The sequence below is a fragment of the Streptomyces plumbidurans genome (assembly GCF_019857225.1).
Taxonomy (GTDB): domain Bacteria; phylum Actinomycetota; class Actinomycetes; order Streptomycetales; family Streptomycetaceae; genus Streptomyces; species Streptomyces plumbidurans.
Genome location: NZ_JAFJSY010000090.1, coordinates 1 through 40,536 on the forward strand (window position 1 = coordinate 1; position 40,536 = coordinate 40,536).

Annotated in this window: 44 protein-coding genes and 3 tRNA genes; 25 read left to right on the forward strand and 22 right to left on the reverse strand. The window is 70.2% G+C overall.

All coding sequences use genetic code 11. The annotated features are described in order from the left end of the window. Together JYK17_RS34920 and JYK17_RS34925 are read right to left on the reverse strand one after the other, a co-directional pair. Nucleotides 1-1,751, reverse strand: a 1,751-nt coding sequence (locus tag JYK17_RS34920) for a PAS domain-containing sensor histidine kinase (RefSeq protein WP_308011731.1), incomplete at its 3' end; no start/stop codon positions are given. Nucleotides 1,752-1,934: 183 nt separating this feature from the next. Next, the gene (locus tag JYK17_RS34925; protein WP_222811978.1) at nucleotides 1,935-2,558 is read right to left on the reverse strand and encodes an SSI family serine proteinase inhibitor; all 624 of its coding nucleotides are present in this window, start codon (nucleotides 2,556-2,558) and stop codon (nucleotides 1,935-1,937) included. A gap of 220 nt (nucleotides 2,559-2,778) precedes the next feature. Between JYK17_RS34925 and JYK17_RS34930 the strand changes: the two genes are divergently transcribed. Continuing rightward, nucleotides 2,779-2,869, forward strand: a tRNA-Ser gene (locus tag JYK17_RS34930). A 195-nt stretch (nucleotides 2,870-3,064) separates the two neighbouring features. Next, nucleotides 3,065-3,137, forward strand: a tRNA-Arg gene (locus JYK17_RS34935). Nucleotides 3,138-3,240: 103 nt separating this feature from the next. Here JYK17_RS34935 and JYK17_RS34940 read toward each other — a convergent pair. The 4 genes from JYK17_RS34940 to JYK17_RS34955 all read right to left on the reverse strand — a co-directional run bounded on the left by JYK17_RS34940 (nucleotide 3,241) and on the right by JYK17_RS34955 (nucleotide 5,599). After that, complete coding sequence (locus JYK17_RS34940) at nucleotides 3,241-3,543, reverse strand: hypothetical protein (RefSeq protein WP_108010267.1); 303 nt, start codon at nucleotides 3,541-3,543, stop codon at nucleotides 3,241-3,243. A 182-nt stretch (nucleotides 3,544-3,725) separates the two neighbouring features. Further along, nucleotides 3,726-4,661, reverse strand: coding sequence for a phosphotransferase family protein (locus JYK17_RS34945; protein ID WP_108010265.1), 936 nt, complete (start codon nucleotides 4,659-4,661; stop codon nucleotides 3,726-3,728). Nucleotides 4,662-4,911: 250 nt separating this feature from the next. After that, complete coding sequence (locus JYK17_RS34950) at nucleotides 4,912-5,157, reverse strand: hypothetical protein (RefSeq protein ID WP_108010263.1); 246 nt, start codon at nucleotides 5,155-5,157, stop codon at nucleotides 4,912-4,914. Between the two features lie 238 nt (nucleotides 5,158-5,395). Beyond that, nucleotides 5,396-5,599, reverse strand: a complete 204-nt coding sequence (locus JYK17_RS34955; RefSeq protein WP_108010261.1) for a hypothetical protein — start codon at nucleotides 5,597-5,599, stop codon at nucleotides 5,396-5,398. A 212-nt stretch (nucleotides 5,600-5,811) separates the two neighbouring features. Here JYK17_RS34955 and JYK17_RS34960 point away from each other — a divergent pair, with 212 nt between their 5' ends. From JYK17_RS34960 to JYK17_RS34990, 7 genes are all read left to right on the forward strand, one after another. After that, nucleotides 5,812-6,693 carry a DUF2797 domain-containing protein gene (locus JYK17_RS34960; RefSeq protein WP_222811979.1) on the forward strand — a complete coding sequence of 294 codons (882 nt, stop codon included), beginning with the start codon at nucleotides 5,812-5,814 and terminating at the stop codon, nucleotides 6,691-6,693. A gap of 354 nt (nucleotides 6,694-7,047) precedes the next feature. Further along, nucleotides 7,048-7,923 (forward strand): amidohydrolase family protein, encoded by an 876-nt coding sequence (locus JYK17_RS34965; RefSeq protein ID WP_108010257.1) that lies wholly within the window; start codon nucleotides 7,048-7,050, stop codon nucleotides 7,921-7,923. 137 nt (nucleotides 7,924-8,060) lie between these two features. Beyond that, nucleotides 8,061-8,801 carry a response regulator transcription factor gene (locus tag JYK17_RS34970; RefSeq protein ID WP_108011072.1) on the forward strand — a complete coding sequence of 247 codons (741 nt, stop codon included), beginning with the start codon at nucleotides 8,061-8,063 and terminating at the stop codon, nucleotides 8,799-8,801. Further along, nucleotides 8,798-10,471 carry a sensor histidine kinase gene (locus tag JYK17_RS34975; protein WP_222811980.1) on the forward strand — a complete coding sequence of 558 codons (1,674 nt, stop codon included), beginning with the start codon at nucleotides 8,798-8,800 and terminating at the stop codon, nucleotides 10,469-10,471. The genes JYK17_RS34970 and JYK17_RS34975 overlap by 4 nt, the downstream gene beginning before the upstream one ends. A 14-nt stretch (nucleotides 10,472-10,485) precedes the next feature. Then, entirely contained in the window at nucleotides 10,486-11,934 is a 1,449-nt protein-coding gene (locus JYK17_RS34980; RefSeq protein WP_108010253.1) for a bifunctional glycosyltransferase family 2/GtrA family protein, read from the forward strand. After that, entirely contained in the window at nucleotides 11,931-14,186 is a 2,256-nt protein-coding gene (locus JYK17_RS34985) for a glycosyltransferase family 39 protein (RefSeq protein ID WP_108010251.1), read from the forward strand. Before JYK17_RS34980 ends, JYK17_RS34985 begins: the two co-directional genes overlap by 4 nt. 231 nt (nucleotides 14,187-14,417) lie before the next feature. Further along, nucleotides 14,418-15,173: a TetR/AcrR family transcriptional regulator gene (locus JYK17_RS34990; protein ID WP_108010249.1), complete on the forward strand. Its 756-nt coding sequence runs from the start codon at nucleotides 14,418-14,420 to the stop codon at nucleotides 15,171-15,173. A 33-nt stretch (nucleotides 15,174-15,206) separates the two neighbouring features. On the opposite strand, the gene JYK17_RS34995 is transcribed toward JYK17_RS34990, so the two are convergent. From JYK17_RS34995 to JYK17_RS35010, 4 genes are all read right to left on the reverse strand, one after another. Continuing rightward, nucleotides 15,207-15,674 (reverse strand): PPOX class F420-dependent oxidoreductase, encoded by a 468-nt coding sequence (locus JYK17_RS34995; RefSeq protein ID WP_128802362.1) that lies wholly within the window; start codon nucleotides 15,672-15,674, stop codon nucleotides 15,207-15,209. 90 nt (nucleotides 15,675-15,764) lie between these two features. Further along, the gene (locus tag JYK17_RS35000) at nucleotides 15,765-16,586 is read right to left on the reverse strand and encodes a YceI family protein (RefSeq protein WP_108010245.1); all 822 of its coding nucleotides are present in this window, start codon (nucleotides 16,584-16,586) and stop codon (nucleotides 15,765-15,767) included. Nucleotides 16,587-16,684: 98 nt separating this feature from the next. Beyond that, on the reverse strand, nucleotides 16,685-19,165 hold the full coding sequence (locus tag JYK17_RS35005) for an MFS transporter (RefSeq protein ID WP_479725631.1): 2,481 nt from the start codon (nucleotides 19,163-19,165) through the stop codon (nucleotides 16,685-16,687). A gap of 85 nt (nucleotides 19,166-19,250) precedes the next feature. Next, nucleotides 19,251-19,751, reverse strand: coding sequence for a MarR family winged helix-turn-helix transcriptional regulator (locus JYK17_RS35010; protein ID WP_108010241.1), 501 nt, complete (start codon nucleotides 19,749-19,751; stop codon nucleotides 19,251-19,253). 194 nt (nucleotides 19,752-19,945) lie between these two features. Between JYK17_RS35010 and JYK17_RS35015 the strand changes: the two genes are divergently transcribed. After that, nucleotides 19,946-20,149: a hypothetical protein gene (locus JYK17_RS35015; protein ID WP_108010239.1), complete on the forward strand. Its 204-nt coding sequence runs from the start codon at nucleotides 19,946-19,948 to the stop codon at nucleotides 20,147-20,149. 45 nt (nucleotides 20,150-20,194) lie between these two features. On the opposite strand, the gene JYK17_RS35020 is transcribed toward JYK17_RS35015, so the two are convergent. The 6 genes from JYK17_RS35020 to JYK17_RS35045 form a co-directional block, all read right to left on the reverse strand. Continuing rightward, nucleotides 20,195-20,734: a hypothetical protein gene (locus JYK17_RS35020; RefSeq protein ID WP_108010237.1), complete on the reverse strand. Its 540-nt coding sequence runs from the start codon at nucleotides 20,732-20,734 to the stop codon at nucleotides 20,195-20,197. Between the two features lie 258 nt (nucleotides 20,735-20,992). Beyond that, nucleotides 20,993-21,883, reverse strand: a complete 891-nt coding sequence (locus tag JYK17_RS35025) for an RNA polymerase sigma factor SigF (RefSeq protein ID WP_108010235.1) — start codon at nucleotides 21,881-21,883, stop codon at nucleotides 20,993-20,995. A 303-nt stretch (nucleotides 21,884-22,186) separates the two neighbouring features. Then, the gene (locus tag JYK17_RS35030) at nucleotides 22,187-23,026 is read right to left on the reverse strand and encodes an RNA polymerase sigma factor SigF (RefSeq protein WP_108010233.1); all 840 of its coding nucleotides are present in this window, start codon (nucleotides 23,024-23,026) and stop codon (nucleotides 22,187-22,189) included. A gap of 184 nt (nucleotides 23,027-23,210) precedes the next feature. Next, nucleotides 23,211-23,387, reverse strand: coding sequence for a hypothetical protein (locus JYK17_RS35035; protein WP_164932198.1), 177 nt, complete (start codon nucleotides 23,385-23,387; stop codon nucleotides 23,211-23,213). A gap of 302 nt (nucleotides 23,388-23,689) precedes the next feature. Continuing rightward, nucleotides 23,690-24,367, reverse strand: coding sequence for a P-loop nucleotide/nucleoside kinase family protein (locus JYK17_RS35040; protein ID WP_222811982.1), 678 nt, complete (start codon nucleotides 24,365-24,367; stop codon nucleotides 23,690-23,692). Next, nucleotides 24,364-25,122 carry a GntR family transcriptional regulator gene (locus tag JYK17_RS35045; RefSeq protein WP_222811983.1) on the reverse strand — a complete coding sequence of 253 codons (759 nt, stop codon included), beginning with the start codon at nucleotides 25,120-25,122 and terminating at the stop codon, nucleotides 24,364-24,366. The genes JYK17_RS35040 and JYK17_RS35045 overlap by 4 nt, the downstream gene beginning before the upstream one ends. Nucleotides 25,123-25,609: 487 nt before the next feature. Between JYK17_RS35045 and JYK17_RS35050 the strand changes: the two genes are divergently transcribed. The 13 genes from JYK17_RS35050 (at nucleotide 25,610) to JYK17_RS35110 (ending at nucleotide 35,067) form a co-directional block, all read left to right on the forward strand. Beyond that, nucleotides 25,610-25,870: a DUF6284 family protein gene (locus JYK17_RS35050; protein WP_128802358.1), complete on the forward strand. Its 261-nt coding sequence runs from the start codon at nucleotides 25,610-25,612 to the stop codon at nucleotides 25,868-25,870. After that, nucleotides 25,867-26,061 carry a hypothetical protein gene (locus tag JYK17_RS35055; RefSeq protein WP_128802357.1) on the forward strand — a complete coding sequence of 65 codons (195 nt, stop codon included), beginning with the start codon at nucleotides 25,867-25,869 and terminating at the stop codon, nucleotides 26,059-26,061. The genes JYK17_RS35050 and JYK17_RS35055 overlap by 4 nt, the downstream gene beginning before the upstream one ends. Then, nucleotides 26,058-26,930, forward strand: a complete 873-nt coding sequence (locus JYK17_RS35060; protein WP_128802356.1) for a DUF2637 domain-containing protein — start codon at nucleotides 26,058-26,060, stop codon at nucleotides 26,928-26,930. Before JYK17_RS35055 ends, JYK17_RS35060 begins: the two co-directional genes overlap by 4 nt. After that, entirely contained in the window at nucleotides 26,930-27,319 is a 390-nt protein-coding gene (locus tag JYK17_RS35065; RefSeq protein WP_128802355.1) for an RRQRL motif-containing zinc-binding protein, read from the forward strand. The genes JYK17_RS35060 and JYK17_RS35065 overlap by 1 nt, the downstream gene beginning before the upstream one ends. A 2-nt stretch (nucleotides 27,320-27,321) precedes the next feature. Then, nucleotides 27,322-27,639: a hypothetical protein gene (locus JYK17_RS35070; RefSeq protein ID WP_128802354.1), complete on the forward strand. Its 318-nt coding sequence runs from the start codon at nucleotides 27,322-27,324 to the stop codon at nucleotides 27,637-27,639. A 2-nt stretch (nucleotides 27,640-27,641) separates the two neighbouring features. Beyond that, nucleotides 27,642-27,812 (forward strand): pRL2-8, encoded by a 171-nt coding sequence (locus tag JYK17_RS35075; protein WP_206660176.1) that lies wholly within the window; start codon nucleotides 27,642-27,644, stop codon nucleotides 27,810-27,812. Nucleotides 27,813-27,945: 133 nt separating this feature from the next. Then, nucleotides 27,946-30,063: an FtsK/SpoIIIE domain-containing protein gene (locus tag JYK17_RS35080; RefSeq protein ID WP_222811984.1), complete on the forward strand. Its 2,118-nt coding sequence runs from the start codon at nucleotides 27,946-27,948 to the stop codon at nucleotides 30,061-30,063. A gap of 205 nt (nucleotides 30,064-30,268) precedes the next feature. Then, a complete protein-coding gene (locus JYK17_RS35085) occupies nucleotides 30,269-30,736 on the forward strand; it encodes a hypothetical protein (protein WP_222811985.1) in 468 nt (155 codons plus the stop codon). A gap of 89 nt (nucleotides 30,737-30,825) precedes the next feature. Beyond that, nucleotides 30,826-31,755, forward strand: a complete 930-nt coding sequence (locus JYK17_RS35090; RefSeq protein WP_222811986.1) for a bifunctional DNA primase/polymerase — start codon at nucleotides 30,826-30,828, stop codon at nucleotides 31,753-31,755. Continuing rightward, nucleotides 31,752-32,156: a hypothetical protein gene (locus JYK17_RS35095; protein WP_206660175.1), complete on the forward strand. Its 405-nt coding sequence runs from the start codon at nucleotides 31,752-31,754 to the stop codon at nucleotides 32,154-32,156. Before JYK17_RS35090 ends, JYK17_RS35095 begins: the two co-directional genes overlap by 4 nt. After that, nucleotides 32,153-33,298: a DUF3631 domain-containing protein gene (locus tag JYK17_RS35100; RefSeq protein WP_128802350.1), complete on the forward strand. Its 1,146-nt coding sequence runs from the start codon at nucleotides 32,153-32,155 to the stop codon at nucleotides 33,296-33,298. The genes JYK17_RS35095 and JYK17_RS35100 overlap by 4 nt, the downstream gene beginning before the upstream one ends. A 178-nt stretch (nucleotides 33,299-33,476) precedes the next feature. After that, nucleotides 33,477-33,710, forward strand: coding sequence for an excisionase family DNA-binding protein (locus JYK17_RS35105; protein ID WP_128802349.1), 234 nt, complete (start codon nucleotides 33,477-33,479; stop codon nucleotides 33,708-33,710). A 79-nt stretch (nucleotides 33,711-33,789) separates the two neighbouring features. After that, on the forward strand, nucleotides 33,790-35,067 hold the full coding sequence (locus tag JYK17_RS35110) for a tyrosine-type recombinase/integrase (protein WP_222811987.1): 1,278 nt from the start codon (nucleotides 33,790-33,792) through the stop codon (nucleotides 35,065-35,067). A 65-nt stretch (nucleotides 35,068-35,132) separates the two neighbouring features. Here the strand turns inward: JYK17_RS35110 and JYK17_RS35115 are convergent. From JYK17_RS35115 to JYK17_RS35130, 4 genes are all read right to left on the reverse strand, one after another. Then, nucleotides 35,133-35,217: transfer RNA gene (locus JYK17_RS35115), tRNA-Ser, on the reverse strand. 60 nt (nucleotides 35,218-35,277) lie between these two features. After that, on the reverse strand, nucleotides 35,278-35,703 hold the full coding sequence (gene tadA, locus JYK17_RS35120; protein WP_234548477.1) for a tRNA adenosine(34) deaminase TadA: 426 nt from the start codon (nucleotides 35,701-35,703) through the stop codon (nucleotides 35,278-35,280). Nucleotides 35,704-35,762: 59 nt separating this feature from the next. Then, nucleotides 35,763-36,299: a tRNA adenosine deaminase-associated protein gene (locus JYK17_RS35125; protein ID WP_222811988.1), complete on the reverse strand. Its 537-nt coding sequence runs from the start codon at nucleotides 36,297-36,299 to the stop codon at nucleotides 35,763-35,765. Between the two features lie 253 nt (nucleotides 36,300-36,552). Next, entirely contained in the window at nucleotides 36,553-36,744 is a 192-nt protein-coding gene (locus tag JYK17_RS35130) for a hypothetical protein (protein ID WP_108010227.1), read from the reverse strand. 161 nt (nucleotides 36,745-36,905) lie between these two features. Here JYK17_RS35130 and upp point away from each other — a divergent pair, with 161 nt between their 5' ends. Further along, a complete protein-coding gene (upp, locus tag JYK17_RS35135) occupies nucleotides 36,906-37,541 on the forward strand; it encodes a uracil phosphoribosyltransferase (protein ID WP_108010225.1) in 636 nt (211 codons plus the stop codon). A 98-nt stretch (nucleotides 37,542-37,639) separates the two neighbouring features. On the opposite strand, the gene JYK17_RS35140 is transcribed toward upp, so the two are convergent. Both JYK17_RS35140 and JYK17_RS35145 read right to left on the reverse strand, forming a co-directional pair. Further along, nucleotides 37,640-38,281: a LytR C-terminal domain-containing protein gene (locus JYK17_RS35140; protein ID WP_261996488.1), complete on the reverse strand. Its 642-nt coding sequence runs from the start codon at nucleotides 38,279-38,281 to the stop codon at nucleotides 37,640-37,642. A gap of 112 nt (nucleotides 38,282-38,393) precedes the next feature. Further along, nucleotides 38,394-38,690 carry a type II toxin-antitoxin system VapB family antitoxin gene (locus tag JYK17_RS35145; RefSeq protein ID WP_003999914.1) on the reverse strand — a complete coding sequence of 99 codons (297 nt, stop codon included), beginning with the start codon at nucleotides 38,688-38,690 and terminating at the stop codon, nucleotides 38,394-38,396. Between the two features lie 104 nt (nucleotides 38,691-38,794). Between JYK17_RS35145 and JYK17_RS35150 the strand changes: the two genes are divergently transcribed. Continuing rightward, nucleotides 38,795-40,420 (forward strand): helicase HerA-like domain-containing protein, encoded by a 1,626-nt coding sequence (locus tag JYK17_RS35150; protein ID WP_222811989.1) that lies wholly within the window; start codon nucleotides 38,795-38,797, stop codon nucleotides 40,418-40,420. Nucleotides 40,421-40,536 lie beyond the last annotated feature (116 nt).

Here is a 40,536-nt window from a genome sequence, read left to right on the forward strand (position 1 = left end):
TCGACGGACGACCGGCGGGCACGGCGCCGGCCGCCGGAACCCTCCTCGCCGCCCGCGGCCTGCGCCGGGGCCTCGGCGGCCACGGCCCCGGCCCCGCCGCCGATGGGCACCTCCAGCACATAGGCGCTGCCGCTCATCCCGGGCACGTCGTGCGTCTGCAGCACACCGCCGTGGGCGCGCACGATCCCGCGCACGATCGGCTCGTGCACCGGGTCTCCCCCGGCGTACGGCCCGCGCACCTCGATCCGTACGACCTCGCCGCGCTGCGCGGCGGCCACCACCACGGTGTTGTCCATGTAACCGCCCGCCGACACGGGCGCGTTGCCGGTCGCGTCGACGCCCGCGACGTCCGCGATCAGATGCGAGAGCGCGCTCGCGAGGCGCTGCGGGTCGACCTCGGCCTCGATGGGCGGCGCGTGCACGGCGAACTGCACCCGTCCGGGTCCGATCAGGTCGACGGCGCCGTCGACACCGGCCGCGACGACGGCGTCGAGCATCACCTTCACCCGGGCGATCTGCTCACTGCCGGCGTCGAGCAGCTGGTAGCCGAGGACGTTGTCGATGAGGGTGGTGATGCGCGAGTAGCCGGCCGACAGATGGTGCAGCACCTGGTTGGCCTCGGGCCACAGCTGCCCGGCGTCGTCGGCGGCGAGGGCGGCCAGCTCGCGCCGCAGCTCGTCCAGCGGCCCGCGCAGCGAGCGCCCCACCAGCGTCAGCAGCTGGTCGTGCCGGCCGGCGAGCGCCTCGTAGCGGTCCTTCTCCCGCTCACCGAGGGCGGCGTAGCGCTCCTCGCCCGCGCCGAGTTCCTCGTCGTGCTGCTCCTGCAGTTCCTCGAGCTCGGTGACGTGCTTCTGGCGCAGGGCGGTGAGTTCGGAGGCGTGCTCCTCCTCGATCCGCTCCAGCTCCTCGGCGTGCCGCTGCTCCAGCTCGGCCTTCTCGTCGGCGAGCAGATCGTACTGGCGCCGGTCGGTGAAGGTCATCACGGCGCCGACGAGCTGGTCGCCGTCGCGCACGGGCGCGGTGGTCAGGTCGACGGAGACCTTGTCGCCGCCCTTGGCGTACAGCACCTGCCCGCGCACCCGGTGCTTGCGCCCGGAGCGCAGGGTGTCGGCGAGCGGCGACTCCGCGTACGGGAAGGGCGAACCGTCGGCCCGGGAGTGCAGCACGAGGTCGTGCAGCGCCTTGCCGCCGAGATCACTCGCCCGGTACCCCAGGATCTGGGCGGCAGCCGGGTTGACGAGCACGATCCGCCCGTCCGTGTCGGTCCCTACGACACCCTCGGAGGCGGCCCGCAGGATCATCTCGGTCTGCCGCTGCGAACGCGCCAGCTCCGCCTCGGTGTCGACGGTCCCGGTCAGGTCCCGTACGACGAGCATCAGCAGCTCGTCGCCGCTGTAGCCGTAACCGTCGTAGGCCTGCTGGCCGTTCTCGAGATTGGCGCTGGTGACCTCGACGGGGAACTCCGCGCCGTCGGTCCGCCGCGCGATCATCCGGGTCGGCTTGGTGCGTCCGGCGGGGTCCATGTGGTCGGGCCGCCGCATGGAGCCGGGGATCAGCTTGGAGTCGAACTGCGGCAGCAGATCGAGCAGTCCCCGCCCGACGAGTGCGGTCCCGGGCGCTTCGAAGGCCTCGAGCGCGATGGTGTTCGCGTTGACGACGGTCCCGTTGGCGTTGACCAGCACCAACGCATCGGGCAGCGCGTCCAGTATGGCTGCGAGGCGAGCAGCGCCTCGGGATGGCCTGCTGCTCACGAGACGCTTCCTCCCTGTTACCGCATCTTGCCGACCGCTCGGGCCATCTTGCCAACCGGCCCGCGACGTGTCACGCGAGCGAGTCTACGGGCACGAATTGTGCTCGCGGCGGCGGATGAGAGGGAGGTCGCACGAGGAAGTGAAGTAGAACGTGTGACCGCATCCCCTGGCCTGCACCGAGCCCTACGGCCGCCACCCCTGCCCACCCACCTGCTCCCCCAGATCGGGCAGCAACGGCACGAGCCGGTCCCAGCGACCGATCTCGCACCCATTGCTCCGGTCGTACGAGGCGTCAACGGGCCGCCCGGCCCAGACCCCGGTCACATGCGCGGTGGCCGGCCCGCCGTACTGCATGGTGCAGACGCTGTCCCCCGGCACCGGGGCGAAGGTGTCCTTCCCCCACGTGGTCACCCGGTCCAGCGCCGCACACGCGCGATCGGCGTCGGGGTGGGTGCCCCCGCCGGGGTGGCAGAGCAGGCGATACGTCCCGTCCGCGCCGCCGCCCGCGTGCCGGACCGTGACGGTGAGGTGGTCGCGGGGGTGGGTGGGGGTTTGGTCGTGGGGCTGGGCGTGGGGTTGGCCGCCGGCCTCGGCACCGTGTTGGCCGCCGGCCTGCTCGTCCTGCTGGACGGGAGGCGGGGCGAGGGGGGTGCGGCCGGGGCCGGCGGAGAGCGGGGAGCGGCCGGGGCCGTCGGTGAGTGGGGTCCGGCCGGGGTCGGCGTCGGCGGCGGCGGGCACGACGGAGGTGAAGGCGGTGGTGGCGGTGGCAGCGGTGGCGGCGGCGACCAGAAACCGGGCGAGCAACATGACCTGCCTAACGCCCCACGCCCCGGGACGTTGCGGCGCCCCACTCCTCAGGACGCTGCACGCCCCACCCCACCCCACCGGGGGCGACGCCCCGGCACGGACAAGAAGGGCTTTGCCCTGCGGCGGGCCCGCCTAGTACCGTGGGAGCCGATTGGTGACACCACGCTCGACTGTGTCATCATCTGCACGCACCACTCGCGCTCGCGCGAGCGGCTGTGCTGGAGGCGTCGCCTAGTCCGGTCTATGGCGCCGCACTGCTAATGCGGTTTGGGCCTTAAAGCCCATCGAGGGTTCAAATCCCTCCGCCTCCGCACCTGATCACCATGATCACCGAAGCCCCGGTCCACCCGACCGGGGCTTCGTCGTTCCGACGCCCGCCACAGACCCGTTTGCCCAGCTCACAAGGGGTACGGCAAACGGATTTCACATGGCGGCGGCAGTCATGTAATGTTCTTCCTGTCGCCGCGAACGGCCCCAAAGAGCCGGGACCGGCAAAAACAAAACAAGCACTCGTAGCTTAACGGATAGAGCATCTGACTACGGATCAGAAGGTTGCAGGTTCGAATCCTGCCGAGTGCACACAGGTAAGAGGCCCCGCAGAGATGCGGGGCCTCTTGCGTTCCGGGGGCGTACGGCAGCGAAGTACATCAACCCGGCTTGATCAGCCGGTGCCGCCACCCGGTCAGCCGTTGAGCGTCTCTGCGAGGAGCATGGCGCCGCCTGTGGAGAAACCCGCTCCCCAGAGCATCAGGAAGTACGGGAGGGACATGGCGATGATTCTCTGAACTGCTTGGCGGCCGCGCGGGTCAGGCCCGGTCGGCTTCGGGGGCAGGCCGTCCCGGCGCAACTTGCGGTGCATGGCCACGCCGAACCCGAGCGCGGCCACCCCGAGCAGGAGGAACGGAAGATCGAAGGAAAGGGGTGGCGCCCCCACGTATTGGCAGTACCCGTCCCGCCACACCGTGCCGTCTGCGCACCTGGACACGTCTTTCCCCCTGTCGACCGCCTGGGATCGTAGCGCGCAGGAGCCGTCAGCCACGTCGTCTCGGCGAACAAACGTCCGCTGACGGACGGCTCACCCACCTCACGCTTCACATGTGCGGTCGGGAAGACGGCGCGACTCACGTCCTTCACTTTGCTCCGCAGCTCGATCATCTTGAGCTGCTGTCAACGATGTTGACGGTTCAGCAGCGCCGTGCACCAGCGGAAGTGGCCGTCGCTGCCGTCCGGGCTGAAGAGGTCGTAGGTGGTCAGGGCATAGGCGGCCTGGTACAGCGCCAGAACCTCTGCGTCGTACCCAAGTGCCGCCGCGAACAGGCGCGTCAGCTCCGTTGTGTGGTGCTCCGCGTGGGGTCCGTACATGTCCCAGATCGCCGCTGTCACCGCCGCTTCGAACGCCGGGTCGCCGGCCGTGGTGAAGAATCCGAAGTCCAGGACCGCCACGGGGACTGCGGCGTCGTCGACGTGGACGTTGGGCGGGACCAGATCGCCGTGGACGGCGGTGACGGGCGTGTCCGGCAGGGGGCGCAACGACTTGGTGACCCGCTCGACCGCCACGGCCCACCCGGGTACCGCCGCGGCGAGCACGTCCTTGTGCCGGCTGGCGGCACGCTCGACCAGAGCGGCAAGCGCGTCGGGGAAACGGGTGTGCCCGTGCCACAGCGGGCGGTCGTCGCCCTGGACGGTCAGCCGCCGCATGGCGGGAGTTCCGGGGACGGACGCCAGGCCGCGCAGCACAGTGAGCAGGGCGTCGGTCTCGTGCGTGGGCAGGTCCCGGGCCGGGGGCGTGGTGCCCGCCTCGCGGCGCAGCGGCGCTCCGGGCAACTCGCGCTCGTAGGTGACAAGCACGCCGTCATGCTCCTCGGTGGCGAGGATCTGCGGAGTGGCAAAAGGCAGCGGGTGCGCGGCGATGTCCTCGTAAACCTCACGGACCAGGCCTAAGGCAGCCGGCGGCCGCCCGCTCCACACCTTGGCGACCAAGCCTTCGCCGAGTCGGTAGACCGCGCCTTCGACACCTGATGCCAGCGGCTGCGGGACGCGGTGGCCCCGCGCGGCAAAGTACGCCAGCCAGTCGTCACTGTGCCGTTGAAGGTATTCCGCCATGGGCGGCAGTACATCCTGCGCAGTGTGTCCCGTGCACTTTTATTTCCGGAGACTTATTTCCGGAGAGTGCTCGGGGGCCGTATGGAAGGCTTGGCCGCCCGGAACCGTCGGTGTCCAACCCTCACATCACACAGGGCAAGCCGCCCCGATTGCTCGGATGCCGCTGGTCGGTGGTGCACAGGTGAGAGGCCCCGGAAGGGTCCGGGGCCTCTTCATGGCTACGTCGTGCGGATCCTGTTGCTCGGCAGCCCTAGTCGCAGTGTGAGCCCACTGGGGCCACCTGTGCGCCTGGGTTGCCCTCGCCGTTGAGGGCGTTGCCCAACAGGCCGTTGAGGAGGCCGACCTGGCCGAGGATGTCGACGTTCAGGTCGTGGGACTTGCATCCCCCGTCGCCATGCATGGCTTCCGCGCCGTGGGCGCTGGCGGTGCCGGTGCCTATGAAGCCGACGAGGGCGATGACGGCGGCCGCGACGGCCGCCTTGGGGAGCTTGCGCATTTCTCCTCCTTGGGTTGGGGTGAGCGCACCGTCGAAAGATCCACTTCACAAAGATCCGCTTTGCGCTCAATTCGGAGGCTAATCCGATATGCCCCAAGGCGCCCTTCGAGGCTGCCATCCGTGATCGAGGGCACGGCCGGTTGGCTCTCAAGGTGCGGAGAAGGGTGTGCGCGGAACGTGTTGTGCCGTCAGGCGTAGGCCCAGCGCCATGCGTTCGGGTTGTAGGGGCGCTTGAGCGCTACGCCGCCTCCGCCAGTCGGTGGAATGCCTGGGTGGTGCGGGGGTGGGCGATCTCGTCCAGGATGTGTCGCCACTCGGGGTCGGGGAGGTCCGGGTGGGCCAGGTCCCAGGCGGTCAGGAGGGGAGCCAGTTCGCTCTCGTCGGGGCCTGTGACCAGGCTGTTCAGGGTGATGCTCGGCCGGGGGGACTGCTGCGGCTTCATGGGAGTCTCCCTTCGGAGAGTGTGGCTGAAGGTGTCGGTCCGTCGACTTCTACGATGCTCCCGCCGCCGTTCCCTCACCATGAAGCGTCCTACCGGACCGGGGGTGCGGTGAGCCGTACCCCGGAGGGGGGCTGCCCCCCACGGGCCACCCCGGCGGTCCGCCATCCACAGCCCGGGGCCGTTGTCAGTGCCGCCCTCTAATCTCGTGAGCGATGGCACAGGCATGGAAGTGCTCGGGGCTGCGGTGGTCGGAGGGCGGCCCTGAGCTGGTGTGGGACGGCGGGCGGCGCAGTGTGCTGGCCCGGGGGAAGCGGGTGGCCTTCGGGGTCGCGGACGGGGGTGTACGGACGTGTGTGGGAGCGCGGGGGCATGCGTGCCCGAGGCGGGTTGTCGTGCCGGGGCGGAGCACGGGCGCGCGGTGCGAGGAGTGCGCGCGGCTGGACCGGGCGCACTCGGTCGCCGCCGACACGATCGCGGACGACCCGCGGCCGTACCACGTATATCTGGCCTGGTTCGGGCCCGGCATGGTCAAGGTGGGGATCACGGCCGGGGAGCGGGGCTCGGCACGGCTCTTGGAGCAGGGGGCCGTGTGCTTCAGCTGGCTGGGCCTCGGTCCGCTGATGGCCGCCCGGCGCACCGAAGAGCTGCTGCGTGCCGCGCTCCAGGTGCCGGACCGGATTCCATACGCGCAGAAGCGGGCGGTGCGCTCCCGGCTCTGGGCCTCCGCGGCAAAGCGCGCGGCCGAGATCGAGGCGCTGCACGCACGGGCGGTGGGGCTGGACCAATGGCCCGAGTCGCTGGCGCGGGAGCCGTGTGAAGTCGTCGACCACTTCGGGGCGTTCGGGCTCAACGGCCTGCCGGACGCGGCCGGTGCGGTGAGCGAGCTGGTCGCCGGAGGCGGGGTGCGCGGGGAGCTGCTGGCGGCCGCCGGGCCCGACCTGCACCTGGCGGCCGGGCGCGAGATCGTCGTGCTGGACACCCGTCTGATGACCGGGTGGGAGATCGTCCCGGGTGTGGGTGAGGATGGGTGCAGCGTTCCCGTGCGGGAGTTCGGCGAGGTGGCGAGCGGCAGCATTCAGGACGGGCTGTTCTGAGTTGGTCGCGCGGGCGCAGGCGAGGGCGCGGGCGCGGGCGGGGGCGGCTGCGGGTTCGGAAGTCGGCGCGGGGATCGGGTACGGCTGCCGGTTCGAAGGCGGACGCGGGTCCAGACGTGCCGTTGGGCTCGGAAGCGGCCGTAGGTTCGAAAAGCGGTCGCCGGCCCCGTCGTGGCCGTGGGTGCGGTGAACGGTCGCCGGTTCCGTCGTGGCCGTGGGTGCGGTGAACGGTCGCCGGTTCCGCCGTGGCCGTAGGTTCGAAAAAGGGTCCCGGTCCCGACGTGGCCGTAGGTTCGAAAAAGGGTCCCGGTCCCGACGTGGCCGTAGGCAGAGAGTGCGTAGGCGAGAGGGCGTATGGCTGAGGCGGTGGAGGTTCGGGAGTTCTGGCGGCGGCTTGGGGTGCCGGGGCTTGTTGATGTGCATACGCACTTCATGCCGGAGCGGGTGCTGCGCAAGGTGTGGGAGTACTTCGATGCGCTCGGGCCCTTGACCGGGGGTGTCGAGTGGCCGATCAGCTACCGGGAGGGGGAGGGTGAACGGGTCGCGCGGTTGAGGGAGTTCGGGGTGCGGGCCTTCACCGCCATGCTCTATCCGCACAAGCCCGGCATGGCGCAGTGGCTCAACGGCTGGGCGGTCGACTTCGCCGGCCGGACACCCGGCTGTCTGCACACCTCCACCCTGTTCCCGGAGCCCGGGGTCGAGGCCTATGTCCGGGAGGCGGTCGAGGCGGGTGCCCGGGTGTTCAAGGCCCATGTGCAGGTGGGGGCGTACGACCCGGCGAGCGAGCTGCTCGACCCCGCCTGGGGACTGCTCGCCGAGGCCGGGATCCCGGTCGTGATCCACTGCGGCAGCGGACCCGCGCCCGGCAAGCACACCGGGCCCGAGCCGATCGCCCGCGTCCTGGCCCGCCACCCCCGGCTGCGGCTGGTGATCGCGCACATGGGGATGCCGGAGTACGAGGACTTCCTCGACCTCGCCGAGCGGTACGGCGAGGTGCGGCTGGACACGACGATGGCGTTCACCGACTTCAGCGAGCGGATCGCGCCGTTCCCGCGGCGGGCGCTGCCGCGGCTGGCCGGCCTCGGCGAACGGATCCTGCTGGGCAGCGACTTCCCCAACATCCCCTATCCGTACGTCCATCAGCTGCACGCCCTGGAGGCACTGGGGCTCGGGGAGGAGTGGTTGCGCGCCGTCTGCCATGACAACGGGGCTCGGCTGTTCGGGGTGTGACCCCCCCACGACGACCGAGAGCCTCCCCGAGCGTCTCAGGGCCCCCAGGGGGTTCCTGAGAGGCACCTGTGCGTTTCTCAGGCTATTCACAGGTTGCCGAAAGGACGTTCTCAGAGGATCCCGACAGTGTGTTCAGCATGACCACGACCTCGCCCCAGGGGCGCACCGAACTGCTGAGGCCGGACGGGAGCCCCGTCCGAGTGCTTGTGGTGGACGACGAGATGTCGATCACCGAACTTCTGTCCATGGCCCTGCGCTACGAGGGATGGCAGATCCGCAGCGCGGGGGACGGCACGGGTGCCATCCAGACCGCGCGCGAGTTCCGGCCGGACGCCGTCGTCCTGGACATGATGCTGCCCGACATGGACGGCCTGACCGTGCTCGGGCGGCTGCGCCGCGAGCTCCCGGACGTTCCGGTCCTGTTCCTCACGGCCAAGGACGCGGTGGAGGACCGTATCGCCGGTCTCACGGCGGGCGGCGACGACTACGTCACCAAGCCGTTCTCCCTGGAGGAGGTCGTCGCGCGGCTGCGTGGTCTCATCCGCCGCTCCGGTGCCGCCGACCGGCGCTCCGAGTCCGTCCTGGTCGTCGGTGACCTCACCCTCGACGAGGACAGCCACGAGGTGTCGCGGGGCGGGGACAACATCCACCTCACCGCCACCGAGTTCGAGCTGCTGCGCTTCCTGATGCGCAACCCGCGGCGTGTGCTCAGCAAGGCACAGATACTCGACCGTGTGTGGTCGTACGACTTCGGCGGCCAGGCCAATGTGGTCGAGCTCTACATCTCGTATCTGCGACGGAAGATCGACGCCGGCCGTGAGCCGATGATCCACACCCGGCGCGGCGCCGGTTACCTGATCAAGCCCGCCGTGTCATGAGCGGACGACGACGACCGCGCGCGCAGAAGCGACGCGCGGGCCAGCCGCGCACCCTGCGGGCGCGGCTCGTCGTCGCGTCCGTCGTGCTGATCGCCGTCGTGTGCGCGGTGATCGGCACGGTCACGACCCTCGCGCTGCGCTCGCATCTCTACAGCCAGCTGGACGACCGGCTGATGGAGGTCTCCGGCCGGGCGGCAGGGATCGGCGGGCCGATCAGCGGTGGTGCCCCCGAGAAGAAGAGCGGTGGTGCCCCCGAGAAGAAGAGCGGGGGTGCCGCCGAGAAGAAGAGTGGAGACGAGAAGACCTACCCGCAGACCCTCGACCTGGGCCAGTTCGTCACGCGTGGCCCGCAGCCGGAGCACACGGTCATCGCCCGGGTCCGGAACGGCCAGATCACCGACGGCAAGTACGGCGAGAAGTCGGACGACAGCCCCGACATCAGCGGCATGGCCGCCAGCGACCTCAGCGAGGCGGCCCGCACCTCGCTCAACACCGTTGCGCAGGACGGCAGGATCCACACCGTGGAGATCAGCGGGCTGGGCTCCTACCGCGTCAAGTACGTCACCGGCGCCACCGGCAACTACTACGTGGCCGTCCCCACCAGTGATCCCGACAGCACCATCAACACCCTGATCCTCGTGGAGATCAGCGTCACCGCCGCCGGCCTGGGCGCTGCCGTCATCGCCGGGTACGTCCTCGTGGGCGTGGCCACCCGTCCCCTGCGCCGGGTCGCCGCGACCGCGACGCGGGTCTCCGAACTGCCCCTGCACACCGGCGAGGTGAACCTCAGCGAGCGGGTGCCCGAGCCCGAGACCGACCCGCACACCGAGGTCGGCCAGGTCGGGGCCGCGCTCAACCGGATGCTCGACCATGTCCACGGCGCCCTGCACGCACGGCAGCAGAGCGAGATGCGGGTACGGCAGTTCGTGGCGGACGCCAGTCATGAGCTCAGAACACCGCTCGCCTCCATCCGCGGGTACGCCGAGCTGACCAGGCGCGGCAGGGAGCAGGTCGGCCCCGACACCCGGCACGCCCTCGGCCGTATCGAGTCCGAGGCGGGCCGGATGACGCTGCTCGTCGAGGATCTGCTGCTGCTCGCCCGGCTGGACGCCGGACGGCCGCTGCAGTTCGAGCAGACCGACCTGGTCCCGCTGGTCGTCGACACGATCAGCGACTCCCGCGCGGCCGGCATGGACCACAACTGGCGGCTCGACCTGCCCGACGAACCCGCGCTGGTCAGCGCCGACGCGGCCCGCATCCAGCAAGTGCTGGTCAATCTGCTCGGCAACGCCCGCAAGCACACCCCGCCCGGTACGACGGTCACCGCGCGCGTACAGCGGCGCGGGCCGTGGATGTGCGTGGACGTGGAGGACAACGGCCAGGGCATCCCGCCCGAACTGCTGCCGCACGTCTTCGAGCGGTTCGCGCGCGGTGACTCGGCGCGCTCGCGGGCAACGGGCTCCACCGGCCTCGGACTTGCGATCGTCGAGGCCGTCGCGACCGCGCACGGCGGCGCCGTCACCGTGGACAGCGTTCCCGGACGCACGGTGTTCACCGTGCATCTGCCTGCGCTCGCCCCGGCGGTGCCGCACCCGGCCCCCGAAACGAACTGGCAATCGCACTCACAGGCGCACCACAGTGCCACCACATGGGTGCAACAGGGGGCTTGACCACAGTCGCTTGCATGCGAAGCGACTCTTCTCCCGGCACCCTGCCGGTGCGGGAGCACCTCCCGGCCGGCGCCGCCGGTACGCCCGTCCTGGATGTAGTGATCCCCGTCTACAACGAGGAGAAGGACCTCCAGCCGTGTGTGCTCAGACTGCACGAGCACCTCAGGCGCACCTTCCCGTACGAGTTCCGCATCACGATCGCGGACAACGCCTCGACGGACACCACCCCGCAGGTGGCGGCGCGGCTGGCGGCGGAGATACCGGAGGTCTTCAACTTCCGGCTGGAGCAGAAGGGCCGCGGCCGCGCCCTGCGGACGGTGTGGTCCGCCTCCGAGGCGCCGATCCTCGCCTACATGGACGTGGACCTGTCGACCGATCTGAACGCCCTGCTGCCGCTGGTGGCGCCGCTGATCTCGGGCCACTCCGACCTCGCGATCGGCTCCCGCCTCGCCCGCTCCTCGCGCGTCGTGCGCGGTCCCAAGCGGGAGTTCATCAGCCGCGCCTACAACCTCATCCTGCGTGGCTCGCTGCAGGCCCGCTTCTCCGACGCGCAGTGCGGCTTCAAGGCGATCCGGCGTGATGTCGCGCAGGTGCTGCTGCCGATGGTCGAGGACGCCGGCTGGTTCTTCGACACCGAGATGCTGGTGCTCGCCGAGCGCGCGGGCCTCAGGATCCACGAAGTGCCGGTCGACTGGGTCGACGACCCGGACTCGACCGTCCACATCGTCAAGACGGCGACCGAGGACCTCAAGGGCGTGTGGCGCGTGGGCAAGGCGCTGGCCACCGGCTCGCTGCCGCTGGACCGGATCACCCGGCCGTTCGGCGACGACCCGCGCGACCGCGACATCCAGGACGTACCGAAGGGGCTGGCCCGCCAGCTCGTCGGGTTCTGCGTCGTGGGCGGTCTGTCGACCCTCTTCTATCTGCTCCTCTACAGCCTCTTCCGGCAGTTCAGCGGCGCGCAGATCGCCAACGCGCTCGCGCTGCTGGTCTCGGCCGTCGCGAACACGGCCGCCAACCGGCGCCTGACCTTCGGGGTCCGCGGCCGGGGCGGCGCCGTCCGCCACCAGGCCCAAGGACTCGTCGTCTTCGGGATCGGCCTCGCGCTGACCAGCGGTTCGCTCGCCGCCCTGAACGCGGCGACCTCCCACCCCGCGCACTCCACCGAACTCGCCGTCCTGGTCGCCGCCAACCTCGCGGCCACGGTGCTGCGCTTCCTGCTCTTCCGTGCCTGGGTCTTCCCCGACCGGGGCGAGGGCCGACCGTCCACGGTGGTGGCCTCGCGCACCCCGCCCCCGCCGACGTCCTCGGCGACCTACTCCACGGCCGCGTACCCGCAGTACCAGCCGCAGCCGACGACCCCGTTCCGCGCCGGTGAAGTCGCGGACCGCAGCTGGGAGGACGCCACCATGCATCTGCAGCCGGTGCGTCCGACCGACACCGATCCGAGGGATCCCCGATGACGACCCACTACGACCGGACGCCCTACGACCGGACGGGCCACGACCGAACGACCTACGACCGAACGACCTACGACGGCGGACCCGCACCGTCCTCCTGGGGCCCGCCTCCCGCGGCGGCCCCGGCCGAGGCGCAGCCGACTCCCCCCGCGGCCCCGCAGGCGGGCGAGCCGAAACAGCCCTTCGTACGCAGGCTGTGGCGCGGACGCCCCGAGGACCCCCGCTGGGCGCGCCCGGCCTTCCTCGGCCTGCTCGCCACCACGCTCCTGCTGTACCTGTACAACCTGAGCGCCTCCGGCTACGCCAACTCCTTCTACTCGGCGGCCGTCCAGGCCGGCAGCACATCCTGGAAGGCGTTCTTCTTCGGCTCGCTGGACGCGGGCAACGCCATCACCGTCGACAAGCCCCCGGCCTCGCTGTGGCCGATGGAGCTGTCCGTGCGCATCTTCGGCCTCAGCTCCTGGGCGATCCTCGTCCCCGAGGTCCTGATGGGCGTCGCGACGGTCGCCGTCGTGTACGCGGGTGTACGGCGCCGGTTCGGCCCCGGCGCCGGTCTGATCGCGGGCGCGGTGCTCGCGCTCACTCCGGTCGCGGCACTGATGTTCCGGTTCAACAACCCGGACGCGATGCTGGCGCTGCTGATGGCCGTCGCCTGCTACCTGGTGGTCCGCGCGGTCGAGGACGGCCGGACGAAGTGGCTGGTGTGGGCGGGTGTCGCGATCGGCTTCGCGTTCCTCGCCAAGACGCTGCAGGCGTTCCTGATCCTGCCGCCGCTGGCGATCGTGTACGCGGTCTGCGCACCGGTGTCGCTGCGCAAGCGGCTGGCCCAACTGGCCGCCGCGACCGGCGCCTTGGTCGTCTCCGGCGGCTGGTGGGTCGCGATCGTCGAGCTGTGGCCGGCGTCCTCGCGCCCCTACATCGGCGGCTCGCAGAACAACAGCTTCCTCGAACTGACCTTTGGCTACAACGGCTTCGGCCGCCTCAGCGGCGACGAGACCGGCAGCGTCGGCGGCGGTGGCGGCGCGGGCGGCACCGGGCGGTGGGGCGAGACCGGCTGGGACCGGATGTTCAACTCCGAGATCGGCAGCCAGATCTCCTGGCTGCTGCCCGCCGCGCTGATCCTGTTCGCCGCCGGTCTGGTGGCGACGCGGAAACTGAAGCGGACGTCCGTGACCCGCGCCTCGTTCCTGGTGTGGGGCGGCTCGCTGCTGATGACCGTGCTCGTCTTCAGCTATATGGCGGGCATCTTCCACCAGTACTACACGGTGGCCCTCGCGCCCTACCTGGCCGCCGTGATCGGCATGGGCTCCGCGCTCCTGTGGGAGAAGCGGCGGGAGACCTGGGCCTCGCTCACCCTCGCCGCCGCGGTCGTGGCGAGCGCCGCATGGGGCTACGTCCTGCTCAACCGCACCCCGGACTATCTGCCCTGGCTGAAGAACCTGGTCCTGGTCGGCGGCCTGGCCGCCGCGCTCGGCCTGATCTTCGCGGGCCACATCAACCGCCGGCTCGCCCTCGGGGCGGCGGCCGTGGGCCTGGTGGCAGCGCTGGCCGGCCCGACCGCATACACCATCAGCACCCTGCGGCAGGGCCACACCGGCTCCATCGTGACCGCGGGCCCGGCGGGCGCGAGCATGATGGGCGGCGGCCCCGGCGGCGGTGGCGGTGGCGGCATGCGCGGCGGCTTCGGCGGCGGCATGCCGGGCCGGAACCAGCAGGGCCAGCAGGGCGGCCAGAACCAGCAGGGCCAACAGGGCCAGCAGAACCAGCAAGGCCAACAGGGCCGGCCGAACGGCAACGGCTTTCCCGACGGCGGCTTCGGCGGCAACGGGGGCCGCATGGGCGGTGGAGGTGGCGCCGGCGGTCTGCTGAACGGCGCGACCGTCAGCTCCCAGGCCAAGAAGCTGCTGGAGACGGACTCCGCGAAGTACACGTGGGCCGCCGCCGCCATCGGCGCCCAGAACGCGGCGAATTACCAGCTCTCCACCGGCGACCCGGTCATGGCGATCGGCGGCTTCAACGGCACCGACCCGTCCCCGACGCTCGCCCAGTTCCAGGAGTACGTGTCCGAAGGGAAGATCCACTACTTCATCTCGTCCGGCACCGGAGGTGGCATGGGCGGTGGCATGGGTGGTGGCATGGGTGGCAGCAGCACCGGCACGTCCTCGCAGATCTCGTCGTGGGTCGAGAAGAACTTCAAGAAGGTGACGGTCGGCTCGGCCACCTTCTACGACCTGACACAGAAGGCGAGCAGCTGACGGAAAGCCGTTGACGAAGAGCCCTGACGGAACGGTGTGTTGGCTGCCGCGTTGCTGCCGCGCCCTGAGCGGGCAGACTCGGGGGTGGTGGTCGCCTGAGAGCTCGGTGGCATCGACGGTCCGGCGGGCGCGGGTCGAACTGGGCTGATCGCGCAGTTCCCCGCGCCCCCTTCGGGTCCGCTGCCGCCTAGCATCTTGATCAGTCAACGGACCGTCTAGGAAGGTGCGCCAATGGTGAGGGCAGCCGAGCGTGCGGCGCGGACCAGCGTGTGGCTGGAGGGCAAGGTCCGCCGGAGCGGTCGCGGCGGTCAGCCGTCGGGGCTCGACCGGGACCGGATCACCGAGGTGACCGTCCGGCTCCTGGACGCCGAGGGGCTGGCCAGGTTCTCGATGCGCAGGCTGGCCGGCGAGCTGAACGTCACGGCGATGTCCGTCTACTGGTACGTCGACACCAAGGACGACCTGCTCGAACTGGCCCTGGACGCCGCCTTCGGCGAGCTGGAGCTGCCCGACCCGGAGGCCGACGAGGACTGGCGCGACCAACTGCGCGCGCTGGCGAAGGAGTACCGCTCCCTGCTGGTCCGCCACCCCTGGCTGTCCCCGCTGGCCGGCACGTTCCTGAACATCGGCCCGAACTCGCTGGCCTTCTCCGAGGTCGTCCAGCACATCGTCCGCAAGACGGGCCTGCCCGTGCACGGCCTGTCCGGCGCCCTGTCGGCCGTCTTCCAGTTCGTCTACGGCTTCGGCACGATCGAGGGCCACTTCATCGCCCGCTCCGCCTCCGCCGGGATGACCCAGGACGAGTACTTCCAGCACGCCATGAGCGCGGTGACCCAGGCCCCCGAGGCCGCCGCGATCATCCAGGGGAACGCGGACATCATGGCGGCCCGGGGCGGCGACACGGTCCAGGAGATGCGCGAACGGGACTTCACCTTCGCCCTCGACCTGCTGGTGGCAGGCATCGAGGCGATGGTGGCCCGCAGCTGACCCCGCCCGACTCCTGTCTCCTGCCCCTGCCGACTATTCGGCGGCCAGCCGTGCCGGGAACCCTCCCGTGGCCACCGGCCCCCACCGCACCGGTGTGACCCGGATGATCGACTTGCCCTGCTTCACCATGGCCGCCCGGTACTCGTCCCAGTCCGGGTGCTCGCCGGAGATGTTGCGGAAGTACTCCACCAGCGGTTCCACGGAGTCCGGGGAGTCGATCACCTCGGCGGTGCCGTCGATCTGGACCCAGGGGCCGTTCCACTCGTCGCTGAGGACGACGAGGCTGACCCGTTCGTCCCGCTTGGCGTTGCGGGTCTTGGCGCGCTCGGGGTAGGTCGAGACGACGATCCGCCCCGAGTCGTCGACCCCGCAGGTCAGCGGCGAGGCCTGGGGGCTGCCGTCGGTGCGGCGGGTGAGCAGGATGGCGCGGTGCCGGGGCCGTACGAAGTCCAGCAGCTCGTCGCGGGAGACGGCGGTGTTCGTAGCGATGTTGGGTGCCATGCCGTCAGCGTAGGCGCCCGGCCCCGGCTCAGCCTGCTCCTGCCAGGACTACGCACACGCCCGCCATCACGCCCGCCATCCCGCCTGCCGCTACGCCTCCGGCAGCGACTCCCCCTGCACCGCCTGGATGTCCAGCTCCACCTTCAGGGTGGTGCCGATGGCAGCGATGCCCGCCTGGATGACCTGGTTGTAGTTCATCGCGAAGTCCTCACGGTGCAGCTCCGTGGTCGCGCGGAAGGCGGCCCGGGTGCCGCCCCACGGGTCCGGGCCCGTGCCCAGGTAGGCCAGGTCCAGGTCGACCGGACGCACGACCCCGTGCAGGGTCAGCTCGCCGTGCACCGTCCAGCGGTCGGAGCCGGACGCCGTCAGTCCCGTGGACCGGTAGGTGATCTCGGGGTACTTCTCGGCGTCCAGGAAGTCCGGCGACCGCAGATGGCCGTCCCGCATGCCGTTGCCCGTGTCGATGGACGCGGCCCGGATGACCGCCTCCACCCGGGACTTCTCGACCTCGTCCGGGGCGATCTCGATGCGCCCGGCGAAGTCCGTGAAGCGGCCGTGCACGCTGGAGATGCCCAGGTGCTGGGCGACCGCGCCCACCGAGGAGTGCGCCGGGTCGATGGTCCACGGACCGGGCGGCGGCAGCTCGGTGCCACCCTGCCGGGCCAGGGTCACCGCCCCGAGCTCGGCGCGTCCGCTCGCGGTGACGAGCGCGCTGGAGGCGACGGGCGCGTACCCGAGGGCCGTGACGATGACGGTGTACGCCCCCGGGGCGAGCTCGGTGGTGTCCCGTACGGCCCCCTCGGCGTCCGCCTCTGCGCGCAGCACCTGTGTGCCGGTCATGTCGGTCACCGTGACGACCGCGTGCGACACGGCCCATCCGTCCCGCGTACGGATCTTCGCGGTCAGTCCCATCCCGTTTTCTCCCTGCAAGTGCTACTGGTCATGAAGAGTCCGGCCCGTGGCAGGTGTACCGCCGCGCGGGGTGCACCTGCCACGGGCCGGAGGTCGGACTACTCGGCCGGGTGGGCCAGTTCGATGTCGTGGTCGTCCACGCCGCGGCCGCCCACCGTCAGTGCCGTCGCCACCGGCGCGTAGCCCGTCGCGATGACGGTGTACTCGCCGCTGTCGAGGTCGGTGAAGGCGTACGCGCCGTCGGCGCCCGTGGTGGCGGTGCCGACCACGTTGCCCGCCCCGTCCACCAGGGTCACCCGTGCGTCGGCCAGCGGACCGTGCGGCGCCCGCACGACGCCCTGGAGCTGGGCGCCGGAGTCGAGGTCGACCTCGATCCGGGTGACGCCGGTGCCGCCCACCTCGACGGGCAGCGCCCGCGGCCTGAACCCGGCGGCGTTGACCGCGACGGTCACGGCGCCCGGCACCAGCTCCGCGAAGGAGAACTCGCCGTTCTCACCAGTGGCCTGGGTGGCCAGCAGATCCCCGCGCACATCGGTCACGATGACCATCGCGTCCTTGACGGGCAGCGCGGTCGCGGCGGCCCGCACCACGCCGGTCAGCCCGCTGGTGCCGCTGAGCAGGATGTCGTACGAGACCGGCTCGCCGTTCACCACGACGGTGGACGCCTGCGGCTGGAAGCCGTCGGCGGAGGCGATCAGGACGTACGAGCCGGTGCCCGGCGCCTCGAGCGTGTAGGAGCCGTCGGCCTGCGCGACCGACCGGCCCAGCTGCCGTCCCGCGAGCGAGATCAGCGTGACCGCGGCCTGCGGCACGGGCGCGCTCTCGTTGCCGCGCACGAAGCCGCGCACCGGGGTGCCGCCGGAGGAGGCGGACTCCTCGGGCCGCGCGATGGTCGCCACGGCGCCCAGCCGCTGGGTGCCGTCGGCAGCGGCGGCGGTCTCCGAGACGGCCCAGCTGGGGATGGACTCGGTGACCGGGGCAGCGGCTGTGGCGGGGGCCTCGGCTGCGGCCGGAGCGGCCTCGGTGTCCGCGTCGGCGTCCGGGGTCTCCTCCACGGCAGCGGCCTGTGCCAGTCCGCCCTTCGTCCGCAACGGAACCTCCTTGATGAATAGGCTGATCAGGAACGCGATGGCTGCCAGGCCGGCGGCGATCAGGAAGACGTCGGCGATGCCGTGGCCGTAGGAGCTCTGCAGGAGCGTGCGCAGCGGCGCCGGCATCTTGCTGAGGTCCGGGATGCTGTCGCTGGAGTTGCTCGAACCGGCCAGCGCGGCCCGGAACTTCGGGTCGAGGGCGGCGGCGCCCTGCTGGACGTAGTGGGTGATCCGGTGGGACATCACCGCGCCGAGCGCCGAGACGCCGACCGCACCACCGAGGGAACGGAAGAAGGTGACCGTGGAGCTGGCCGAGCCGAGGTCGCCGGGGTCGACCTGGTTCTGCGTGCACAGCACCAGGTTCTGCATCATCATGCCGATGCCGAGACCCATGAGGGCCATGAAGATGGCCATCTTCCAGTAGTCCGTGTCGTACCGGATGGTGCCGAGCAGGCCCAGGCCGGCCGAGACGAGCACGCCACCGCTGACCAGCCACACCTTCCAGCGCCCGGTCCGGGTGATGAACTGGCCCGAGACCGTGGAGGAGACGAACAGACCGCCGATCATCGGGATCGTCATGACTCCGGACATCGTCGGCGACTTGTCGCGGGCCAGCTGGAAGTACTGGCTGAAGAAGACCGTGCCGGTGAACATCGCGACACCGACGAACAGCGAGGCCATCGACGCGAGCGTGATGGTGCGGTTCCTGAACAGGCGCAGCGGGATGATCGGTTCGCTCGCCTTGGACTCGACCAGGATGAACAGCAGGCCGAGCACGATCGAGCCGCCGACCATGGTGTACGTCTGCCAGGAGATCCAGTCGTACTTGTCACCGGCGAAGGTGACCCACAGCAGCAGCAGCGAGACGGCCGCGGCGACGAAGGTGGCGCCGCCCCAGTCGACCTTGACGTCCCGCTTGACGACCGGCAGGTGCAGCGTCTTCTGCAGCACGATCAGGGCGATGACGGCGAAGGGGACACCGACGTAGAAGCACCAGCGCCAGCCCAGCCACGAGGTGTCGGTGATGACACCGCCGAGCAGCGGGCCGCCGACGGTGGCGACGGCGAAGGTCGCGCCGAGGTAGCCGGAGTAGCGCCCGCGCTCGCGCGGGGAGATCATCGCGGCCATCACGATCTGGGCGAGGGCGGACAGACCGCCGACGCCGATGCCCTGGAAGACACGGCAGGCGATCAGCATGCCCGGGTTCTGCGACAGGCCGGCGGCCATCGAGCCCAGGACGTAGACGATCAGGGCTATCTGGACGAGCGCCTTCTTGCTGAAGAGGTCGGCGAGCTTGCCCCACAGGGGCGTGGTCGCGGTCATCGCCAGCAGCGAGGCGGTGACGACCCAGGTGTAGGCCGACTGGCCGCCCCCGAGGTCGCCGATGATGTGCGGCAGGGCGTTGGTGACGATCGTGGACGACAGGATCGCCACGAACATTCCGAGCATCAGCCCGGAGAGCGCCTCCATGATCTGCCGGTGCGTCATCTGGCCGTGTTCGGAGGAGCCTCCCCCGTGCTTGGCATGAGCCCGCACACCGGCTGGTGTGGTCGTTGCCATGGGCTTCCTTTTCTCAAGTGCTAGCGGGTGTACGGGTGGTCGTCTCGAGTGCGGCTTGCGGCGGCGGCAGCCGGGGCGGCACGGCGCGGCAGTCGTCGAAGCTGGCACGCAGCCGGGTCATGAGCCGGGTCAGCTGGGCGACCTCCTCGTCGCTCCAGTCGGCGAGCCGCTCCGCCAGCAGCTGCGTGGTCCGCTCGGACAGCTCCTCCAGGCGGGCGATGCCCGTGGTGGTGAGGTGCACGATCCGGGACCGTTTGTCCGCAGGGTCGGGGGAGCGGTCGATCCAGCCGCGGTCGGCGAGGTGCGCCACATGGCGGCTGGTGACCGACATGTCCACGGCGAGCAGCTCCGCGAGCTTGCTCATGCGCATGTCGCCGTAGCGGCCCAGAAGGGTCAGTACGGCGGCGCTGCCGCTCGGGCAGTCGGACGGCAGGATCCGGCCGAGCTCCCGCTTCACGGCACTGAAGGCACCGAACTGCCTGATCAGCTCCTCGTACTGCGCCTGCTCGGCCATCCCACCTCCCGCATTCGTTGCTTAGGGCAACCATACGAGTTATTGGTTGCTGCAGGCAAACAATAACGGGGGGTGCGGTTTAAAAACTTGGCAAAGACAAGTATTGCGAACGTAAATACGCAGGTGGCGGCGGATGCCCAGGTGAGAGGCCCCCCACTTGGGCCACACCCACTGATTCGCTAGGGTCTGCTGCCATGGCTAACCCCCAGGGCCCCCAGGGCAACCACGACCCCGCAGGCAGCACCCAGATGTTCCGCGCGTTCGTCGACGAGGGCCCGCAGGGCCGCCAGACCCGGCAGCAGCCCGCCGCTCCGGCCGGCCCCCGCATCGGTCTGATCGTCGGCATCGTCGTCGCGGTGGCGGTCGTGGCGGCCGTCGCGTGGCTCGCGATGATGTAGCGAGCGCTCAGCTCACTTCCACCGGACGGTTTTCCACCGGACGGTTCATTTCCACCGGACGGTGACGTCGCGCGTCTCGATGTGCATGCCGAGCGGCACGCGCCAGGCGTCGACGCACACCGTCCAGGTCTTCTTCCTGTGCGCCCCGGCGTCGATCGGCGCCGGAAGCCGCACGTCCGACGTCACCGTCGCCCAGTCGATGCCGAGCGCGCCGATGACATGCGTGCCGAACGTGACGGTGCCGGAACGCACCGCGGTGCCCCCGGAGTTGGTGAAGGTCAGGGCCACGTCCTCGCACCAGCGCTGGTCCGTCGCCTTCCGCTTCGGCTCGCTCCAGCTCAGATCCGCCGGACCCGCGGGCCCTGCGGGAGCCGTACGGCCGGGAGTTGCCGTCGCCGACGGTGAAGTGGTCGTCGTAGAGGCCGACTTGGTGCCGCTGCCGCCATCACCGTGGGCCGACGGGGTTCCGGCGGGAGGCGCGGGTACGGTCCCGGCCGGCAGCTCGTCCGCCCCCTCGTGTGAACTGCCGCCCGCCGAGGGGGAGTCGCTCCGCTCGGGGTCCGTATCCAGCGGTACGAACGTCACGCCGCCCGTCGGAGCCGCCGTACCGGAGGTCCGTGGTGCGCCGCCGGCCGCTCCGGTGGCGACATAGCCGCCGTCCGTGCCACCGCCCCCGCACGCCGCCAGTACGGCGCCCAGGCAGACGACGGCCGCCGACGCAGCCGTAACGGCGCCTCGACGGCCATGTGTCCCTGTCGTCCGAGGGGTCCCGGAAGTCCCACGCAACATCGCGCCATGGTGGCTGACGCACCGTCAAATAGGAACCCCCGGGCGGGGCCTCGCTCAGTCCGAGATGAGCCCCTCGCGCAGCTGCGCCAGCGTGCGGGTCAGCAGGCGGGAGACGTGCATCTGCGAGATGCCGACCTCCTCGCCGATCTGCGACTGCGTCATGTTGGCGAAGAAGCGGAGCATGATGATCTGCCGCTCACGGGGCGGCAGCTTGGCCAGCAGCGGCTTCAACGACTCGCGGTACTCGACGCCCTCCAGGGCGGTGTCCTCGTAGCCGAGGCGGTCCGCGAGGGAGCCCTCGCCGCCGTCGTCCTCGGGGGCCGGGGAGTCCAGTGAGGAGGCCGTGTAGGCGTTGCCGACCGCGAGGCCGTCGACGACGTCCTCCTCGGAGACGCCGAGCACGGCGGCGAGTTCGGGCACGGTCGGCGAGCGGTCGAGCTTCTGGGAGAGCTCGTCGCTGGCCTTCGTCAGGGCCAGGCGCAGCTCCTGCAGCCGGCGCGGCACGCGCACCGACCACGAGGTGTCGCGGAAGAACCGCTTGATCTCGCCGACGACGGTCGGCATCGCGAACGTCGGGAACTCCACGCCCCGTTCGCAGTCGAACCGGTCGATCGCCTTGATCAGGCCGATGGTGCCGACCTGGACGATGTCCTCCATCGGTTCGTTGCGCGAGCGGAACCGGGCCGCGGCGTAGCGCACCAGGGGGAGGTTGAGTTCGATGAGGGTGTCCCGCACGTACACACGCTCGGGGCTGTGCTCGTCGAGTGCGGCGAGCCGCAGGAAAAGGGAGCGGGACAGGGTGCGGGTGTCGATGTTCTCCGGACTCGGAAGAGCCGGGGCCTGGGGGGCCTCCAGCACCGGAGCCTCGACGAACACGGCGTCAGCGGGTGCGGACTCGCTCTTCGCGAGTGTGAGCACCTTCGAGCTGCCCTGGTCTGCGGACATGCCACCCCCTCTGGGTCGCGGGACGGTCGCGGCCGAAGTTCCTCTGCGAGGAGTTCAGCCTTCACCTGAATACCGGAGCCGACGCCCCGGCAAACGCGTCTGGGGAAGAATGTCACATGTCGGCAACGCGCTGTAGTGACATGTCGACACGTGAGATGCGAATCGGCCCTGGAAAGAGGGGGTCTGACGCTTTTTTGACACAGAAATGCCGGGAACGTCCCTGGTGAGCGATTCGCTCTTGCCGGTTACCCGTCGATCCTGTTTGCGAACTGCGGTGTTCCGGAGTGTGCGCCCGTGCGCCTCTTATGCCTCGATCCGATTAGCGGATCGCAGCCGCTGGAAGCTACGCGCGAGTAGCCGTGAGACATGCATCTGGGAGACGCCGAGTTCCGCGCTGATTTGCGACTGGGTGAGGTTGCTGTAGTAGCGCAGCAGCAGGATTCTCTGTTCCCGCTCCGGGAGTTGTACGAGGAGATGGCGGACGAGGTCGCGGTGTTCGACGCCGTCCAGCGCCGGGTCCTCGTAGCCGAGCCGGTCGAGCAGGCCCGGCAGCCCGTCGCCCTCCTGCGCGGCCTCCAGGGAGGTCGCGTGGTACGAGCGGCCCGCCTCGATGCAGGAGAGGACCTCCTCCTCGGTGATGCGCAGCCGTTCGGCGATCTCGGCGGTCGTCGGGGTGCGCCCGAAGGCGGTCGTCAGGTCCTCGGTGGCGCTGTTGACCTGCACCCACAGCTCGTGCAGCCGGCGCGGCACATGGACCGTGCGGACGTTGTCGCGGAAGTACCGCTTGATCTCGCCGACCACGGTCGGCATCGCGAAGGTGGGGAACTGCACGCCGCGGTCCGGGTCGAAGCGGTCGATCGCGTTGATGAGCCCGATCGTGCCGACCTGGATCACGTCCTCCATCGGCTCGTTGCGGGAGCGGAAACGGGCGGCGGCGTAGCGCACGAGCGGGAGGTTGGCCTCGATCAGCGCCCCGCGCACCCGGATGTGCTCCGGGCTGCCGGGGCGCAGTGTCTTGAGCTCGCCGAAGAGCACCTGTGTGAGGGCCCGGGTGTCGGCACCGCGGCTGCGCGGCGGAGCGGCTTCCACCGGCTCCGGTGCGGCTTCCTGGGGCGGTGCTTGAGGCGCAGTACTGGCCGGCACGGTCAACTCCGCCTCGCAATCGGTCAACTCACCCGTCAAAAGTGGTCATAGCATCACAAGAGATGTGCACTCTGTGCAAGCACCTCATTACGCCGTGTTGACGTCAACTTGGGACAAAGGACGCAAAAAGGCCCCACGCCGGTTCCGGCGCAGGGCTCTGGGTCACGTTCTCGAGTGCGGCGGGCTAATGGGCCCCGTTGGCCAGCCAGGTGAAGAAGTCGCCGATGGCCTTCGCGGCGTCCGAGATGCCCTCGAACCCTATCTGGACGTAGTCGGCCGCCTTGGCCGGATCCGTGATGATCAAATACAGGGCGAAGACCACGAGCACATAGATGGCGATCTTCTTCGCATTCACCGCCATCGCGGCCTCCCGAGTCGCTGAGTCCCAACGACCGCACATGATCGCACGAAGGGCCCCGTCTCTCGACGGGGCCCTTCGGTGAGCGGTAGCGGAGGGATTTGAACCCTCGGTGACTTGCGCCACACTCGCTTTCGAGGTCTGTTCGTGCTGGTCAGAGGGGGATTCGGAGCCGTTCAACCTCGTTCATTCGCGTATCTGCGTCCGTCGCGTGAACCCCTCTGAACGGCTCCGGACGGGGATGAATGAGACGGAAACTGAGACGGAGTACGGCGGGGCTGACCTGCGCTTAAGCGTGTAGTACGTCAGTGGCGTGAAGCTTCCATGGCCGCGATCACGTCCGTAGCGTCGCCCTCGTAGAGGAGGTGCGGTTCATCTGCCTGCGGGGGGATGAACCGGGTCCGGTACCGCTGTAGGTCGCTCTCCGAGAAGTAGATCGAGTTCGGATCGTCTGCATGGAAGTCGTTTCGCCTGCTGATCCGTGCCCAGAGTTCATCATGGCTGGCTTCGAGATAGACCAGCACAGGGGTGGCGCCGGCGTCGGTGGCGATGGCTCGCCACCTTGCCCGATCCTCCGGGGTCCAAAAGCCGTGGTCGACGACGACGTCATGTCCGGCCTTGAGCTGTTCCCTGAGTTCAACCGCCACGTCTTCAAGTACTGGCCGCTCTAGGGTCGGGAACGTGCCTCGCGGGAAGTCGACTCCGTAAACGCCATGCCGCCGGTACATCTCTTCATCCGGGCACAGACGAACGAACCCGCGATCCGTAAGGGCGCGGGAAAGAGTGGTCTTGCCGGAGCCGGGGAGCCCGGCCATAAGGACGCAGAACGGTGGACGTGGTGACATCGGTCTCGTCATGGTCTGGGAGATGGCTGCCATCTCCGCTTCGGCTTCGGGCGTGATTGTGCCAGCCCTGCGGGCTGCAAGTAGTGACCCTAGGCGCTCCTCCAGCACGTTCGCGAGCGTGTCATCCATCACCGTCATGAGGTGACCTCCGACTCTGTGCGCCATGTGCGGCCAGGGCCGCCGAGGTCCACGCCGTATTCAACGATGTTCCCCTCGCTGTCCACGAACTTTGCCGTCATGACGACCACTGGTTCTGTCGGAGGATGTTCGGGGTCCAGTTCCAAGAGCTGCGCGTACTCCGGTGTCACTAGACGTGCTGAGGCTGTGTCGATGCGGTGGCTGATCGCGTGGCCCGTCGCTTGGGCAATGAGTTGGAGCGACGTTCCTCCGGTCAGACGCTCGCTCTCCGCCAGTTGCGGGATCAGCTTCCCGTAGCGAGCGGGAATCCATGACGTGCTGTGGGCAACGATGCCGTGCCGGTCTCGGTAGACCCGGCTCCGGCGGATCACATCGGAGCCAGGCTGAATGTCCAGCGCTTGTGCCACTTCGGCGGGTGCGGACACGACGGCGGCCTGATGCGAGTCGGACCTTTCACCGGCTCCCCAGCTAGATCCGGTACGGCGCCCTCGGTCCTGGCGCTGAGAGCCGGACGACATGGGAGCAGGCTGGTCCAAGACCTCTGTACCGATCCCGTGGATCCCTCGTACAAGTCCCTCGTTGCGCAGCTTGCGCAGGGCCTTTTCCGCCGTTGCGGTACTCACTTTCCACTCTTCCGCGAGGTTCTTGATGCTCGGCAAGAGGGTTCCTGGCTCTAGCTGACCAGACGTAATCAGCTCTGTGTAGTGGGCGGCAATCTTCGCGTACGGCGCCCGGTTGTCGGCCTGGCCTGCCATCACGCCTGCTCCTTTTCGTCACTTCCCTGAGGTTCCCTACCTTACCGCTTGACACCGCAGGGACCCCTAGGGAACCTTAGGGATGTGCCCACCGGGCGGCTCAGCCGATCGGGGGGTGCAGGACCTCAATGCGCCCTGCTTCAGGGCCGCTTGAGGTCAAGGGGCCCGGGACAGAGCGGGCCGAGGGCGCACCCGACCCTGGTCATTCGGGAGGGCTTAGACCGAAAGGTCACGTCTCCATACGCCTACAACGGGGTCATGCCGCGCTACCTGATACGGGCGCGGCACCCCCGAAGGAGACACGTTCATCGCCCCGGCGTTCTGCCGTGAGGGCGCGAGATCGAATCTCGCCCGGGGCACTCCGGCCACCTTCAGTGGCCGTGCCGCGCGCTTGGCGCGGCTGTCACCCACAACGGCAAGCGCCCCCGGTGCTGGAACACCGGGGGCGCGGTTCGGGCCGTTCCCCTCCTGAGAGGAACCACGACCCATGAGCCCCATCGTTACTGTTCAGGACGCTGTTACCGCGTTCGCCGACTGGATCGAACCGACGAACGCTGAGCTGGACGCGATCGAGCAGGAGTTGCCCGCGATCCTCGCGGACGTCGACCTGCTGGACGCGCAGATCATCACCCTCGACCGCATCCCGACTGAGCTGGACGCCCGGCGCATTCGCCGCGCGCACCGCAAGGTGCTCGCCGCGCGGCGCACGCTGGCCAACCGCTCCAACGCGACGGGCGGTGCGGCATGAGTGCCACGCCTTCCCCGCGCGGCTGGGCTCTCCTGCTCGTCCTGGCGGGCGCCCTCGCTGCGGTGACCGGTACGACGGCCGCGTACGTCACGCACGACCACGTGTGGCGCTACCTGGTCGTGGCCGGTTGCTTCGTGCAGTGCGTCGGTTGGGTGCGTCACGGCCGCCGCCAGAGGGGCGGTGCGCGATGAATCGCACGGGCCGCATCCTGCTGGTGGCCGCGCTGGTCGGTGTGGTCGGCATGGCGTTTCGGGTCTCCTGGAACGCGCTGCGCGACATCGCCAACGCGATCGGCGCGGACCACACCGCCGCCACCCTCTACCCGTTCGTGGTCGACGGACTGATGGCGCTGGCGCTGGTCGCCACCCTCGTCCTGGTCGGCCAGGATCGGAAGTTCGCGCTGCGGGTGCTGGGTACCTACACGGGCGCCTCCCTTGTCCTCAACTACGTCCACGGTCTGGTCCCCGCGCTGCACGGCCGTGCGGTCGACTGGGGACGGTTGGCCGACTGGGACCCCGCCAACTGGGCGCTCGTCCTGCTCGCCACGTCGCTTCCGGTCGGGTCGATCTACTTCGGCTCCGACTTGGTCGCCAAGGTGCTGCACCATCGACCGGCCCCGATCCTGACCGCAGACACGAATGCGGAGGAATCCACCAATACCGAGAGGTATCGGTCTACGGCTGACCTGCCGGAATCGACCCCCGCTCCCATCACGCTGACCCGGCTGCCGCTGCCTGCACCGGTCGCCGTCGACCTGGGCAAGTCGACCCCGCACAAGCCGATCCGGGCCATCACCCCCGCGCCGGTCACGTCGACCGCGCGCGCCACGGTAGCGGCCACCTCGTCCCGTCCGCGACGGGCGACCGGTCGAGTCCCCGCCGCCGCGAAGTCGACCCGACCCAAGCGCACCCCGGAGCAGCTGCTCACCGAGGCGCGCACCGTGACGGCCGGTTGGCCGGACGCGCAGATCACCGCCGAGGGCATCCGCCGCGAGGTGCACACCTCGCCCGCGAACGCCCGCACCCTGCGCGACACGCTGCTCGCCGAGCGGGCCGCCTGATGTCGGCCGCGTGGGGCAAGTGCTTCGACCCGTCCGGCGCCCGCTACGGGGTGCCCACCTACCCGTGGCGGCTCGCCCCGGACGGGCTCGCCACACGCCGGCAGTTACGGGCCCGGGGCTTGCGTCCGGGCGGTCAGCCGATCGCCGCGCAGGTCATGCGCATCAACCGCCGTGCTGGCGGGCCGCGCGTCGCCTTCCTCTACCGCGAGGACCTGGCGCTGCCGGTGCGGCCGATGACGTCGCGCAAGTGGGGCGCGCTCGCCCTGGCGATGCTCGCCCGCCGCACCTGCCCGTCCTGCCGGATCACCTACGACTACTGCATTTCCCGCCGCTACGGCCTGTGCGGGCTGTGCATCGACGCCAACACCCCGACCCCGGAGGGGGAGTGACCATGGGCAAGCCCAACACCCGCCGCCTGGACAAAGAGATCCAGCTGACCATGCGCAAGCTGGAGGCGGTCCGCAACGGCGAATGGTGGCCGCTGACCGGCTCCGAACGGCGCGCCATGTTCGCGGCCGTGGCGGGCGGCTCCGTGCGCGCCGCACGCGGCAAGAGCACCGGCCGCGCCGAACGCCGCATGGACACCACCGCGAGTGCCGCCGAGACCCGGCTGACCGCCGAACTGACCGCACTCCAGATGGAACGGCAGCGCATCGTCACCGAGGCCGCCCGCGACAAGGCCGCCAAGAAGTCCTCGGGGTGGTGGTGACCATGGCCGTACCCGAGACGCCTCCGGGCGCGTGCCCGCAGTGCTGGCAGCACGCCTACGACAAGAGCATCCACCGCAAGCTCAAGCCGCGCGAGGACTGCCAGCCGTGCCTGGACCACATGCGCAACGGCTGCCCCTACCTCGTGCCCAAGAAGCGGTCGAGCTGGTGGTGACCGCACCGGCCCCCGTCTGATCCGCACGTTCCCGCTCGGGGTGGCCGCGCCCTCCCGCGAGTCCGGCCGCCCCGGCGCCCCTCATCCTCCACCAACTCCCGCCCCCATGAGGGCAGTCAGGAGTCAGTTCCGCATGTCCGAGAACGTCGTACGCCTGCACAAGAACCCCGAACCGCCCGCCGATCAGGCGGCCGTGACCACACTGACCGTGGTCCCCGAACCGGCACCCCCGGCGCCCGTGCCGCTGTGGGTGCGCTCCGGCCGCGCCGTCCGTGCAGCGGTCACGCACGACACCACCAAGACCGCCGCCCGCGCGGTCGCCCGGCACTCCCTCTACACCCTCAACGGCGGCCGGATCGTGGTCCGGCGCACCTGGGACGGCCGCACCGGCGCACGGTATGAGCGCATGCTGCGCGCCGCCGAGGCCGCCGGGAACTACGAGGTCGCCGAGGAGTGGGAGGAGCGCCTGCAGCGCTTCCGCGAAGCGAGGCACCGCCGCCGCATGGACCTGCTGCACTCGCCCGGCGACGCCGCCAAGGGCGTCGGCGTCGCCGCCGGCATGAGCGTCGGCGCGCTGGTCGCGCTCGGGGTCGTGATGGCCATCAACAGCGGCGACGTGCGTGACGTCATCACCCCGCTCGCCGCCACCATCGAGTTCATCGGTCTGCTCATCCGGATCGTGCAGATCGTGTGGGGCCCGGCGCTCACGATCGGCCCGCTGCTCGCCCTGCTCGCGCTGTGGGCCGTCGGCAAGCACCAGCAGGCCGCCCCCGCGTGGTCGATGCCCGACCAGGTCCGATCGAGCGAGGGTGAGCCGATCACCCCGTCCATCGTCGTCAAAGCCCTGCGCGACCTCGGGGTGCCCGCCCTGCGCAAGGCCATCCAGGAGATGGGCGACGCCGGCGCCTCCATGCTCGGCCCCATCCGCATCGCCGGATGCGGCGTCGAGGTCGACGTCACGCTCCCCTCGGGGGTGTCGACGATCGAGGTACAGAACCGGCGGCGCAAGCTGGCGGAGAACCTGACCCGGCACGAGCACGAGGTGTTCATCACCATCCCGCAGGCCGCGCGTACGGTGCGGCTGTGGATCGCCGATTCCGGCGCGCTGGATGAGCCGATCGGCCCGTCCCCGCTGGTCACCGACGAGACGATGACCGCCGACTACGCCAAGGGCCGCGCCCCCTGGGGGCAGGACCTGCGCGGCGACGCGGCCGCGCTGAGCCTGTATCAGCGCCACCTGCTCATCACCGGCCTGTCCAACCAGGGCAAGACCGTGGCCCTGCGCTCCCTCGCGCTGTGGTTGTCCCTGGACCGCTCGGTGCAGTTCCTGATGGGCGACCTCAAGGGCGTGGGCGACTGGGCCATGTTCGACGGACTGGCCACCACACTGATCCAGGGGCCGACGGATGAGCACGTGATCCAGGTGACGGAGATGGTCGAGGGCGCGGTGGCGGAGATGAACCGCCGCATCCAGGCTCCGCCCGGCACCACCTTCCCTCCGCTGATCGTGCTGGTCGACGAGGCGCAGGTGGCGTTCATGTGCCCGGCCAAGGACGAGGACAAGCGCCCCTACGGCGGCTCCAAGGCCAACTCCCGGTACTTCATGGCCGTCCGCAAGATTCACAACCAGGGCCGTGCGGTCAACGTCCTGATGTGGCAGGGCACCCAGGACCCCACCAACGAGAACCTGCCCAAGCTCGTGCGCGAGGGCGCCCACACCCGCGCCTCACTCGCCCTGGGCACCGAATCCCAGGCCCGGATGGCCCTGGGGGACAAGGCGGTCGACGGCGGGGCCGCGCCGAACCTGCTGCGTCCGGGCCTGGACCGGGGAACGCTGGTCGTCGCTTCCGACGGCATCGCCATCCCGGCCGGACAGTCGTCCATCACGGTGCGTACGCACTACATCGACGACGACGCGGCCGAGGCCATCACCGACCGCGCCAAGGCCCTGCGCGACGGCGTGACCACCCTGCACGCCATCGACAAGGGCGAGCAGCGCGATCCGCTCGCCGACATCGCCTCCGTCATCGGCACGGCGGAGCGGGTGCGCACCAAGGACGTGCTGTCCCGGCTCGGCACCCTCAATCCGGGCGCCTACGGCGGCTGGTCGTTCCTCGACCTCAAGCGCGTGCTAGAGGGCACCGGCGCGGAGCCGTACAAGTCCGACGGCGTCATGGTCGTCGGCCGCGACCGCCTCGCCCGCGCGCTCGCCAACCGCGACGACGAGGGTTCCGCTTCCGCCTCCCAATGACAGGGAGCCGACCCCCGCCGGGGCAGGGAGGCAGGGAGAACTCCCTGACCCCCTCCCTGCCCCGCCTCCCTCGCCTTGACCTGCACAAATGATCGTCCAGGGAGGCAGGGAGGCACCCCAGGCCAGACCCCTGAAACCCCCTCCACAGCACACCTTCAAGGGTGTGTCTCCGCCTCCCTGGAACCGGCACCGGAAGGGATTCCGCATGTACCCCGAACGCGTTCCGCAGACGCCCGCCGCGCGGGCCGTCGATGTCCACCAGCCGACCCCGATACAGCCCGCCCTCGTCCACCAGGCGGCGCCACTGGTTCCCGTTCAGCCGGGCACCGTGCCGTCTGTGGCGAGCATCGTCCTGCCCGACGGCCGCGTCGTCACCGGCTACGCCATCGAACCCGCCAAGCCCGAACCGGTCGCCGCCAAGCCGCCGGTCTCCCGCGCTGCGGTGAACGTCGCGCTTGGGGGCGTCGGCTTCCTTGCGGTGTGTGGTGGCCTGCTGCTGCTCACCACCTTCATCACCGCGCTGACCGCGCTCATCACTCAGCTCATCACCCTCGCGGCCGTCATCTTCGGCGGCTGGATCGCCGTGCAGGTCTTCAGCACGAGCGGGCACCGCGAGTCGACCACGGTCAATATCCGCAAAGCCATCTTCAAGCGCAACCACTTCCACGGCTAGCTACGCCAAGGGCGGCCCCACCTCACGCCAATGACAGCGGGACCGCCCTTGCCCAACCAGCACCTTCACGGAACTGGAGACCTCCCAGCATGACCCAACCCACCGACATCCGGCGAGTGCCGGAACCCGAGCGCCTGCTACGTGCAGCACTCGACGCCGCCGCGCGCGGCTGGCACGTCTTCCCCCTCCGCCCCGGCACCAAGCGCCCCGCGCTGCACGGGGAGGCCGCCTGCCCGCGCACGGGTGCGTGCGCGAGTGGCCACCTGAAGTGGGAGCAGCGCGCGACCACTGACCCGGACCGCATCCGCGCCGCCTGGTCCCGGACGCCGTTCAACGTCGGCATCGCCACCGGCCCATCCGGCCTGCTGGTCGTCGACCTGGACGTACCGAAGGACAAAGGCAGTTCGGACGCGCCTTGCGGCGCGGCGACCTTCGGGGCGCTCTGCGAGCGCACCGGGCACGCCGTCCCCGACACCTACCGGGTGCGGACCGCGAGCGGCGGGGAGCACCTGTACTTCACCGCCCCGCACGGGGTGCGGCTGACCAACACAGCGGGAACCGTCGGGGAGTTGGTCGACACCCGCGCATGGGGCGGCTACGTCGTCGCCGCCGGATCCACCACCCCCGCCGGAGCCTACGAAGCGCTGTGCGGCTCTGTGGCGGCCCGTCTGCCCGATTGGCTGCAAAGCATCCTGCGACCGGCCCCCAGGGCGTCTCAGACGCCGTCAATCGCCGTAGCGGGGCAATCACGACGATATGCGGATGTAGCGCTCGGCAACGAGACGCGCAACGTCGCCACGGCCCAACACGGGGAGCGCGAGCGGACGTTGTTCACCGCAGCGCGCGCCCTGGGACGGTTCGTCGCGTGGGGCGACCTCCCCCGGCACGTGGTTGAGCAGGCTCTTCAGGAGGCGGGGGAGGCGGCCGGACTCACCGTCGCCGAGTGCCGCTCCACCCTGCGCAGCGCCCTGAACTGGTCCATCGCCCACAACCAGACCGGCAGGAGGGCGACGGCATGAACACCCCTGCCCGCCCCCGCCTGAAGAGCATCACCCCCACCCCCGGCGGGCCGCCGCACGCGCCACAGCCTGTGGACACGACGGCCGTAGGCGCGCCGAAGGGCGCCGCCCGCCAGGGCGTCCGAACATGCCCTGACCCGCAGACCGCCGCCCCGGGCGACCCCACGCCGGAGCAACCCGGCATCCGCATTTCCGCCCCGCCCGTCTACCGGCACCACTACGACGGCGCTCGCTGGTCCAAGCGCTTGGGAGCAACCCCGACCGCCGCCTACGCCTGCGCGTGCGGGCGGACCGGCAACGCCAGCGGCCGTGACTCCGTGGCGGCTCTGGCCGCCGCGTACGACGCCCACCGCGACACCTGCCCGCTCCGTGCTCCCCAGGAAGGGAGGGCCGCCGCATGACCGACACCATCGACGGGGCCGCGCTGCTGGACGAGGTGGAAGCCTTCCACCGCCGCTTCAACGTCTTCCCCCACGAGGCCGCCTACGTCGCCGTCGCGTTGTGGGATGCGCACGCCCACCTGCTCGACTGCTTCGACTCAACCCCCCGCCTGGCGTTCCTCTCACCCGAACCAGGCTCGGGGAAGTCGCGGGCACTGGAGATCGTGGAAACCCTCGTCCCCGCGCCGATGACGGCCGTCAACGCGTCCGCCGCCGCCCTGTTCCGGTCCGTGTCCAACCCCAACGGCCGGCCGACAATCCTGTTCGACGAAATCGACACGATCTTCGGCCCCAAGGCAGGCGACAACGAGGAGCTACGCGGGTTCCTCAACGCCGGTCACCGCCGCACCGGGGTCACCTACCGCTGCATCGGCGACGGCGGCAACCAGACCGTGCAGGCATTCCCCTCGTACTGCGCGGTCGCGGTCGCCGGACTGGGAGCCCTGCCCGACACGATCATGACCCGCTCGGTCATCATCCGCATGCGCCGGCGGGCGCGGAACGAACGCGTGGAGCCCTTCCGGGCCCGCAGCCATGAGGCGGAGGGGCACAAGCTCCGTGACCGGCTCGCCCAATGGGCCGAACACGCTCGGGACGTCGTCACGGGCGCCTGGCCCGAGATGCCCGACGGCGTCACCGACCGACCGGCGGACGTGTGGGAACCCCTGCTCGCCATCGCCGATGCCATCGGCGGCAACTGGCCCGAGCGGGCACGGCAGGCATGCGTGACCCTGGTGACCGCCTCCAAGGCCAACGACAAAGGCAGCCTGGGAATCCGGCTGCTGACCGACCTGCGCGACCACGTCATGACCGGCATCGACCGCCTGCCCACCGTCGCCATCCTCGACCGGCTCAACGCCCTCGACGACGCCCCGTGGGCCGACCTGCACGGCAAGCCGCTCGACAACCGGCGCCTGTCGCGGATGCTCGCGGAGTACATGACGGCCGACAACGAGCCCATCACCTCCCGCAACATCAAGACCGCCGGGAGCGTCCTGAAGGGCTACTACGCCGTCGATCTCTGGGACGCGTGGGCCCGCTACTGCCCCCCACCCCCGGAAAGTCCGCTACCTCCGCTACCCGGCACCGAAAACGCTGCCTGACCAGCAACAACGAGGTAGCGGCAACCGGCACTGATTGCCGCTACCTCCCCGCTACCCATCCGCTACCGCTACCCCTTCCCGCTACCTCGAACAGGCCCCTGACCTGCGAGGTAGCGGCGGTAGCGGAAGTAGCGCCCCTCAGAGAGGCCCCCGAAGGACTGCCCCGAGGAGATCCCGCATGAGCATCGCCAGTGTGGAGACGGCCCGACTCGTTGAGGTCGACGGCCCTGCCCCCGTTCTCCTGACTGTCGAAGAGGCCGCCTACTGCCTCCGCATCGGCCGGACTACGTGCTTCGCCCTGATCCGCACCGGGGAGCTGGAATCCCTGATGGTCGGCGGGCTCCGCCGAGTCCCCGCCGACGCCCCGGCCGCCTACCTCGCCCGCCGCCGCGCCGAACAACGCGCAGCCTGACCCATCCCTCACCGGAGCACCACCCCACAACGGGGTGGTGCTCCGACTGTTTCACCCTCACTCGAAGGAGAGCCCGCCCGTGGCGGAAGACAAGAAGCGCACCCGACAGCCCAACGGCCGATCGTCCATCTACCTCGGCAAAGACGGGAAGTGGCACGGACGCGTGACGGTCGGCGTGTGCGACGACGGCAAGCCCGACCGGCGACACGTCGAACGCAAGACCCGCGCCGAAGTGACGGCGGCCGTCCGTGAACTGGAGAAGCAGCGCGACGCCAAGACCCTTGCCAAGCCGGGCAAGCCCTGGACCGTCAAGACATGGCTGACTCACTGGGTGGAGACCATCGCGCCACTCGCGGTGAACGAAAACACCATGGTCGGCTACGGGGTCGCCGTCCGGAAGCACCTGATCCCTGCCCTCGGGGCCCACCGCCTCGACAAGCTCAGGCCGGAGCACATCGAGCGCTTCTACGGGCAGATGCAGGCGGCCGGTCGTAAGCCGGGCACGATCCACCAGATCCACCGCACCTTCCGCACGGCGCTCAACGAGGCCGTACGGCGTGGCCACCTGGGACGGAACCCCGTCCAACTCGCCAAGGCACCCCGTCTCCGGGAAGAGGAGGTGGAGCCGTACACCGTCGACGAGGTTCAGCGGCTCTTGCGGGCCGCCGACGACCGCCGCAACTCCGCCCGTTGGGCCGTGGCGCTCGCGCTCGGTCTCCGGCAGGGAGAGGCCCTGGGCCTCAAGTGGGCTGACGTGGATCTCGAACGGGGCGTCCTGATGGTTCGCCGGAGCCGTAGGCGCCCTCAGTACGCCCACGGGTGCGGCGACACCTGCGGCAGGAAAGCCGGGTACTGCCCGCAGCGTCAGCGGACGAATCCCGAGACGGCCGACACGAAGTCCCGCGCGGGTCGGCGCGCGGTCGGGCTCCCTGCTCAGCTTGTCGACCTGCTCAGGGTCCACCGGGTCAAGCAGGACGCCGAACGCACGGCGGCCGGCGACAGCTGGTCTGACGAGGGATGGCTGTTCGCGACTCCCACGGGTCGGGGCACGTCCCCCCGGACGGATTACGACGACTGGAAGGAGTTGCTTGACCACGCGAAGGTGCGGGACGGCCGTCTGCACGATGCCCGCCACACCGCCGCGACGGTCCTGCTGATCCTCGGAGTGTCGGAGCGGGCCGTCATGGGACTCATGGGGTGGTCCACCACGGCCATGGCCGCTCGGTACCAACACATGGTGGACACCGTCCGGAACGAGGTCGCTGAACGCGTCGACGGGCTCATCTGGAAAGTGACCTTCAACGAGCCGGACGACGATGACGAGGGGCCCGCCGGAGCGCTCGTACGGGCCAACTGAGACGGAAACTGAGACGGAGATGCGCGAAGGGCCCGGCGCGATGCGCCGGACCCTTCGTCTACCTGCGGTAGCGGAGGGATTTGAACCCTCGGTGACTTGCGCCACACTCGCTTTCGAGGCGAGCTCCTTCGGCCGCTCGGACACGCTACCGAGGGAGACCTTACAGCACCTCCAGCGGTGCTTTGAAATCGGTATCGGGTGGTCGGGGAGTCAGCGGGAGCGGAAGAAGTCGGTGAGCAGCCGGGCGCACTCGTCGGCGCGTACGCCCCCGATCACCTCGGGGCGGTGGTTGAGCCGCCGGTCGCGTACGACGTCCCACAGCGAGCCCGCCGCTCCGGCCTTCTCGTCGCGGGCGCCGTAGACGACGCGGTCCACGCGGGACTGCACGATCGCGCCCGCGCACATCGTGCAGGGCTCCAGGGTGACGACGAGTGTGCAGCCGGACAGCCGCCACCGGCCGAGCCCGGCGGCGGCCCGGCGGATCGCGAGGATCTCGGCGTGCGCCGTCGGATCGCCGGTCGCCTCGCGCTCGTTGTGCCCGGCCGCGAGCACGGCCGACCCGTCCGGAGCCAGCACGACGGCGCCGACGGGGACGTCCTCGCCGGCCCGTTGGGCCTCGTCCAGGGCGAGCCGCATCGCGGCCCGCCAGCGGTCGCGCACCGGGTCCGGGGTGCCCGCCGCGCTCGGTGCGGTGGTCAGCGGACGGTCTCCAGGACCTCCGAGGCGCCGAGGGCCTCGGCGATCGTGCTCAGGGCGTCCTCGTCGAGCGTGCGCAGCTCCTTGGCGCTCACGCCGAGGTCCTCCAGGATCTCGACGTCGCCGACGGGGCTGTGCGGCACCGCCTCGGCGCCCGTGCTGCTGCTGCTGTTGTTGTCGTCGTCGGTGGCGGGCTCACCGTCCTCTGTGCCGTCGAGGTCGAGGGAGTCCAGGTCGGAGACGTCGTCGCCGGGTTCCCTTCCGAGCAGTTCGTCGGTGAGCAGGATCTCTCCGTAACTGCTGCGGGCGGCGGCCGCGGCGTCCGAGACGTAGATACGAGGGTCGTCCTCGCCGTCGACGCGGACGACGCCGAACCAACCGTCTTCCTGCTCGATCAGTACGAGCACCGTGTCGTCCTCTGTCGACGCCTCCCGGGCGAGGTCGGCCAGATCCGACAGGGTCTCCACATCGTCGAGCTCTGTGTCGCTCGCTTCCCACCCGTCTTCGGTGCGCGCGAGCAGTGCGGCGAAGTACACCGTGACTCTCCCACTGGTCCTAGGCGTGCCGGTTGGGGGTCCCCCCGGCGGAGGTTCTGGGCGGGGAGAGCTGGGCTCCGAGCCCCACCCACTCGGAATCGTGGCAGAAACAAGGCCGTGAGGGGACGTCTTCGGCTCCCTGTGTCCGCCCGTTTTGATCGACCACGAGCGGGATCGTACGCGGCGATCCTGGTGTGCACGCACCGGGTCGCCCCTCAACGACCCAGCTGACGGACCGGAGTTGCCGCCCCGGTCACCAGCGGAAGGTGCGCATGCGCATGGCGTGGCGCAACCGGGCGGTCTTGGCGCGGCGGGGCTGGACACGGTCGCGCAGTTCGCGCGCCTCGGCGAGATCCCGCAGGAACTGGGCCCTGCGCCGCCGGCGCTCGGCGTCGTCGTCCGCCGGCGAGTCCTTGCGCGCGTCGCTCTCAGGCAGGTCAGGCATGGGCACACCACCCCCCGGTCCGTCCCTCCCACTTTCCCTCCGAAGAGCGGTTTGATGCCAGCGCAGGGGGTGTGAAGAGCGGTTCGGCGCCCGGTGCGAGGGTTCTGGAGAGCGGTTCGGCGCCAGCGCCAGGGTCATGGGGGCGCGGTTACTGTTAGGGCATGCGTCTTCACGTCGTCGACCACCCTCTGGTCGCCCACAAGCTCACCACGCTGCGCGACCAGCGCACCGACTCCGCGACCTTCCGCCGTCTCGCCGACGAGCTGGTCACCCTGCTCGCCTACGAGGCCACGCGCGACGTGCGCACCGAACAGGTCGACATCCGGACGCCGGTGTCCCCCACGACCGGCGTGAAGCTCTCCTACCCGCGCCCCCTGGTGGTGCCGATCCTGCGGGCCGGTCTCGGCATGCTGGACGGGATGGTCCGGCTGCTGCCGACCGCCGAGGTGGGGTTCCTGGGGATGATCCGGAACGAGGAGACGCTGCAGGCGTCGACGTACGCCTCACGTATGCCGGAGGATCTGTCCGGGCGACAGGTCTACGTCCTCGACCCGATGCTGGCCACGGGGGGCACGTTGGTCGCCGCGATTCAGGAGCTGATCAAGCGGGGGGCCGATGATGTGACGGCCGTGGTGTTGCTTGCTGCGCCTGAAGGGGTGGAGTTGATGGAGCGGGAGCTGGCGGGGACGCCGGTGACTGTGGTTACCGCTGCTGTTGATGAGCGGCTGAATGAGCACGGGTACATCGTGCCTGGGCTGGGGGATGCGGGGGATCGCTTGTACGGGGCTGCTGAGTAGCCCTTTCGCCGTGGGGGTGCGGGGTGAGTGGCGGCTGCGGGTGCGTTGTGGCTTGTCGCGCAGTTCCCCGCGCCCCTAAAAGCCAAAAACCTGGCTGCTCAGCAAGCCTTCTTTGTCGTTGACGTTGGCTTGGGGTTGGCCAAGGCCGTCAGGGCTTTGTCTGCTGTGGGCTTTGCTGTGAGCGTCTTGAAGGCGTTGCCGATGATGAGGTCTACGGCGGTGTCCTTGCGGGAGGCGTCTGTGCGGCGTTCCGCGGTGGGGAGTTGGGTGGCCAGGACCGGCAGGGACGTGTTCAGGGAGGACGTGGGGCCGAGCAGGACGCCGGTGCCCTTGGTCTTCTTGTCGAACTCCTTGGTCGCGTTGCCGACCTCGCCGATCTTGAAGCCGCGTTTCTTCAGTTCGTCCGCCGTGCTCTTGGCCAGGCCGCTGCGCGTGGTGGCGTTGTAGACGTTGACCGTGATCTGGGCGGGCTTGGGGGCGGCGGCGCCCTTGGTGCCGGCCGACGGGCTCGCCTTGGTCGAGCACTCCGCCGTGGAACCGGCCGCCGCTGCCTTCTTGCCGCCGCCGGTGAAGACGTCGATGAGCTGCAGGGCGCCCCAAACGACCAGACCGAGCGCGACCACGGAGGCCACCATGGCGGCCATCAGCCTGCCGCGCTTCCGGCGTGGTCGCATTCGTGGGTATTTGTCCCCCGTGATCCGGTACTTCCCGCCCATGCCCGGGGGAGTCAGCATGCTCATGAGCGCAGCGTAGTGCGCCTGAGCGGCAATGCCTACTAGATGATCATTGCTCGCCGCGCAGGTGGACCCGAAAGGGCCAAGCTTTTACCGGCGGGTGCCGCTCGGGCGCGCGTCAGTCCAGTTCGAGCACGCGCGCGTGCAGGACCTGACGCTGCTGAAGCGCCGCCCGCACCGCGCGGTGCAGACCGTCCTCGAGGTACAGATCGCCCTGCCATTTGACGACGTGTGCGAACAGGTCGCCGTAGAAGGTCGAGTCCTCGGCCAGGAGGGTTTCGAGATCGAGCTGTCCCTTGGTGGTGACGAGCTGATCGAGGCGGACCGGGCGCGGCGCGACATCCGCCCACTGCCGGGTGCTTTCCCGGCCGTGGTCGGGATACGGCCGGCCGTTTCCGATGCGCTTGAAGATCACACGGAAAGCCTACCGGTCAAGACGTTCCGGGCGCAGCCATGGAGACGGAGTGCGACGCTGGAAAAGACGTTACGAAAACGGGCAAACGGGAATAGGGGCTCGATATGAGTGACAGCGAGACCGCGCGGCCGGCCACTGCTCCCGAGGCGCCCGGAAGCGCGCCCGCGCTCCCCCGGGAGGCCCTGGAGATCGCCTCCGGGTACGCGTTCACCGGGCCCGCGCTCGACCTGGGGGCTCTGCTGTGGGACGGCGAGTGCCTGCCGGACGCGCAGATCCGCATCCCGCTCGCCGTGCTCAACCGGCACGGCCTGGTCGCGGGCGCCACCGGCACCGGGAAGACCAAGACGCTCCAGCTCGTCGCCGAGCAGCTCTCGGCGCAGGGTGTGCCCGTCTTCATGGCGGACATCAAGGGGGACCTGTCCGGGGTGTCGGCGCCCGGGCAGCCCAACGACAAGGTGCGGGGGCGGGCCGCGGAGGTCCGCCAGGAGTGGGCGCCGGGCGGCTTCCCGGCCCAGTTCTACGCGCTCGGCGGCCTCGGCCACGGCATCCCCGTACGGGCCACGATCACCAGCTTCGGACCGGTCCTGCTGTCCAAGGTGCTCGGGCTGAACCAGACCCAGGAGCAGTCCCTCGGCCTGATCTTCCACTACGCCGACACCAAGGGCCTTGAGCTGATCGACCTCAAGGACCTTCGGGCGGTCGTCGCGTTCCTGACCTCGGACGAGGGCAAGGCGGAGCTGAAGAACATCGGTGGGCTCTCGACCGCCACGGCCGGGGTGATCCTGCGCTCGCTGACCGCCTTCGAGGGGCAGGGCATGTCGGACTTCTTCGGGGAGCCGGAGTTCGACACCGGTGAGCTGCTGCGCATGGCCGAGGACGGGCGCGGCACGGTGTCCGTGCTCGAACTGCCCGCCGTGCAGGACAAGCCGCACCTCTTCTCGACGTTCCTGATGTGGCTGCTCGCCGACCTCTTCCACGACCTTCCCGAGGTGGGCGACGCCGACAAGCCGAAGCTGGTGTTCTTCTTCGACGAGGCGCACCTGCTGTTCAACGACGCCTCGAAGGCCTTCCTGGACTCGATCACGCAGACCGTGCGGCTGATTCGCTCGAAAGGGGTCGGCGTCTTCTTCGTCACGCAGACCCCGAAGGACGTACCGTCCGACGTCCTCGGCCAGCTCGGCAACCGCGTGCAGCACGCCCTGCGGGCCTTCACGCCCGACGACCAGAAGGCGCTGAAGGCGACGGTGAAGACGTTCCCGAACTCCCCCTACGACCTGGAGGAGCTGCTCACCGGCCTGGGAACGGGGGAGGCCGTGGTGACGGTGCTGAGCGAGAAGGGTGCCCCGACCCCGGTCGCGGCGACCCGGCTGCGCGCTCCCGCGTCCCTGATGGGGCCGGTCGCCACCGCCGATCTGGACCGGGCGGTCCAGTCCTCGCCGCTGCACGAACGTTACGCACAGGCTGTGGACAGAGAATCGGCGTACGAGAAGCTGACGGCCGCGGAGCGCGCGGCCAAGGGGCCCGAGGAGGCGGCGGCGCCCGCGAGGACCGAGCCCGAGCACGCCCCCCGGGACAAGGCAGGCAAGGTAGGCAAGGCCGAGGAGGAGCACCCGATCGTCCAACAGGTCGTCGGCAGCAGCATGTTCAAGTCCCTCGCCCGCTCGGTCGGCTCGCAGGTCGGCCGGGAGATCACCCGCTCGCTCTTCGGGACGGCCCGACGGAGGCGGTAGGCGCGTCCCTGCCGGGGCGGATCAGCGACCGGGGCGCGCAGGACCGCCGTGCGCGGAGCGGGCAGGGCGTACGGCGGCCGCGGCGGGGCGGCCGCGGGTCAGCGGAACGGGACGCC

Coding starts and splice junctions, on each gene's coding strand:
- JYK17_RS34925 (WP_222811978.1), bottom strand. CDS start 2,558: ATGTTGCTCGCCCGGTTTCTGGTCGCCGCCGCCACCGCTGCCACCGCC.
- JYK17_RS34945 (WP_108010265.1), bottom strand. CDS start 4,661: ATGGCGGAATACCTTCAACGGCACAGTGACGACTGGCTGGCGTACTTT.
- JYK17_RS34950 (WP_108010263.1), bottom strand. CDS start 5,157: ATGCGCAAGCTCCCCAAGGCGGCCGTCGCGGCCGCCGTCATCGCCCTC.
- JYK17_RS34955 (WP_108010261.1), bottom strand. CDS start 5,599: ATGAAGCCGCAGCAGTCCCCCCGGCCGAGCATCACCCTGAACAGCCTG.
- JYK17_RS34960 (WP_222811979.1), top strand. CDS start 5,812: ATGGCACAGGCATGGAAGTGCTCGGGGCTGCGGTGGTCGGAGGGCGGC.
- JYK17_RS34965 (WP_108010257.1), top strand. CDS start 7,048: ATGGCTGAGGCGGTGGAGGTTCGGGAGTTCTGGCGGCGGCTTGGGGTG.
- JYK17_RS34970 (WP_108011072.1), top strand. CDS start 8,061: ATGACCACGACCTCGCCCCAGGGGCGCACCGAACTGCTGAGGCCGGAC.
- JYK17_RS34975 (WP_222811980.1), top strand. CDS start 8,798: ATGAGCGGACGACGACGACCGCGCGCGCAGAAGCGACGCGCGGGCCAG.
- JYK17_RS34980 (WP_108010253.1), top strand. CDS start 10,486: ATGCGAAGCGACTCTTCTCCCGGCACCCTGCCGGTGCGGGAGCACCTC.
- JYK17_RS34985 (WP_108010251.1), top strand. CDS start 11,931: ATGACGACCCACTACGACCGGACGCCCTACGACCGGACGGGCCACGAC.
- JYK17_RS34990 (WP_108010249.1), top strand. CDS start 14,418: ATGGTGAGGGCAGCCGAGCGTGCGGCGCGGACCAGCGTGTGGCTGGAG.
- JYK17_RS34995 (WP_128802362.1), bottom strand. CDS start 15,674: ATGGCACCCAACATCGCTACGAACACCGCCGTCTCCCGCGACGAGCTG.
- JYK17_RS35000 (WP_108010245.1), bottom strand. CDS start 16,586: ATGGGACTGACCGCGAAGATCCGTACGCGGGACGGATGGGCCGTGTCG.
- JYK17_RS35005 (WP_479725631.1), bottom strand. CDS start 19,165: ATGACGCACCGGCAGATCATGGAGGCGCTCTCCGGGCTGATGCTCGGA.
- JYK17_RS35010 (WP_108010241.1), bottom strand. CDS start 19,751: ATGGCCGAGCAGGCGCAGTACGAGGAGCTGATCAGGCAGTTCGGTGCC.
- JYK17_RS35015 (WP_108010239.1), top strand. CDS start 19,946: ATGGCTAACCCCCAGGGCCCCCAGGGCAACCACGACCCCGCAGGCAGC.
- JYK17_RS35025 (WP_108010235.1), bottom strand. CDS start 21,883: ATGTCCGCAGACCAGGGCAGCTCGAAGGTGCTCACACTCGCGAAGAGC.
- JYK17_RS35035 (WP_164932198.1), bottom strand. CDS start 23,387: ATGGCGGTGAATGCGAAGAAGATCGCCATCTATGTGCTCGTGGTCTTC.
- JYK17_RS35040 (WP_222811982.1), bottom strand. CDS start 24,367: ATGACGGTGATGGATGACACGCTCGCGAACGTGCTGGAGGAGCGCCTA.
- JYK17_RS35045 (WP_222811983.1), bottom strand. CDS start 25,122: ATGGCAGGCCAGGCCGACAACCGGGCGCCGTACGCGAAGATTGCCGCC.
- JYK17_RS35050 (WP_128802358.1), top strand. CDS start 25,610: ATGAGCCCCATCGTTACTGTTCAGGACGCTGTTACCGCGTTCGCCGAC.
- JYK17_RS35055 (WP_128802357.1), top strand. CDS start 25,867: ATGAGTGCCACGCCTTCCCCGCGCGGCTGGGCTCTCCTGCTCGTCCTG.
- JYK17_RS35060 (WP_128802356.1), top strand. CDS start 26,058: ATGAATCGCACGGGCCGCATCCTGCTGGTGGCCGCGCTGGTCGGTGTG.
- JYK17_RS35065 (WP_128802355.1), top strand. CDS start 26,930: ATGTCGGCCGCGTGGGGCAAGTGCTTCGACCCGTCCGGCGCCCGCTAC.
- JYK17_RS35070 (WP_128802354.1), top strand. CDS start 27,322: ATGGGCAAGCCCAACACCCGCCGCCTGGACAAAGAGATCCAGCTGACC.
- JYK17_RS35075 (WP_206660176.1), top strand. CDS start 27,642: ATGGCCGTACCCGAGACGCCTCCGGGCGCGTGCCCGCAGTGCTGGCAG.
- JYK17_RS35080 (WP_222811984.1), top strand. CDS start 27,946: ATGTCCGAGAACGTCGTACGCCTGCACAAGAACCCCGAACCGCCCGCC.
- JYK17_RS35085 (WP_222811985.1), top strand. CDS start 30,269: ATGTACCCCGAACGCGTTCCGCAGACGCCCGCCGCGCGGGCCGTCGAT.
- JYK17_RS35090 (WP_222811986.1), top strand. CDS start 30,826: ATGACCCAACCCACCGACATCCGGCGAGTGCCGGAACCCGAGCGCCTG.
- JYK17_RS35095 (WP_206660175.1), top strand. CDS start 31,752: ATGAACACCCCTGCCCGCCCCCGCCTGAAGAGCATCACCCCCACCCCC.
- JYK17_RS35100 (WP_128802350.1), top strand. CDS start 32,153: ATGACCGACACCATCGACGGGGCCGCGCTGCTGGACGAGGTGGAAGCC.
- JYK17_RS35105 (WP_128802349.1), top strand. CDS start 33,477: ATGAGCATCGCCAGTGTGGAGACGGCCCGACTCGTTGAGGTCGACGGC.
- tadA (WP_234548477.1), bottom strand. CDS start 35,703: ATGCGGCTCGCCCTGGACGAGGCCCAACGGGCCGGCGAGGACGTCCCC.
- JYK17_RS35130 (WP_108010227.1), bottom strand. CDS start 36,744: ATGCCTGACCTGCCTGAGAGCGACGCGCGCAAGGACTCGCCGGCGGAC.
- upp (WP_108010225.1), top strand. CDS start 36,906: ATGCGTCTTCACGTCGTCGACCACCCTCTGGTCGCCCACAAGCTCACC.
- JYK17_RS35140 (WP_261996488.1), bottom strand. CDS start 38,281: ATGAGCATGCTGACTCCCCCGGGCATGGGCGGGAAGTACCGGATCACG.
- JYK17_RS35150 (WP_222811989.1), top strand. CDS start 38,795: ATGAGTGACAGCGAGACCGCGCGGCCGGCCACTGCTCCCGAGGCGCCC.